Annotated in this window: 46 protein-coding genes, 1 tRNA gene and 1 pseudogene; 20 read left to right on the top strand and 28 right to left on the bottom strand. The window is 68.9% G+C overall.

Going from position 1 to position 55,005, the window contains the following annotated elements:
• From ACSAMQ_RS05990 to ACSAMQ_RS06000, 3 genes are all read right to left on the bottom strand, one after another.
• On the bottom strand, positions 1-176 hold a 176-nt coding region (locus ACSAMQ_RS05990; RefSeq protein WP_435394821.1), incomplete at its 3' end, for a DUF6587 family protein.
• A gap of 3 nt (positions 177-179) precedes the next feature.
• Complete coding sequence (gene feoB / locus ACSAMQ_RS05995; RefSeq protein ID WP_435394783.1) at positions 180-2,048, bottom strand: ferrous iron transporter B; 1,869 nt, start codon at positions 2,046-2,048, stop codon at positions 180-182.
• Complete coding sequence (locus tag ACSAMQ_RS06000; protein WP_435394784.1) at positions 2,045-2,308, bottom strand: FeoA family protein; 264 nt, start codon at positions 2,306-2,308, stop codon at positions 2,045-2,047. Before ACSAMQ_RS06000 ends, feoB begins: the two co-directional genes overlap by 4 nt.
• A gap of 128 nt (positions 2,309-2,436) precedes the next feature.
• Between ACSAMQ_RS06000 and ACSAMQ_RS06005 the strand changes: the two genes are divergently transcribed.
• From ACSAMQ_RS06005 to ACSAMQ_RS06055, 11 genes are all read left to right on the top strand, one after another.
• A complete protein-coding gene (locus ACSAMQ_RS06005; protein ID WP_435394785.1) occupies positions 2,437-3,219 on the top strand; it encodes an enoyl-CoA hydratase-related protein in 783 nt (260 codons plus the stop codon).
• Positions 3,220-3,244: 25 nt separating this feature from the next.
• On the top strand, positions 3,245-3,634 hold the full coding sequence (locus ACSAMQ_RS06010) for a VOC family protein (RefSeq protein WP_435394786.1): 390 nt from the start codon (positions 3,245-3,247) through the stop codon (positions 3,632-3,634).
• A gap of 195 nt (positions 3,635-3,829) precedes the next feature.
• Positions 3,830-5,878, top strand: a complete 2,049-nt coding sequence (locus ACSAMQ_RS06015; RefSeq protein WP_435394787.1) for an acetyl/propionyl/methylcrotonyl-CoA carboxylase subunit alpha — start codon at positions 3,830-3,832, stop codon at positions 5,876-5,878.
• A 482-nt stretch (positions 5,879-6,360) separates the two neighbouring features.
• The gene (locus tag ACSAMQ_RS06020; RefSeq protein WP_435394788.1) at positions 6,361-6,993 is read left to right on the top strand and encodes a hypothetical protein; all 633 of its coding nucleotides are present in this window, start codon (positions 6,361-6,363) and stop codon (positions 6,991-6,993) included.
• Positions 6,990-7,886 carry a hydroxymethylglutaryl-CoA lyase gene (locus ACSAMQ_RS06025; RefSeq protein ID WP_435394789.1) on the top strand — a complete coding sequence of 299 codons (897 nt, stop codon included), beginning with the start codon at positions 6,990-6,992 and terminating at the stop codon, positions 7,884-7,886. The genes ACSAMQ_RS06020 and ACSAMQ_RS06025 overlap by 4 nt, the downstream gene beginning before the upstream one ends.
• Positions 7,883-10,456: an EAL domain-containing protein gene (locus ACSAMQ_RS06030; protein WP_435394790.1), complete on the top strand. Its 2,574-nt coding sequence runs from the start codon at positions 7,883-7,885 to the stop codon at positions 10,454-10,456. The genes ACSAMQ_RS06025 and ACSAMQ_RS06030 overlap by 4 nt, the downstream gene beginning before the upstream one ends.
• Before the next feature lie 227 nt (positions 10,457-10,683).
• Positions 10,684-11,166, top strand: a complete 483-nt coding sequence (locus ACSAMQ_RS06035; RefSeq protein WP_435394791.1) for a GNAT family N-acetyltransferase — start codon at positions 10,684-10,686, stop codon at positions 11,164-11,166.
• A 230-nt stretch (positions 11,167-11,396) separates the two neighbouring features.
• Positions 11,397-12,167: an SDR family NAD(P)-dependent oxidoreductase gene (locus tag ACSAMQ_RS06040; RefSeq protein WP_435394792.1), complete on the top strand. Its 771-nt coding sequence runs from the start codon at positions 11,397-11,399 to the stop codon at positions 12,165-12,167.
• Positions 12,168-12,285: 118 nt separating this feature from the next.
• Positions 12,286-12,852 (top strand): elongation factor P-like protein YeiP, encoded by a 567-nt coding sequence (gene yeiP, locus ACSAMQ_RS06045; RefSeq protein ID WP_435394793.1) that lies wholly within the window; start codon positions 12,286-12,288, stop codon positions 12,850-12,852.
• A gap of 2 nt (positions 12,853-12,854) precedes the next feature.
• Complete coding sequence (locus ACSAMQ_RS06050; RefSeq protein ID WP_435394794.1) at positions 12,855-13,319, top strand: N-acetyltransferase family protein; 465 nt, start codon at positions 12,855-12,857, stop codon at positions 13,317-13,319.
• A gap of 329 nt (positions 13,320-13,648) precedes the next feature.
• Positions 13,649-15,733 carry a phosphocholine-specific phospholipase C gene (locus tag ACSAMQ_RS06055; RefSeq protein WP_435394795.1) on the top strand — a complete coding sequence of 695 codons (2,085 nt, stop codon included), beginning with the start codon at positions 13,649-13,651 and terminating at the stop codon, positions 15,731-15,733.
• Between the two features lie 964 nt (positions 15,734-16,697).
• Here the strand turns inward: ACSAMQ_RS06055 and ACSAMQ_RS06060 are convergent.
• Both ACSAMQ_RS06060 and ACSAMQ_RS06065 read right to left on the bottom strand, forming a co-directional pair.
• A complete protein-coding gene (locus ACSAMQ_RS06060; protein WP_435394796.1) occupies positions 16,698-17,258 on the bottom strand; it encodes a demethoxyubiquinone hydroxylase family protein in 561 nt (186 codons plus the stop codon).
• Positions 17,251-17,850: an NUDIX hydrolase gene (locus ACSAMQ_RS06065; protein ID WP_435394797.1), complete on the bottom strand. Its 600-nt coding sequence runs from the start codon at positions 17,848-17,850 to the stop codon at positions 17,251-17,253. Before ACSAMQ_RS06065 ends, ACSAMQ_RS06060 begins: the two co-directional genes overlap by 8 nt.
• Before the next feature lie 185 nt (positions 17,851-18,035).
• Here ACSAMQ_RS06065 and ACSAMQ_RS06070 point away from each other — a divergent pair, with 185 nt between their 5' ends.
• The 5 genes from ACSAMQ_RS06070 (at position 18,036) to mtnC (ending at position 23,337) form a co-directional block, all read left to right on the top strand.
• The gene (locus ACSAMQ_RS06070) at positions 18,036-19,514 is read left to right on the top strand and encodes an amino acid permease (RefSeq protein ID WP_435394798.1); all 1,479 of its coding nucleotides are present in this window, start codon (positions 18,036-18,038) and stop codon (positions 19,512-19,514) included.
• Between the two features lie 232 nt (positions 19,515-19,746).
• Positions 19,747-21,177: an amino acid permease gene (locus tag ACSAMQ_RS06075; protein ID WP_435394799.1), complete on the top strand. Its 1,431-nt coding sequence runs from the start codon at positions 19,747-19,749 to the stop codon at positions 21,175-21,177.
• Between the two features lie 124 nt (positions 21,178-21,301).
• Positions 21,302-21,940 carry a methylthioribulose 1-phosphate dehydratase gene (locus ACSAMQ_RS06080; RefSeq protein ID WP_435394800.1) on the top strand — a complete coding sequence of 213 codons (639 nt, stop codon included), beginning with the start codon at positions 21,302-21,304 and terminating at the stop codon, positions 21,938-21,940.
• Positions 21,937-22,494: a 1,2-dihydroxy-3-keto-5-methylthiopentene dioxygenase gene (locus ACSAMQ_RS06085; protein WP_435394801.1), complete on the top strand. Its 558-nt coding sequence runs from the start codon at positions 21,937-21,939 to the stop codon at positions 22,492-22,494. The genes ACSAMQ_RS06080 and ACSAMQ_RS06085 overlap by 4 nt, the downstream gene beginning before the upstream one ends.
• A gap of 147 nt (positions 22,495-22,641) precedes the next feature.
• Complete coding sequence (gene mtnC, locus ACSAMQ_RS06090; protein WP_435394802.1) at positions 22,642-23,337, top strand: acireductone synthase; 696 nt, start codon at positions 22,642-22,644, stop codon at positions 23,335-23,337.
• 153 nt (positions 23,338-23,490) lie between these two features.
• Here the strand turns inward: mtnC and ACSAMQ_RS06095 are convergent, their stop codons facing one another.
• The 13 genes from ACSAMQ_RS06095 to ACSAMQ_RS06155 form a co-directional block, all read right to left on the bottom strand.
• Positions 23,491-23,709 carry a hypothetical protein gene (locus ACSAMQ_RS06095; RefSeq protein WP_435394803.1) on the bottom strand — a complete coding sequence of 73 codons (219 nt, stop codon included), beginning with the start codon at positions 23,707-23,709 and terminating at the stop codon, positions 23,491-23,493.
• A gap of 9 nt (positions 23,710-23,718) precedes the next feature.
• The gene (locus tag ACSAMQ_RS06100) at positions 23,719-24,174 is read right to left on the bottom strand and encodes a type II 3-dehydroquinate dehydratase (protein ID WP_435394822.1); all 456 of its coding nucleotides are present in this window, start codon (positions 24,172-24,174) and stop codon (positions 23,719-23,721) included.
• 339 nt (positions 24,175-24,513) lie between these two features.
• Entirely contained in the window at positions 24,514-25,092 is a 579-nt protein-coding gene (locus ACSAMQ_RS06105; RefSeq protein ID WP_435394804.1) for a YdeI/OmpD-associated family protein, read from the bottom strand.
• 4 nt (positions 25,093-25,096) lie between these two features.
• Positions 25,097-26,719: a calcineurin-like phosphoesterase C-terminal domain-containing protein gene (locus ACSAMQ_RS06110; RefSeq protein ID WP_435394805.1), complete on the bottom strand. Its 1,623-nt coding sequence runs from the start codon at positions 26,717-26,719 to the stop codon at positions 25,097-25,099.
• A gap of 1,924 nt (positions 26,720-28,643) precedes the next feature.
• Positions 28,644-29,282, bottom strand: coding sequence for a bifunctional phosphoribosyl-AMP cyclohydrolase/phosphoribosyl-ATP diphosphatase HisIE (gene hisIE, locus ACSAMQ_RS06115; RefSeq protein WP_435394823.1), 639 nt, complete (start codon positions 29,280-29,282; stop codon positions 28,644-28,646).
• Positions 29,283-29,307: 25 nt separating this feature from the next.
• On the bottom strand, positions 29,308-30,093 hold the full coding sequence (gene hisF / locus ACSAMQ_RS06120) for an imidazole glycerol phosphate synthase subunit HisF (RefSeq protein WP_435394806.1): 786 nt from the start codon (positions 30,091-30,093) through the stop codon (positions 29,308-29,310).
• A complete protein-coding gene (hisA, locus tag ACSAMQ_RS06125) occupies positions 30,087-30,836 on the bottom strand; it encodes a 1-(5-phosphoribosyl)-5-[(5-phosphoribosylamino)methylideneamino]imidazole-4-carboxamide isomerase (protein WP_435394807.1) in 750 nt (249 codons plus the stop codon). The genes hisF and hisA overlap by 7 nt, the downstream gene beginning before the upstream one ends.
• A 2-nt stretch (positions 30,837-30,838) precedes the next feature.
• Positions 30,839-31,450: an imidazole glycerol phosphate synthase subunit HisH gene (hisH, locus tag ACSAMQ_RS06130; protein ID WP_435394808.1), complete on the bottom strand. Its 612-nt coding sequence runs from the start codon at positions 31,448-31,450 to the stop codon at positions 30,839-30,841.
• Positions 31,450-32,649 (bottom strand): histidinol-phosphatase, encoded by a 1,200-nt coding sequence (gene hisB, locus ACSAMQ_RS06135; protein WP_435394824.1) that lies wholly within the window; start codon positions 32,647-32,649, stop codon positions 31,450-31,452. The genes hisH and hisB overlap by 1 nt, the downstream gene beginning before the upstream one ends.
• 5 nt (positions 32,650-32,654) lie before the next feature.
• Positions 32,655-33,761, bottom strand: coding sequence for a histidinol-phosphate transaminase (hisC, locus tag ACSAMQ_RS06140; protein WP_435394825.1), 1,107 nt, complete (start codon positions 33,759-33,761; stop codon positions 32,655-32,657).
• A 23-nt stretch (positions 33,762-33,784) separates the two neighbouring features.
• A complete protein-coding gene (gene hisD, locus ACSAMQ_RS06145) occupies positions 33,785-35,086 on the bottom strand; it encodes a histidinol dehydrogenase (protein WP_435394826.1) in 1,302 nt (433 codons plus the stop codon).
• Between the two features lie 8 nt (positions 35,087-35,094).
• On the bottom strand, positions 35,095-36,009 hold the full coding sequence (gene hisG / locus ACSAMQ_RS06150) for an ATP phosphoribosyltransferase (protein ID WP_435394809.1): 915 nt from the start codon (positions 36,007-36,009) through the stop codon (positions 35,095-35,097).
• 89 nt (positions 36,010-36,098) lie between these two features.
• Positions 36,099-36,410, bottom strand: a complete 312-nt coding sequence (locus ACSAMQ_RS06155) for a YerC/YecD family TrpR-related protein (protein ID WP_031370491.1) — start codon at positions 36,408-36,410, stop codon at positions 36,099-36,101.
• A gap of 287 nt (positions 36,411-36,697) precedes the next feature.
• Between ACSAMQ_RS06155 and ACSAMQ_RS06160 the strand changes: the two genes are divergently transcribed.
• A complete protein-coding gene (locus ACSAMQ_RS06160) occupies positions 36,698-38,572 on the top strand; it encodes a sensor domain-containing diguanylate cyclase (RefSeq protein WP_435394810.1) in 1,875 nt (624 codons plus the stop codon).
• A gap of 63 nt (positions 38,573-38,635) precedes the next feature.
• Here ACSAMQ_RS06160 and ACSAMQ_RS06165 read toward each other — a convergent pair whose 3' ends face one another.
• The 3 genes from ACSAMQ_RS06165 to hisS form a co-directional block, all read right to left on the bottom strand.
• A complete protein-coding gene (locus ACSAMQ_RS06165) occupies positions 38,636-39,178 on the bottom strand; it encodes a prolyl hydroxylase family protein (RefSeq protein ID WP_435394811.1) in 543 nt (180 codons plus the stop codon).
• Positions 39,179-39,306: 128 nt separating this feature from the next.
• Positions 39,307-41,205 (bottom strand): HAL/PAL/TAL family ammonia-lyase, encoded by a 1,899-nt coding sequence (locus tag ACSAMQ_RS06170; protein ID WP_435394812.1) that lies wholly within the window; start codon positions 41,203-41,205, stop codon positions 39,307-39,309.
• A 306-nt stretch (positions 41,206-41,511) separates the two neighbouring features.
• Positions 41,512-42,897, bottom strand: coding sequence for a histidine--tRNA ligase (gene hisS, locus ACSAMQ_RS06175; RefSeq protein WP_435394813.1), 1,386 nt, complete (start codon positions 42,895-42,897; stop codon positions 41,512-41,514).
• Between the two features lie 150 nt (positions 42,898-43,047).
• Here hisS and ACSAMQ_RS06180 point away from each other — a divergent pair.
• Positions 43,048-43,124 (top strand) — tRNA-Pro (locus ACSAMQ_RS06180).
• A gap of 261 nt (positions 43,125-43,385) precedes the next feature.
• On the opposite strand, the gene ACSAMQ_RS06185 is transcribed toward ACSAMQ_RS06180, so the two are convergent.
• The 4 genes from ACSAMQ_RS06185 to ACSAMQ_RS06200 form a co-directional block, all read right to left on the bottom strand.
• The gene (locus tag ACSAMQ_RS06185) at positions 43,386-43,748 is read right to left on the bottom strand and encodes a VOC family protein (protein WP_435394814.1); all 363 of its coding nucleotides are present in this window, start codon (positions 43,746-43,748) and stop codon (positions 43,386-43,388) included.
• Between the two features lie 231 nt (positions 43,749-43,979).
• On the bottom strand, positions 43,980-44,291 hold the full coding sequence (locus ACSAMQ_RS06190) for a hypothetical protein (protein WP_435394815.1): 312 nt from the start codon (positions 44,289-44,291) through the stop codon (positions 43,980-43,982).
• Between the two features lie 313 nt (positions 44,292-44,604).
• Positions 44,605-45,294 (bottom strand): polysaccharide deacetylase family protein, encoded by a 690-nt coding sequence (locus ACSAMQ_RS06195; protein WP_435394816.1) that lies wholly within the window; start codon positions 45,292-45,294, stop codon positions 44,605-44,607.
• A 12-nt stretch (positions 45,295-45,306) separates the two neighbouring features.
• Positions 45,307-46,497, bottom strand: a complete 1,191-nt coding sequence (locus tag ACSAMQ_RS06200) for a glycosyltransferase family 2 protein (RefSeq protein WP_435394817.1) — start codon at positions 46,495-46,497, stop codon at positions 45,307-45,309.
• A gap of 354 nt (positions 46,498-46,851) precedes the next feature.
• Here ACSAMQ_RS06200 and ACSAMQ_RS06205 point away from each other — a divergent pair, with 354 nt between their 5' ends.
• Positions 46,852-47,568 carry a hypothetical protein gene (locus ACSAMQ_RS06205; RefSeq protein ID WP_435394818.1) on the top strand — a complete coding sequence of 239 codons (717 nt, stop codon included), beginning with the start codon at positions 46,852-46,854 and terminating at the stop codon, positions 47,566-47,568.
• Between the two features lie 34 nt (positions 47,569-47,602).
• Positions 47,603-48,505 (top strand): annotated as a pseudogene (locus ACSAMQ_RS06210) (MFS transporter); the annotation flags it as partial.
• A 158-nt stretch (positions 48,506-48,663) separates the two neighbouring features.
• Here the strand turns inward: ACSAMQ_RS06210 and ACSAMQ_RS06215 are convergent.
• The 3 genes from ACSAMQ_RS06215 to ACSAMQ_RS06225 form a co-directional block, all read right to left on the bottom strand.
• The gene (locus ACSAMQ_RS06215) at positions 48,664-48,951 is read right to left on the bottom strand and encodes a hypothetical protein (protein WP_435394827.1); all 288 of its coding nucleotides are present in this window, start codon (positions 48,949-48,951) and stop codon (positions 48,664-48,666) included.
• A 21-nt stretch (positions 48,952-48,972) separates the two neighbouring features.
• Complete coding sequence (locus ACSAMQ_RS06220; RefSeq protein WP_435394819.1) at positions 48,973-51,300, bottom strand: hypothetical protein; 2,328 nt, start codon at positions 51,298-51,300, stop codon at positions 48,973-48,975.
• A 413-nt stretch (positions 51,301-51,713) separates the two neighbouring features.
• A partial coding sequence (locus ACSAMQ_RS06225; RefSeq protein WP_435394820.1) for a GH92 family glycosyl hydrolase occupies positions 51,714-55,005 on the bottom strand: 3,292 nt, incomplete at its 5' end.

Raw genomic sequence — 55,005 nt, forward strand, 5'->3', positions numbered from 1 at the left:
ATCGCCTTGCCGATCCGGCGCAGCCACGGCGGCCGGCCGTCGCGCACCAGCGGCAGGGCGCAGGCCACGCGCAAGCGGCGCACGCCGCCGGGGAACTGTTTGCGCGCGACGACCACGGCGCTGGCGAGCACCGCGATCGCGATCACCACGTACTGCGCGAACAGTCCGGCGTCCATGGCTCAGCCCGCTCCCAGGGCGACCGCGACCTGGTAGGTCAGCAACGAGGCCAGGTAGGCCAAGGCGAACAGATAACCGGCGCTGATCGCCACCTGTTTCCACGAGTTGGTCTCGCGGCGGATCGTCGCCAGGGTCGACAGACATTGCGGCGCGTAGATGAACCAGACCAGCAGCGACAGCGCGGTCGCCAGCGACCAGGTGTCGGTGATGATCGGGCTCAGCGCCTGCGCGGCGGCTTCGTCGTCGGCCGCGGACAAGGCGTACACCGTCGCCAGCGAGGCCACCGCGACTTCGCGCGCGGCCATGCCCGGGATCAGGGCGATGCAGATCTGCCAGTTGAAGCCGATCGGCGCGAACACGGCGGTCATGGCGTGCCCGATGCGGCCGGCGAAGCTGTAGTCGATGGCCGGCATGGTCGCGCCCTCGGGCGGGCCCGGGAACGACAGCAGGAACCACAGCAGGATGGTCAGCGACAGGATGATGCCGCCGACCCGCCGCAGGAAGATCCAGGCGCGCTCCCACAGGCCGATCAGCAGATCGCGCGGATGCGGGATGCGGTACGAGGGCAGCTCCAGCAACAGCGCGTGCTCGCTCTTGTCGCGGCGCCACTTCTTCATCACCCACGACACCATCAGCGCGCTGAGGATGCCGGCCATGTACAGGCCGAACAGCACCAGGCCCTGCAGGTTCAACATGCCCCAGACTTCGCGCTGCGGAATGAAGGCGCCGATCAGCAAGGCGTACACCGGCAGGCGCGCCGAACAGGTCATCAGGGGCGCGACCAGGATCGTCGCCAGGCGATCGCGCGGGTCCTGGATCGAGCGCGTCGCCATGATCCCGGGGATAGCGCAGGCGAAGCTCGACAACAGCGGAATGAACGAGCGGCCCGACAGGCCGGCGCCGGCCATCATGCGGTCGAGCAGGAACGCCGCGCGCGGCAGATAGCCCGATTCCTCCAGCGCCAGGATGAAGGCGAACAGGATCAGGATCTGCGGCAGGAACACGATCACCCCGCCGAGGCCGGCGATGATGCCGTCGACCAGCAGGCTGCGCAGCGGCCCCTCCGGCAGGGTCGCGCCGACCCATTCGCCGGCGAGCGCGGTGACCGCCTCGATGCCGTCCATCAACGGCGTCGCCCAGGCGTACACCGCCTGGAAGATCAGGAACATCACCACCGCCAGGGTCAGCAGGCCCAACACCGGATGCAGCAGCCAGCGGTCGAGCACGTCGTCGACCTTGGCGGTGCGGGTCGGCATGCTCACGCTGAGCGCGAGCAGGCGACGGGTTTCGGCATGCAGGTCGGCGCCCTCGCCCAGGCGCACCCGCGGCTCGTGCGGTTCGCGCGGCCCGACCGCGATCCGGTCGAGCAGGGCGACCAGTTCTTGGGCGCCGTCGCGCTTGACCGCGACGGTCGGCACCACCGGCACGCCGAGTTCGCGCTCGAGCGAGGCCAGGTCGATCTCGATGCCGCGGCGCTTGGCCGCGTCCATCATGTTGATCGCCACCACCATCGGCCGGCCGAGTTCGCGCAGTTCCAGGGCGAAGCGCAGGTGCAGGCGCAGGTTGGTCGCATCGACCACGCACAGCAGCACGTCGGGCGCGCGTTCGCCGGGATAGAAACCGCGCACCAGGTCGCGGGTGACCGCTTCGTCCAGGCTCGCCGCCTGCAGGCTGTAGGCGCCGGGCAGATCGAGCACCGCATAGGTGCGGCCCGAAGGCGCGCGCAAACGGCCTTCCTTGCGCTCGACGGTGACGCCGGCGTAGTTGGCGACTTTCTGGCGGCTGCCGGTCAGCAGGTTGAACAGCGCGGTCTTGCCGCAGTTGGGGTTGCCGACCAGGGCGACGCGCAGGGGCTCGGCGGCGGCGGTCACGACCGCGGCTCCGAAACGTTGGCGTCCAGCAGCTTCACCCGCACGCGCGCGGCCTCGCTGCGGCGCAGGGCGAAGCGCGTATAGCCGACCTGGACCAGCAGCGGCTCGGCCGAGAGCGGGCCGGCGGCCACTACTTCGACCCGCTCGCCGCTGACGAAACCGAGTTCGCGCAGGCGTCTTGCGATGGTGTCGTTGGCGATCTGGTCATCGACGGACTCGACCGTGGCCGCGGTGCGGCGCGGCAGTTCGGACAGCTTCAAAGGGTGGCTTCCACTGAACGGCGGCGTCCCAAATGGGAATTGTTCTCATTCTAGCACCGCCGACCGTACAGGAGCGGACGCGGCAAGCTGAACGGTATCATTCGCCAACTCCTACAAACTCATCCCCCATGTCCCATCCGCTGCTGAGCCTGCGCGAGGGCCCTGTCGCCCGCCTGCGCCTGAATCGTCCGGAGCTGCACAACGCCTTCGACGCCATCCTGATCGCGGCGCTGACCGGCGCGCTGGAAGCCGCGGCCGGCGACGACGAGGTGCGGGTGGTGGTGATCGAGGGCGAAGGCGCCTCGTTCTCGGCCGGCGCCGACCTCAACTGGATGCGCGGCATGGCCGCGGCCAGCGAAGCGGCCAACCGCGAGGACGCCCTGGCCCTGGCGCGCCTGATGCGCACCCTCAACGAGTTGCCCAAGCCGACCATCGCCCGGGTCCACGGCGCGGCGTTCGGGGGCGGCGTCGGCCTGGTCGCCTGCTGCGACATCGCCCTGGCGACGCCGTCGGCGAAGTTCGGCCTGACCGAGAGCAAGCTGGGCCTGCTGCCGGCGGTGATCTCGCCGTACGTGATCGAGGCGATCGGCGCGCGCGAGTCGCGCCGCTGGTTCGCGAGCGCGGAAATCTTCGATGCCGCCACCGCCCTGCGCATCGGCCTGCTTCATGACGTGATCGCCGAGGACGGCCTGGATGCCGCGGTCGCGCAGCAGATCGCGTTGTTGCTCAAGGCCGGTCCGCATGCCGCCGCCCAGGCCAAGACGCTGGTGCGCCGGGTCGCCGGCGAGCGCGACGGCGCCCGCCTGGACGCCGACAATGCCGGCCTGATCGCCGCCCTGCGGGTATCGTCGGAAGGCCAGGAAGGCTTGTCGGCCTTCCTCGACAAGCGCAAAGCCCACTGGTGCCCGTAACGGACCGCCATCCAAGGAGCGTCCCATGCTCGACCATCTCGGCCTGTCCGTCGCAGACCCGCTGCGCAGCCGCGACTTCTATCTGCAGGTGCTGGCGCCGTTGGGCTACGGCCTGGTGACCACGATCGGCAAGGAGATCACCGGCGGCGAGGAAGTGTTCGGCTTCGGCCCGCCGCAGCGCCCGGCGTTCTGGATCAGCAAGAGCGGCCAGGCTAGCGGCGGCGCCCATGTGGCCTTCAATGCGGACAGCCGCGCCGCGGTCGATGCCTTCCACGCGCAGGCGCTGGCCGCCGGCGCCCGCGACAACGGCGCGCCGGGCGTGCGCGCGCATTACCACCCCAACTACTACGGCGCTTATGTGATCGACCCCGACGGCAACAACGTCGAGGCGGTCTGCCACGCACCGGCCGCCTGATGGCGGCGCAGGTCATCGCGTCACCCCATCGCATCGCGGTATTGCGACGGCGTGCCGCGAGCGGCGCCGCATCGCCGAGGCCCGAGCCGCCCCACCGCGCCGGGCCATCGGCCAAAATACCCCGGCCGCGCGCGAGCCTTCGCAGCGCGGCCTCCTTCCACCCTGCGCTGCGGCGCCCGACCGGCGTGCTCCTTCATGTTTGAAAAAATCCTGATCGCCAACCGCGGCGAGATCGCCTGTCGCGTCATCCGCACCTGCCGCACCCTCGGCGTCCGCACCGTCGCGGTGTATTCCGAGGCCGACGCCGACGCCCAGCACGTACGCCAGGCCGACGAGGCCTATCCGATCGGCGGCCCGCGCCCGGCCGACAGCTACCTGCGCGGCGACGCCATCATCGAAGTGGCGCTGCGTTGCGGCGCCCAGGCGATCCACCCCGGCTACGGCTTCCTCAGCGAAAACGCCGACTTCGCCGACGCCGTCGAAGCCGCGGGCATCGCCTTCATCGGCCCCAAGGCCGCCTCGATGCGCAAGATGGGCAGCAAGGCCGGCGCCAAGGAACTGATGCAGGCTGCCGGCGTGCCGGTGGTGCCGGGCTATACCGGCGAGAACCAGGACCCGGCGGTGCTGCACGGCGAGGCCGACCGCATCGGTTATCCGCTGATGATCAAGGCCGCCCACGGCGGCGGCGGCAAGGGCATGCGCATCGTGCGCGCGAGCGAGGAGTTCCCGGCCCTGCTCGAAAGCTGCCAGCGCGAGGCGCGCAACGCCTTCGGCCGCGACCGCGTCCTGCTCGAACGCTATGTCGAACGGCCGCGCCATATCGAGATCCAGATCTTCGGCGACCGCCATGGCCAGGTGATCCACCTCAACGAGCGCGAGTGCTCGGCCCAGCGCCGTTACCAGAAAGTGCTGGAAGAATCGCCGTCGCCGTTCCTCAGCGCCGAGCTGCGCGCGACGATGGGCGCGGCGGCGGTGCTGGCCGGCCAGGCGATCGACTACGTCAACGCCGGCACGGTCGAGTTCATCGTCGGCCAGGATGCTGATGGAAAGCCGGGCGGCTTTTACTTCATGGAGATCAACACCCGCCTGCAGGTCGAACACCCGGTCACCGAGCTCGTCACCGGCCTCGACCTGGTCGAGTGGCAGTTGCGGGTCGCCGCCGGCGAGGCCCTGCCGCGCGCGCAGGACGCCATCGGCCAGCGCGGCCATGCGATCGAAGTGCGTCTGTACGCCGAAGACCCCGAGGCCGGTTTCCTGCCTGGCTCGGGCAAGCTGGAACGCCTGCGCCTGCCGTCCGCCGACGCCCACGTGCGCCTGGACTCGGGCGTGATCGAAGGCGACACGGTGACGATCTTCTACGACCCGATGATCGCCAAGCTGATCGTGTACGACCAGGACCGTCCGCGCGCGCTGGCGCGCCTGCGCGGCGCGCTCGCCCAGTGCGAGATCGCCGGGCCGAAGTCGAACATCGAATTTCTCGAGCGCCTGATCCGTCATCCGGCGGTGGTCGAGGGCCGCATCGACACCGGGTATCTGGACCGCCACCTCGAGGAGTTCATGCCCTCGGCGCAGGTCGACGCGGCCGGCGACCGCGACCTGCTGCTCGGCGCGACCGTGGTCCAGTTGCTGGCCCAGGAAGGCCGCAGCCGCGATAACGCCGCCGCCTCCAACGACCCGGATTCGCCGTGGGCGATCGCCGACGGTTGGCGCCTCGGCCACGGCGGCCGCCGCAGCCTGGCCTTCGTGCAGCGCGACGAGCGCCTGGAGTTGCAGGCGCACGGCAGCGGCGGCGACTACCGGATCGAGATTCCCGCGCTCGGCGACGTGCAACACCAGGTCCAGGGCGCGCGCCTCGACGGCGCCGAACTAAGCCTGCGCATCGACGGCCGCGCGCGTCGCCTGACCGCCTTCGCCGAGAGCCTGAGCGAGAGCGGCGGCCGGATGGTCGTGCACGACGGCGAGCGCCGCCTGCGCCTGGAATCGGTGCCGATGTATCGCCACGAACACAGCGCCGCCTCCGGGTCCGGCAACCACGTCACCGCGCCGATGCCGGGCCGCGTGGTCGTGGTCAAGCTCGCCGCCGGCGACGCGGTGGAGGCCGGCCAGGAAGTGATGGTGATCGAAGCGATGAAGATGGAGCTGAGCCTGAAGTCCCCGCGCGCCGGCGTGCTCGCTGAGGTACGCGCGGCGGCCGGCGATTTCGTCGAAGCCGACGCTGTGCTGGCGACGCTGGAAACGGCGTGAGATCAGGCGGTGCGCAGCGCTGGTACTGAGCGGCTGCGGGGCGAGCCAAAGCAAATCCCCCCTGCCCCCCTTTTCCAAAGGGGGGAACTGCACAGGCGACTTGGATACCGAATGCCGTGGGAAGAACGACGCCCCCAACGTGAAATCGCCCCCTTTGACAAAGGGGGCGGCGCGCAACGCCAGCCCGATGCCGCCGCGGACTCCATCGCGCGGGGGATTTGCTCTGCGTGCATAAGCCGCTTCGCCGGGAAGCACCAAAGCACCCTGTCCCCTCTCCAAGGGGGAACAGCACAAGCCTGAGGGGAGGACGACTCAGGCACCGACGCGTCAGCGCCGCCCACGGCCGGCGGACCGCCGTTGCAATAACGCAACGCGGGCTATTTCGCTTGAGCTTTGCCGCTTTCCGGGCTCATGATGGCTTTCGCAGCGGCGCGTTTGCGCCCGATCATCCGGTCCCACCGACCCACGCCCGACGGCCTTCAATGACAGCGACCCCGCCCGAGCACGTCCTGCCTTCGTCCGCGACCACGCCGCGCCGGCACAGCGCGCTGTCCGGCGCCCTGGTGGCATCGCTGGCCCTGCTCGGCGGTTGCGTCGCCTTCGAGCGTTCGCCGGTGGCCGAACGCAGTTGCGACCCGGAGCTGCCCGGCGAGTGGAATCTGCGCACCGACGGCGCCGCCAAGCGCATCCGCATCGACGCGTCCTGCCATACGGAGGACTGGCCGGGCCTGCGCGAGCAGCCGGTCGCACTCGACCTGACCGGTTTCAAGCTCGGGCGCGACCGCTACATCGTCCTGACCCCGGCCGATGCCGAGCGCGCGATCGACACCGAGCAGAAGCAACTCGCCAAGACCACGCCGTCCGGCGCCGTGTTCCTGGTCCTGTACCGCATCGAAGGCGACCAGGCCTACGCCTGGCTGCCCGATTCGCAACGCGCGCTGACGGCGATCGCCGCCGGCAGTCTGCGCGGGCGCAAACTCGAAGAACGGTTCGCCCTGGTCGAGGGCACCGCGCAACAGCTGCGCGACACTCTCGAACAGCGTGCCGGCCTGCTCTACGACACCGACAAGACAGCCGTGGTGCTGCAGCGCGCCACCGCCAAGGACACACGATGACCCAGCCCGCTTCCGTACGTATCGTCGAAGTCGGTCCGCGCGACGGACTGCAGAACGAGAAGGCGCAGATCGCCACCGCCGACAAGATCGCCCTGATCGACCGCCTGTCGGCGACCGGCCTGCGCAGCATCGAGGCGACCAGTTTCGTCAGCCCGAAATGGGTGCCCCAGCTCGCCGACGCCGCCGAGGTCTTCGCCGGCATCCGGCGCAAGCCCGGCGTGCACTACCCGGTGCTGGTGCCGAACGAGCAAGGCTACGAACGCGCACGCGCGGTCGGCGTGGAAGAGATCGCGGTGTTCACCGCGGCCTCGGAAGCGTTCAACCGCACCAACATCAATGCCGGCATCGACGAATCGCTGGCCCGCTTCGAACCGGTGATGGCGCGCGCCAAGGCCGACGGCGTCGCGGTGCGCGGCTATGTCTCGACCGTGCTCGGCTGCCCCTACCAGGGCGCGGTGCCGGTCGCCGACGTGGTCCGCGTGGCGCGTGCGCTGCATGCGATGGGCTGTTACGAGGTGTCGCTCGGCGACACCATCGGCGTCGGCACCCCGGGCAAGGCGCGGGCGATGTTCAAGGCCGTGGCCGCGGAAGTACCGACCTCGGCCCTCGCGGTGCACTTCCACGACACCTATGGCCAGGCCCTGTCGAACATCCTGGCCTGCCTGGAAGAAGGCGTGGCCGTGGTCGATTCGGCGGTGTCCGGCGCCGGCGGCTGCCCCTACGCCAAGGGCGCCAGCGGCAACGTCGCCAGCGAAGACGTGGTCTACATGTTGCACGGGCTCGGCATCGAGACCGGCGTCGATCTCGACGCGCTGGCCGAGACCGGGCGTTGGCTGGCCGGCCTGCTCGGCCGCGAAACCGGCAGCAAGGTCGGCAAGGCGCTCGCCGCGTGAAGCCCGGCGCGCCCGCCGACGATCCGCCTGCGCCGGCGCAAGCCCCGGTGGCGGACACGCTGGCGGCGCTGGACCGCGCACTGGAAGACCCCGCTCTCGAACCCGGCTTGCGCCGCGTGCTGAGCGATGCGGCCGCAGCCCTGCGGCATCGCGCGGACGGCGCCGCCGAGGGCGACCACGCGTGCCTGTACCGCGCCGCCTTCGATGCGATTCCCGACCTGGTCACCGTGCTCGACGAAGCCGGCACCGTGGTCGAGATCAATCGCCACGGCACCCAGGAGCACCGGCGCATCCGCGAGGAGATCCTCGGCCAGCCGATCCACACGCTCAACCCGGAGTTGCCGCGCGATCACCTGATCCCGGTGTGGGAAACGCTCAACCGAGGCCAGAGCTACATCATCGAGGTGACCAACAAGCGCGGCGACGGCACGCGTTTCCCGGTCGAGGTGCATTCGGCCGGCTTCATCCACCAGGGCCAGCGCCGGATCATCGCCATCGCCCGCGACCTCAGCAACCGCCAGGAAGCCGAGCTGCGCTTCCGCGAATTGGTCGAACTGATCGATCGCGGCGTGATCGTGCAGGACGAGACGCTGCGCATCGTCTACGCCAACAGCGCGGCGATGCGCCTGCTGTCGCTGCACAGTGGCGAGAGCATCGCCGACGAACTGCGCTCCGGGCAGTGGATGGTGATCGACGAGCGCGGCCACGAACTGAGCCGCGAGCAGTACCCGTCCAACGTCGCCCTGACGACCGGCCGCATCGTCGAAAGCACCGTGCTCGGCCTGTACCACCGCGACCGCCGCGAGCTGATCTGGCTGTCGGTGACCGCGGTGCCGCGGTTCCCGCCCGGCGGCGACCGCCCGCACCAGGTGTTCGCGCTGTTCTCCAACGTCACCGCGCTCAAGCGCGACAGCGCCCTGTTCGACCGCGCCCAGGCGCTGGCGCACATCGGCGGCTGGGAATGGGACTCCGGCCGCGACCGCCTGTACCTGACCGACGAAGCCACCCATATCCTCGGTTACGACACCCCGCTGGTCTCGATCGAGGAACTGCTCAACTGCCTGCGCCCGCTCGACCGCCATCGTCTGCGCAACGGCCTCGAACGCAGCCTCGGCAACGGCCGCGGCCTCGACCTGGAGCTGCAGGGCCTGCGCCCGGACGGCAGCGCCTTCTGGGTGCGCGTGATCGGCGACGCCGGCACCGGCGAGCCGATCGGCCAGGTCATCACCGGCACCCTGCAGGACATCACCGAACGCAAGCTCGAAGAAGAACACCTGCGCATCCAGGCACGCAGCGATCCGCTGACCGGCCTGCTCAACCGCGACGCGGTGCAGGCCGAGCTCGAACAACGCCTCGACACTTTCCCGCAGTCGCCGCTCGCCGTGCTCTACATCGATCTCGACCGCTTCAAGGTCGTCAACGACGTGCTGGGCCATGCGGCCGGCGACCGCCTGCTGGCCTCGGCGGCGCGCCGCATCCGCCAAGCGGTCGGCGAACGCGCCCAGATCGCCCGCTTCGGCGGCGACGAATTCCTCGTGGTCTGTTCGCTCGACGGCGAACCGCAACGCGCCGAACGGATCGCCGATTCGATCCTGGAAACCTTCGGCGACAGCTTTCGCGTCGACGGCGAAGAGTTCAGCATCACCGCGAGCATCGGCATCGCCCAGTCGCCGCTCGACGGCCGCACCGCCCAGCAGCTGATCCAGAGCGCCGACGTGGCCATGTACGACAGCAAGCGCCGCGGCCGCAACAGCTGGCAGGCGTTCACGCCCGAACTGGCCGAGCAGCAACTGCACCGCCTGCAGTTGGAAACCCACCTGCGCCGCGCCGTGCACAACGACGAGCTGCACCTGGTCTACCAACCGCAGGTCGACCTCAGCGACGGCAGCGTGGTCGCGGTCGAGGCCCTGATCCGCTGGCGCAACCGCTCGCTCGGCGAGATGCGTCCGGACCGTTTCATCGGCCATGCCGAGACCACCGGCGACATCGTCGGCATCGGCGGTTGGGTCCTGCACGAGGCCTGCCGGCAACTGCGCGAATGGCGCGATCAGGGCCTGCAGATCGAACGGGTCGCGGTCAACGTGTCCTACCGCCAGTTCCTCGGCGACGACCTCGCCAGCAGCGTCGCCCAGGCCCTGTCCGAGTACGGCCTGTCCGGCAGCGCGCTGGAGCTGGAATTCACCGAGCGCGTGCTGATCGAGGACGCGCCCGACACGGTGCGCACCTTCGCCCGCCTGCGCGAACTCGGCGTCAGCCTGTCGATCGACGACTTCGGCGAAGGCTATAGCGCCCTCAACTACCTGCGCCGGCTGCCGATCCACGGCCTCAAGCTCAGCCAGTTGTTCGTCCAGGGCGTGCCCGACAACCAGTCCGACGTCGCCGTCTGCCAGGCGGTCACCGGCATCGCCCGCAGCCTCGGCCTCGGCCTGGTCGCCGAAGGCATCGAGACCGAGCGCCAGCGCGCCTTCCTGCGCGAACTCGGGGTCGCCATCGGCCAGGGCTTTTTGTTCGCGCCGGGATTGGCTCCGAACGACCTGCGCGACTATTGCCGCGGGTTGATGCGCAGTTGAGGCGTGGGTCGCCCTGTTTACGGCTGATGCTTGCGGCATCACTGCCGGCGCGCGCTTCTCTCGTCTGCGGCTTCGCGCCGATCGAGTGCGCATAAACGCGATCGCCGCCGTGATGCGGACATGAGGCGCTGCCCGGCAGTCCCCCGACCACTACACGGCCGCAACGTCTTCGCAAGCGCCCCGACCTGAGCGAGGATGTAGCCCAACCCGCAGAGAGTTCCGCCCGCATGACCTTGCCGCCCGGTGTCGTATTGCGTCCGATCCTGCCCCGCGACGATGCCGCGCTGGCCGCCATCGCCCGACAGGTGCAGGCGGAATTCGGCGCCGGCTCGGTCAGCGATCCCGAGGTGGATGCCATGCAGCGGGTCTACAGCCGGCCGCGCAGCGCCTACTTCGTGGTCGAGCGCGACGGCAGGCTCGGCGGGGGCGCCGGCATCGCCCCCCTGCTCGGCGGCGACGACGGGGTCTGCGAACTGCGCAAGTTCTACCTGCTGCCTTCGGTGCGCGGGCTCGGCCTGGGCCAGGCGCTGCTGGACAAATGCCTGCTGACGGCGCGCGGGTTCGGCTTCGGCCAATGCTATGCCGAGATGCTGGACCGGATGAGCGACGCTCAGCGCTTGCTGCAGAGCAACAGCTTCCAGTTGCTGGAAGCGCCGATGGGCTATGGGGAACTGCCCGGCAGCCATAGCTGGTATTTGCGCTCGGTTTAGGAGCCCAGCGCCCTGGCCGCAAAGACTCAGAGCCATGCCTCAGAGAAGCCCCCGGTGTTCGGCTACGCCGAAGTAAAGCGGGGAGCCTGCCTTCGCGGAAACGACAGTAGGTACTGGTCGTCCTCTGCCGCCCCCGTCCAAGCCTCGGCCGGAAGAGACCTCAGCCCCTGCCCCGACGCCCGCCCGGCTCGTCCTTTAGAATGGCCGCCTTTCCGCCTTCAGGACCGCTCATGCAATTCGACAACGTCCGCGCCGTGATCACCGGCGGCGTTTCCGGCCTTGGCCTGGCCGTGGCCCAGCACTTGGTCGCCCGCGGCGGCAGGGTCGCCCTGTTCGACGTCAACGACGACAAGGGCGCGCAGGCCATGGCCGACCTCGGTGCCGACAAGGCCCGCTATTTCCGCACCGACGTCACCGACGAAGCCGGCGTGGCCGCCAACCTCGGCGCCGCCAAGGAATTCCTCGGCGGCCTCAACGCGACCATCAACTGCGCCGGCATCCTCGGCGCCGGCCGCGTGCTCGGCAAGGACGCGCCGATGGCGCTGTCGCAGTTCCAGACCACGGTCATGGTCAACCTGGTCGGCAGCTTCAACGTCGCCAAGGCCGCGGCCAACCTGATGCAGCACAACGAAGCCGGCGACGACGGCGAGCGCGGCGTGATCGTCAACACCGCCTCGGTCGCAGCCTACGAGGGCCAGATCGGCCAGGCCGCGTATTCGGCCTCGAAGGCCGGCGTGGTCGGCATGACCCTGCCGATGGCGCGCGAGTTCTCGCGCTTCGGCATCCGCGTGATGACGATCGCGCCGGGCATCTTCTGGACGCCGATGGTCGACGGCATGCCGGATTCGGTGCAGCAGTCGCTGAGCGCCTCGATCCCGTTCCCCTCGCGCCTGGGCCGTCCGGAGGAATTCGCCGACCTCGTCGCTTACATCCTCGGCAACCGCTACCTCAACGGCGAAACCATCCGCCTCGACGGTGCGACGCGGCTGGCGCCGAAGTAAAGCCGGGAATCGGGAGTCGGGATTCGGGACTCGCAAAGCGATCCACGCCCGCTCCCAACCTCCTCGGCTCCCTGGCTCTTCCTAATCCCGAATCCCCAATCTCGAATCCCTAACGCCCATGAAAGCCTACGACGTAAAGAAAGGTAACGTAATCGAGCACAACAACACCGTGTACCAGGTGCGCGACATCGAACGCAGCTCGCCCCAGGGCCGCGGCGGCAACGTCAAGTTCCGCTTCACCATGTACTCGGTGCCCGGCGGCACCAAGTTCGACCTAAGCGTCGGCGGCGACGACGAGCTCAAGGAAGTCGAACTGACCCGCCGTCAGGTCACCTACTCGTACAAGGACGGCGACGCCTTCGTGTTCCTCGACGACGAGGATTACACGCCGTACACGCTCGATGCCGACGTGGTCGGCGACGACGCCGGCTACATCGTCGACGACCTCGGCGGCTGCTACGTGCAGATCATCGACGACCAGCCGGTGGCGCTGCAGCTGCCCGCCAGCGTGGCGCTGGAAGTGATCGAGACCCCGCCGGAGCTCAAGGGCGGCACCGCGACCAAGCGCCCGAAGCCGGCCAAGCTGGCGACCGGCATCGAGATCATGGTGCCCGAGTACATCGGCACCGGCGAGCGCGTGCTGGTCAACACCGCCACCGGCGAATTCGCCGGCCGCGCCGACTGATCGTGACGCAAGGCTTCGAGTATCGCTTCGCAGCGGCGACCGACGCGGATCTTCCGCGTCTGTTGCCGGTGCTGCGCGAGTTCTACGAAGCCGAACACCTGCCCTGGAACGAGGCCGCCCTGCGTCGCGCACTGGCGAGCCTGGTGGCCGATCCCGATGCCGGCCGTCTGCGCCTGATCGAACGCGACGGCGAGATCGCCGGCTACTTCGTCCTGGGGTTCTGCTTCAGCCTCGAATTCGGCGGCCGCTACGGTTTGCTCGACGAGTTGTTCGTGCTGCCGGCGCATCGCGGCGGCGGCCTGGCCAAGCGCGCGCTGGCCGAAATCGAAACGCTGTGCCGGGCAGAAGGCCTGGACGCGATGCGGCTCGAGGTCAACGACGACAACGCGCATGCGCGCGGCATCTACGAACGCGCCGGTTATGCGGCGCATCCGCGCCGATTGATGACCAAATGGTTGCGCGACTGAGCGGCCCGATCGCTCGGCAGTGCGAGGTATGCGACCTCGTTGCCGCGTTCAAACGCAAGCACGCAGTCATGGATTCTTACGCTTTTCCCCGGCAAAAAACGAAAGAAAACCGGATACCGGCTTTCGCTTGAACGACGGCAACGATGCAGCGTATCCGATGCATCGAGCGCGGATGTTCCGACTTTAGCACCCGGTCACAACTCGCCAGGCACGCGGTCCTCCTAAGGCGCTGCAATGCCGCTGCAACCTCGCTCGGTCACGCTCTATGCTTTGCCCGACGCGGCCGTTCGGCCGCCCGCGCAATGCCCCGCCAGTTCCGGAGCCAGGCCTTGACCACGTCCACCCGTCGCGACTTCCTCAAACTCGCCGGCGCATCCGCCGCGCTGGGCCTGCTGCCTCCCTCGATCCGCGCCGCCCTGGCCACGCCGGCCGCGCGCGTCACCGGCACGATCCAGGACGTGCAGCACGTGGTGATCCTGATGCAGGAAAACCGCTCCTTCGACCATTACCTCGGCGCCTTGCGCGGGGTGCGCGGTTTCGACGATCCGCGCCCGATTCCGCTGCCCGGCGGCAAGACGGTCTGGCAGCAGCCCAAGTCGACGACCAACGCGCAAGCCGTGCTGCCGTTCCGCCTCGACACCCGCACCACGGCCGCGCATTGCATGGCCGACATCGACCACAGCTGGAAGGGCTCGCACACGCGCTGGAAGGACTACAACGCCTGGGTCGCGACCAAGGGTCCGATGTGCATGGGCCACTTCACCCGCGAGGACCTGCCGTTCTATTACGCGCTGGCCGACGCGTTCACGGTGTGCGACGCCTATTACTGCTCGCACCACGGCCCGACCAACCCGAACCGCATGCACCTGTTCGCCGGCACCAGCGGCATGACCGTCGGCGATTTCGGCCCGCAGGCGGTCAACAACGCCGACGACGGCAACTGGACCGCCGACATGGCGCTGGACAAGCCGACCTTCGCCGGCCATCGCTGGACCACCTATGCCGAGCGTCTGCAGAACGCCGGCATCGGCTGGCGCGTGTACCAGGAACACGACAACTACGGCGACAACTCGCTCGCTTACTTCGCCAATTTCCGCAAGCTCGACCGCCAGTCCGAACTGTACAAGCGCGGCCGCGCCTGGTCGCCCGGCTCCACCGCGGAGAACGCCAAGGCCTCGCGCGGCGAATACCTGATCGCCGACTTCGCCAAGGACGTACGCGAAGGCAGCTTGCCGGCGGTGTCTTGGATCGTGCCGTCCTACATCATGAGCGAGCACCCGGAAGCCACGCCGGCGTACGGCGAGTCGCTGACCGCGCGCCTGCTCGAGGCGCTGGTCGCCAACCCCGAGGTCTGGTCCAAGACCGTCTTCATCATCAACTACGACGAAAACGGCGGCTTCTTCGACCACGTGCCGCCTCCGCTGCCGGCGATCAGCTCCAGCCTCGGCAAGAGCACGGTCGACACCGCGACCGAAAACTACAACGGCGTGCCGGTCGGCCTGGGCGTGCGCGTGCCGATGTTCGTGATCTCGCCTTGGAGCAAGGGCGGCTGGGTCAATTCGCAGGTGTTCGACCACACCTCGGTGCTGCGCTTCCTGGAAGCGCGCTTCGGCATCGCCGAGCCGAACATCAGCGCCTGGCGCCGCACCGTCGCCGGCGACCTCAGCACCGCCTTCGACTTCGCCAATCCGAATGCGCAGTGGCCGGCCCTGCCCGATACCGGCGGCGCCATGTCCGGCGCCGACGCCAGCTGCAAGCTGGCGACGCCCAAGCCGCCCGCGCAAGCGCGGATGCCGCGCCAGGAGCGCGGCCAGCGGCCGGCGCGCGCGCTGCCGTACGAGTTGCGCGTCGACGGCCGCATCGAGGCCAGCAGCGGCCGTTACTGGCTGGACTTCGGCAACGACGGCGTCGCCGGCGCCTGCTACAACGTGTACGCCGGCAACCGCAGCGATGGCCCGTGGTACTACACGCTCGACCCGGGCACGCAGTTGTCGGATTACTGGAGTGCGAAGCAGTACACCAACGGCGTCTACGACCTTTCGGCGTATGGCCCGAACGGTTTCCTGCGGGTGTTCCGCGGCGACCTGCTCAAGGCCACCGCGGCCCAGGGCGCTGACCCGGAAGTCTCGGTCCGCCATGACGCGATCGGCGAGATGCTGGTGCTCGAATTCGTCAACCGCGGCCGCGCCGCTTGCCGCCTCAGTCTGCGCGCCAACCGCTACAGCGATGCGCCCGCCCGTTATTACGACCTGGCCCCGGGCGCGACCCTGCGCGACCACTGGCCGCTCGCCACGAGCAAACGCTGGTACGACTTCAGCATCACCTCCGACGCCGATGCCGGCTGGCTGCGCCGCATCGCCGGGCATGCCGAGAACGGCGCGGCGAGCGTGAGCGATCCGGCGATCGGAGCTTGAGCCTGCGTTCGCAGCATCTGCAGTAACGCCGCTCTCGCAGAGCGGTGTCAGTGACGGTCAAGACTTCGCGGCTGGCGAAGCCGGCTGAATATCGTGGTCGCGGCTTGCGCCGCTCCTACCCCACGGGACGGCGCTGTTTGTGGGTAGGAGCGGCGTGAGCCGCGACCGCGGCGCGCGCAGAGGCAACGCTGCCGATGGCATCCATCGCGGCGGCGTGCTTTCGCCGGGGTTGGGGCGACGCGAGCCGCGACCTCCGGGACGCGCCGAAGCAACCATGCCGATGCCATGCATCGAAGCGACGCGCTTTCGCCGGGGTAGGAGCGGGTAAGCCGCGACCGCGTCGTTACGGTCTTGCGGCGTATGGATCAAGAAGGATCTGAATCAGGGTCAGATCAAGATCAAACCCAAAGCTTCCGCCACTAAAGCGGCGGGTTACTTTCTTTTGTCTGAAGCAACAAAAGAAAGGTAACCAAAGAAAAGTGCTTCTTTTTGAATCAAGGGCCCGCGCGTTCGATGCCTCCGCGGGGATCTATATACGGGACATCCCTGTCCCGATGAAAAACGGCCGGCATCCCTGCGGGCCGCCCTCCGGGTCTTCTTAGCCTTCGCGAGTGCGAGGCGGCGCACGGCCAAAGCGAAAGCCGCAATGCGGAACAGGAGCGCGGCGCTCACCTTCCCCTGTAGGAGCGGCGTGAGCCGCGACCGCGGGACGCGCCGAAAACAACCATGCCGATGCCATCCATCGAAGCGACGCGCTGTCGCCGGGGTAGGAGCGGCGCAAGCCGCGACCGCGAATCTGCGGCCGCCGGCGCGGATGGTCGGAGTAGCGCTGTCGCGGCTTACGCCGCTCCTACAGGTATCTCGGCCAGCAACGCCGCGAGATCGAGGCGACGCGGTCGCGACTTGCGTCGCTCCTACCCTGTTCCCGCGTAGAGAAACGCACCAGGGGGCGGCGCGTAGCCCGCTACAGCCGCATGCCCAACCAGATCACCGTTTCGGTCGAGGCCGACACCACCGGCGACAGCAGCCGCGACCAGAAGCGGTCGGTGGTCAGGTGATCGGCCGTGACGTCGTGGTGTTGCTGCTCTTCTTCGACGATGGTCGAGATGGCAGTGCTGGCCGCGGGGTCGGAACTGGCCAGGCTGTGCAGTTGGTGGATCAGATGACGCAGCACCACGCGTTCGACCGCCACCGTGGTCGCGGCGATCGCGCGTTCGCCGAACAAACCGGTCACCAGGCCCAGGACGTAGCCGCCGAGGGCGCACAACCGGTAGCTGCGGCAACGCGGGCGGCCGCGGCGTTGCAGTTCGGCCCAGAACAAGGCCCGGTGGCGTTCTTCATCGGCCTTGAACCGGGCCAGTTCGCTCAGCATCCCCGGGGCGAAGAAGCGCGCCATGGCGATCTGACCGGCGTAGATGTGCACCGCTCCATGCTCGCCGGCGTGATTGACCTTGAGGATGCGGCCGCCCAGTTCGGTATCGCCCGACGGCGCCAGTGGAGTCGTGCCGGCGGCCGACTCAGCCACGGGCCAGCCACTTGCGCGCCATGCGCCGCATCGAGTCGTCGGCGCCTGGGTCGTCGGGCAGTTCGGCGATCTCGCGCCAGGCCAGGTCCAGCGATTCCTCGCTGACCACATAGGCCTCGTTGTCGCTCGCGCGCACGACGTACCGCAGGTCGTAATGCCAATGCCCGGGGACGTCGCGGCGTTCCGGAATCCAGTGGCGGTCGAGGTCGAACAGCCCGGGCTCGACGCTGAGCCCGGTCAGGCCGGACTCCTCCTCGGCTTCGCGCAGGGCCACCCGGGCCAGGTCGCGGTCGCCGTCGGCGTGGCCGCCGAGCTGCAGCCAGCGCTCCAGCTTGCGGTGGTGGGTCAGCAGGACCCGGCGCCCGGCCCGGTCGACCAGCCACGCGCCGCCGGTGAAATGGCCGGCCAGGCGCTCGCGCAGGAAGGGGTCGCACGGGGCCAGGGCCCCGTCCGGGGCGGTGCCGCGGCCCTGGGCCTCGTCGAGCAGGTCCAGAAACGCTCGCGTATGTTCGGCTTCCTGCGGCCAACGTCGGCCATATTCGATGAGATTGGAACGCAGATCTTCGATGACGTCGGAATGTTTCGCAGGCATGCGGAGTCAGACACTGGCGCGCGACCGGGGGGCGCGATTATGCGGGCAAAGCCCGTGACGGTGTGCGCTTGCCGCCCATTTCCACCCTGGGTTAAGGTGGCCCGCCGCTCCACTGAGGGAGCCGGTCATCGTCGTCGCCAGAACGACGGGTAGAGATCACTTCTTACGAGAGAGAGGGGAGTTCGATGTCGAGAGGCCTGTTCATCACCAAACCGGTGGCGCCGTCCGGCCACGTGGATGCCGGCGAGCCCGTAGAGGGCAGCCTTGAAGGCGAAGCGACGCTCAAGCGATCGTTGACCGCCACCCAACTGGTGATGCTAGGCATCGGCGCCGTGATCGGCGCCGGCATCTTCGTCCTCTCCGGTCACGCCGCGGCCGAACACGCCGGCCCGGCGATCGTGCTCAGCTTCGTCGTCGCCGGCATCGCCTGCGCCCTCGCCGGCCTGTGCTACGCCGAGTTCTCGGCGATGATGCCGGTCTCCGGCAGCGCCTATTCCTATTCCTACGCCACCCTGGGCGAATTCGTCGCCTGGTTCATCGGCTGGAACCTGGTCCTCGAATACCTGTTCGCGGCCTCGACCGTCGCGGTCGGCTGGTCGGGTTATCTCAACAGTCTGCTGACCACCTTCGGCATGGGCCTGCCGGCCTCGCTGGCGGCCGCGCCGCTCAACGTGGTCGACGGCAGCATCGTCTACACCGGCGGCCTGATCAATCTGCCGGCGGTGGCGATCATCGCGGCGATCAGCGGCCTGTGCTACGTCGGCATCACCCAGTCGGCCTTCGTCAACTCGATCATCGTCGCGATCAAGGTCGTGGTGATCACCCTGTTCGTGGCCTTCGCCGCCAAGTACATCAACCCGGACAACTGGGTGCCGTTCATCCCGGAAAGCCAGGGCCCCGGCAAGTACGGCTTCGACGGCATCATCCGCGGCGCCTCGGTGGTGTTCTTCGCCTACATCGGTTTCGACGCGGTCTCCACCGCCGCCGGCGAGGCCAAGAACCCGCAGCGCGACATGCCGATCGGCATCCTCGGCTCGCTGGTCATCTGCACCATCATCTACATCATCGTCTCCGGCGTGCTGACCGGCCTGCTGCCCTACCACATGCTGAGCACGCCCAAGCCGGTCGCAACCGCGCTGGAAGCCTTCCCGGCGCTGGGCTGGCTGAAGTTCGCGGTCGAGATCGGCGCGATCGCCGGCCTGAGCTCGGTGATCCTGGTCATGCTGATGGGCCAGCCGCGCATCTTCTACTCGATGTCGAAGGACGGCCTGCTGCCGAAGTTCTTCGCCAAAGTGCATCCGAAGTTCCAGACGCCCTACATCGGCACCATCATCGTCGGCATCTTCGCCGCGCTGCTGGCCGGCTTCCTGCCGATCGGCCTGCTCGGCGAGCTGGTCTCGATGGGCACCCTGCTGGCCTTCGCCACCGTCTGCGTCGGCGTGCTGATCCTGCGCCGCACCCGCCCGGACCTGGCGCGCCCGTTCCGCGTGCCGCTGGCCGTGCTGGTCTGCCCGCTCGGCGCGGCCGCCTGCCTGTACCTGTTCTGGAAGCCGTTCTCCGAGCATTGGCACCTGATGACCGGCTGGACCGCGATCGGCATGCTGATCTACTTCGGCTACGGCTACCGCAACAGCAAGCTGCGCAAGGCCGCCAACGGCGCCTGACCGGCATGCAGTCGGCAAGGCCGGCGGAGTTTCCGCCGGCCTTTTTCCTTTTCACGACACCGCCTCCATCGTTCCCGCCCCGAACTACGCCGACCTGTCTTGAAGCCGTCATCCCCGCGAAGACGGGGATCCAGAGACTTCACAGTGCGCCGGCGATGGCCCTGGATTCCCGCCTTCGGGAATGACGGGCGAGGGTCCGGGCTCGGCCGCAAGCAGCACCAGGAAGAAATACATGCTGGGACAACTCTGGGCGACCAAACACCCGCACGCCGCCCACACCGACGCCGAAGGGCTGAGCCTGCACCGCACGCTCGGGCCGTGGGGCCTGACCGCGCTCGGCATCGGCGCGGTGATCGGCGGCGGCATCTTCGTCATCACCGGCAAGGCCGCGGCCGAGCACGCCGGCCCGGCGATCATGCTGTCGTTCGTGCTCGCGGCGATCTGCTGCACCTTCTGCGCCCTGGCCTATGCCGAGTTCGCCGCGATGGTGCCGGTCTCGGGCAGCGCCTATACCTACACCTACGCCACCCTCGGCGAACTCGCCGCCTGGTTCATCGGCTGGATGCTGATATTGGAGTACGGCGTCTCGGCCTCGGCGGTGGCGGTCAGTTGGACCGGCTATCTGCTCAGTCTGCTGGAACATTTCGGCATCACCCTGCCCGCCGCGCTGGTGCAGGCGCCGCTCGACGCCAAGCTGCGTCCGACCGGCGCGATCGCCAACCTGCCGGCGGCGGCGATCGTGCTGCTGCTGACCTGGCTGTGCTACGTGGGCATCCGCAAGTCCTCGGCCATGAACATGGCGATGGTGCTGCTGAAGTCTGGCCTGATCGTCCTGGTGATCGTGGTCGGCTGGAAATACGTCGACCCGACCCTGTGGCAGCCGTTCATCCCCGAGTCGCAGGGCCCCGGCAAGTACGGCTGGGAAGGCGTGCTGCGCGGCGCCTCGATGGTGTTCTTCGCCTACATCGGCTTCGAGGCGGTGTCGGTGGCGGCGCAGGAGTCGCACAAGCCGCAGAAGGACATGCCGATCGGCATGCTGGCCTCGCTGGCGATCTGCACCGTGCTCTACATCGGCATGGCCGCGGTCATGACCGGCCTGGCCCCGTACACCCTGCTCGGCACCGACGAGCCGGTGGTCACCGCCATCGCCGGCCATCCGGAGCTGAACTGGCTGCGCCTGGTGGTCGAGATCGGCGCCCTGGTCGGCCTGTCCTCGGTGGTGCTGGTGATGATCATCGGCCAGCCGCGCATCTTCATGATCATGGCGCGCGACGGCCTGCTGCCGCCGGTGTTCACCAAGATCCACCCGAAGTACCGTACCCCGCACATCAACACGGTGATCACCGGCATCGGCATCGCCCTGCTGGCCGCCCTGTTCCCGCTCGACATCCTCGGCGACATGACCTCGATGGGCACCCTGATCGCCTTCGCCTCGGTCTGCGCCGGCGTGCTGATCCTGCGCCGCACCCAGCCCGATTTGCCGCGCCCGTTCCGGATCCCGTTCGCCTGGGTGATCTGCCTGGCCGGCATCGGCAGCTGCCTGGTGCTGCTGTCGACCATGACCGCGCACAACTGGATGCTGATGGGCATCTGGACCGGCATCGGGTTCGCCATCTACTTCGCCTACAGCTTCCGCCACAGCCGCATGCGCAAGAACAGCTGAACGGCCCCCGGCCGGCCTTCGAGCGGCCCATCGCGGCCCCGCGGCAACGCTGTGTTGCCGCCAGGACCGGCAATGACGCGGCGACCGGAGCGATCCGGTCGCCGTTTGTTTGTAAACTGAGACCATGAACAGCTCTCTGCCCTACGACCCCCAACGCCTGTCGCACTGCGCCGGCGAGATCATCGTCAACGTGCGCGAGCTGGCGCTGCGCGGCTGGACCCCGGCCACGAGCAGCAATTTCTCCAGCCGCATCGACGCCCAGCACGTCGCCATCACCGTCTCCGGCCGCGACAAGGGCCGGCTGACCGAAGGCGACATCATGGTGGTCGACCTCGACGGCCAGCCGGTCGCGACCAGCCACCGCCCCTCGGCCGAGACCCTGCTGCACACCCAGCTGTACAAGCGCTATCCCCAGGTCGGCTGCGTCCTGCACACCCATTCGCAGACCCAGACCGTGGCCTCGCGCCTGTACGCCGGCGCCGGCCACGTCCACCTGGAAGGCTACGAGCTGCTCAAGGCCTTCTCCGGCACCACCACTCACGAGACCGCGCTGGACCTGCCGGTCTACCCGAACACCCAGGACATGCCGACCCTGGCCGCCCAGGTCGACGCCACCCTCGACCGCCAGGCGATGTGGGGCTATCTGATCGACGGCCATGGCCTGTATGCCTGGGGCCGCGACATGGCCGAGGCCCGGCGCCATCTGGAGGCGTTCGAATTCCTGCTGGGATGCGAACTGGAACTGAGGAGACTGCAGCGATGAGTCGCCTGCGCATTTTCGTCGAGGACCAACCCGACACCCCGCAGCTGAGCACTTCCGACCAGGGCGAGATCGCGCGCGAGCTCGCCAGGATCGGCGTCGGCTTCGAGCAATGGCAGGCCGCGCAGCCGGTCAAGCCGGGCGACCCGCCCGAGGCGATCATGGCCGCCTACCGCGGCGACATCGACCGCCTCGTCGCCGAACGCGGCTTCAAGACCGTCGACGTGGTCAGCATCGCCCCGAACAACCCGCAGCGCGAAACGATGCGCAGCAAGTTCCTCGACGAGCACTACCACAAGGAAGACGAAGTGCGTTTCTTCGTCGCCGGCTCGGGCCTGTTCACCCTGCACGTGGAACCGAAGGTCTACGAGATCAAGTGCGAACAGGGCGACCTGATCTCGGTGCCCGACAGCACCCTGCACTGGTTCGACATGGGCCCGGAGCCGAGCTTCGTCGCGATCCGCTTCTTCACCGAGCCGGACGGCTGGGTCGGCCACTTCACCGGCAGCGACCTGGCCCAGCAGTTTCCGCGCTACGAGAAGGGCCAGGCGGGGTGAGTCTAGTAACGAGCGAAGAGGAGTGAGGAACGAGCGGGTTGCGCTCGCACCCGATTCGCCTCGCTCGTTCGCCGGCCCCCGCTGGCGCTCACTGCGCGCATGACGCCCAACGCTCGTTCCTCACTTCTCTCGCACACGACCGGTCCTATGCCCATCCGCGCCATCCTCACCGATATCGAAGGCACCACCAGCAGTATTTCGTTCGTCAAGGACGTGCTGTTCCCGTACGCGCGCCGCGCCCTGCCCGCCTTCGTCGCAGCGCGCGGACGCGAGCCGGCGGTGCGCAAATGGCTGGATGCGGTCGCGCTGGAAAACGGCGGCGTCTGCCAGGACTCGGTGGTGGTCGAGGTGCTGCAGGGCTGGATCGACCAGGACCGCAAGCACACCGCGCTCAAGGCGCTGCAGGGCATGATCTGGGCCGACGGCTACAAGAGCGCCGACTTCACCTCGCACATGTACCCCGACGCAGCCCCGGCGCTGCGCCGGTGGAAGGAGCAGGGCCAGCGCCTGTACGTCTATTCTTCCGGCAGCGTGCCGGCGCAGCGGCTGCTGTTCGGCCACAGCGACGCCGGCGACCTGACCGGCTTGTTCTCGGGTTGGTTCGACACCGAAGTCGGCGGCAAGCGCGAACGCGACAGTTATGCGCGTATTGCCGAGTCGATCGGCTTGCCGGCGGACGAGATCCTGTTCCTGTCCGACGTGGTCGAGGAACTCGACGCTGCGCGCGAAGCCGGCCTGGCCACCGTGCTGATCGACCGCCTCGACGACTACCCGCAGCCGCGCGAAGGCGAAGCGACCCACGGCCATACCCGCGCGGAATCGTTCGCCCAGGTCGAGGTTTGACGGCGGGCGGCGGTTCGCCGCCGCGCTCCCTGCCCTTTGCCGACGCCGCTCCTGGGCGGGCGCGGGGCAAGCCGCGACCGCGAACCCACGCCGGCGGTCGGACCGCGATGGCCTACCGCAATGCCACGCTGCGATGAGCGCAGCGCCGTCCCGCTACAACCGGCTCAGATGCCGGATCCGCACTTCATCGCGCTCCACACCGCGTTCGCTGGCGACCTGGCTGCGGATCCGCTCGACCAATTCCGCCGGATCGAACCCGCCGGCTTCCGGCGGCGCGTAGTCGAGCGTGGTCTCGCCGCGGATGCAGAACCGGCCGCCGACCCGGATCTCGTAATCGGCGAAATAGAAATGGTGCCCCGACGCCGGGCTCATGCGCGCGGCTCAGGTGCCGACGTGGACGTCGTTGCCGCTTTCGGTGCAGCCCAGGTGCTCCAGGGCGATCGACAGGGCCAAGGTATAGCTCTGCGCGGCGTAGCCATGGACCAGGCGCAGACGCGGGCCGCATCGCGGCGCGATCGACGGCTCCAAGGCGCCCATGTCGTCGTCGTGGACTTCGATGTAGGGCATCGGCAAGCGCGCCAGCGCGCCGCGCAAGGCCTCGCTCGGCGGCACGCAGGCGCCGGGGTCCAGCAACAGCAGTTCGGTATTGGCCGCGCGCATCGCCTGCAGGCAGTCGACCAGTTCGGCTTCGCTGCGGCAGCTGCGCAGCGCGAGCGTCTTGCCGGCGATGGCGGCGCGCTCGACCAGGCTCGCGCGCACCGCGCCGGCCAGGGCCGGCGCGCTCGGATCAACCTCGGACATACCGCCTTGCGGGCCGCGCAGGATCAGGATCGACACGTCGCTACTCACGGCGCACTCGGGGTGGCGCGCCTGCGGAGCACTGTAGGAACGAGGGGCGTAAAGGCGCCATTCGCGGCGCCGGCGGCGGCGTAAAACCGGCGTCAATTCTTGAACGAAGCGCGGCGTATGGGCGCAGGCGGCTACACCGCGACGGCGGCGATTGCGCCGTGGCCGATGTTCGATGTCGCGGCTCGCGCCGCTCCTACCCAGAAGCTGCGCAACAAAGGGGTAGGAGCGGCGCAAGCCGCGACCACGCCGCGCCAAAATCGCGGCGAAAGAACGATGCTCGCTATGGCGGCAACCACATCAATCAGCTCAGGCAGGCGGCCGCGCCCCTCACCCGTGAATCTTCTCGCCCCGCGCCAGCATCGCCACCAACTTCTCGATCCGGCTTGCGCGCGTCTCCGGCTTCTTCGCGGTCTGCACGCGCCACAGCACTGCATAGCGGTTGGTCTTGTCGAGCTGCTCGAAAAACGCGCGCGCCTTGGGCTGCCGGTCGAGCGCCTTGGCCAGGTCGTCGGGCACTTCGATCTTGCTGGCCGAATCGTAGGCCGCGTCCCAGCGTCCGTCGGCCTTGGCCGCCTCGACCTCGCGCAGCCCACCGGCCGCCATGCGGCCCTCGGCGATCAGTCGCTCGACCTTCCCGATGTTGATCTTCGACCACAGCCCCTTGGGCCGGCGCGGGCTGAAGCGCTGCAGGAAGAAACAGGCGTCGAAGCTGCGCTTGAGCCCGTCGATCCAGCCGTGGCACAGGGCCACGTCGAGGGCCTGCTCGTAGTTCACCGTCACTGCGTTCTGGCCTTTCTTGGCGATCTTCAGCCACACCCCGCTCGCCTCGGGGTGAGCGAGCAGCCATTGCTCGAAAGCGGCAGCGTCGTCGAAGACGATGATCGGCGATTCGTCGAGTGCGGCCATGGGGTCAGTCCTGTGCGGCGTCGAGCAGACGGTAGGAGGCGGACAGGCGCTGCTCGCCCTGCCACGGGTCGAACACCCGCACCTCGACCCGGTGTTCGCCGGCGGCCGCATCGGTGGGCAGCATCGCATTCCACAAATGCGCCGACGGCGTGGCGATGGCGGCGCGGTCGTAGCCGCGCAAGCGTTCGGCCTGGTCGTCGCGCGCGTTCTCGGCCAGCACCGCCGGGTCGGGTTGCTCGATGCGCCGCATCGGCTTCCACTCGCCCTGGTCGATGCGGTATTCGACGCGGCTGTCCTCGCGGCCCATGTAGACGTTCGCGAACACGCCGCGGACCGGGTAGGAGCCGCGCCGCACCGCCTTCGGCAGATACAGGCGCAGATAAGGACTCGCGGCCTGGCCGCTGTCGCTCTGGCGCGCCGGGAACCAACGCAGGCCATAGCCGGCGTCATTGCGCACCGACAGTCGCGCATAACCGTTCGGGGTGCCGTCGCTCATGGTCGTATCCGGGATGCCCTGCGCATCCTTGACCCCGGACCAGAACGCGCCGCAGGCCGCGCCGACGTTGTACTCGTGCAGCGGTTTTGCGCCCTGCCAACCCTCGGCGGCGTCGTGGAAGACATGCCGCTGAGTGTGGCTGTGGCCGCTGAGCACCAGGACGTTCGGGAACTCCTTCAGCAGCGCGAACAAACGCTCGCGATCGGCCCGGCGGAAGGTCTCGCGGCCCGGCGCCGCGTCGAACAAGGGGATGTGCAGGGCGAGCACCAGCAGGCGCTGTTTCGATGCGCCGGCCAGATAGTTTTCCAGGAAGGCGAACTGGTCCGGACGCAGGCCGCCGATGTAATCGGGCTTGCCGCCCGGCTGATAGACCACGTCGTCGAGCACCACGAAATTCGCCTGCGGCTCCTCCCAGGCGTAGCTGTCGGGCCCGTAGACATGGCGGAAACTCAGCAGCGAGTCCTCGTCGCGCGTCGCATCGAAATCCAGGTCGTGGTTGCCCGGCGCATGCAGCCACGGCACCCCGAGGCGGGCGGTGACCGCATTGAGCTGCGGGTACAGCGTCAAATCGTCGTGGGTGATATCGCCCAGGCTCAATCCGAGGTCGGCCACGCGCGCGCCGGCGTGGCCGACAAGCAGCGGTTCGACGATGTCGCGGCGGTAGTAATCGACATCGGTCGCGGTCTTGGTTTGCGGGTCGGCGAACACCAGCACGTCGAGCGCGCCGGCCGGCGTGCGGCGCTCGGGAATCAGGCCGTAGTCGCGGCAGCCCGTCGCCACCGGCATGCCGCCGTACTTCAGCGCCGGCCCGTCCTGCAGCCGCACGTTGAGCCAATAGTCCGGCAGCCCGCTGGCGCGACTCGCCAAACGATACCCGGCCGGCTTGATCAGGAACTGGCTGCGGTTATCTCGCAGCGGCAACCGGAACCTGCCCTGCGCGTCGGTGACCGCGATGCGCTCGCCGTCGGACACCCGCTGCCCCGGCAGGCCGCGCTCGCCGGCATCGCGCCGACCGTTGCCGTTGCGGTCTTCGAACACGCGGCCGCCGTCGCAGGGCGCCGCCTGCGCCACCGAGGTGGCGGGGACGGCCAAGGCGAACCACAAGGCGACGGCGAACAAGGACGGACGCATGGAGGACTCCGGAATGAGCGCTCATTATGCGGCGATCCTCGGCCCGGACCGAGGCCGGCGGCACGCTGTGGGATGGAGGGAGGAGCCGGCATCGTGCTGACCGGTGGCCAGCCGTCCCTGGGGACATTCGCCGGTGGTGCGGGTACGACGGCGGTTGCGGGTTCGCAGTCGCGGCTTACGCCGCTCCTACAGGGATGGATTCGCGGCCCTGCGTCGTAGGCTGCCCTTTGCAGTAGCGACGTGCTTCGCGACCACGGGACGCGCGGAGATCTGAAGGCCGTCGTCATCCATTGAAGCGGCGCACTTGCGCCGGGGTAGGAACGGCGCAAGCCGCGACCGCGGGACGCGCGGAGATCTGAAGGCCGTCGTCATCCATCGAAGCGGCGCACTTGCGCCGGGGTAGGAGCGGCGCAAGCCGCGACCGCGTTGTGGCGGTCTCGCGGCGCTTCTCAATCAAGATCAAGATCAAGATCAAACCCAAAGCTTCCGCCACTAAAGCGGCGGGTTACTTTCTTTTGTCTAAAGCAACAAAAGAAAGGTAACCAAAGAAAAGTGCTTTTCCTTGAATCAAGGGCCCGCGCGAGTGGTGCTTCCGCAGGGATTTTTCATACGGGACATCCCTGTCCCGATGAAAAACGGCCCGCATCCCTGCGGGCCGCCCTCCGGGTCTTCTTTGGCCTTCGCTAGTGCGGACCTGCGCAAAGCAACATCAACATCAACATCAACATCAACATCAAGAACTAAGGCCGCGGTCACGACTACGGTCACGGCCACGGCCACGGCTAAAAACAGGAAATCGGAGAACGGCGGCGCCCTCCCCCTGTAGGAGCGGCGTGAGCCGCGACCGCGGGACGCGCGGAGATCTGAAGGCCGTCGTCATCCATCGAAGCGGCGCACTTGCGCCCGGGTAGGAGCGGCGCAAGCCGCGACCGCGTTGTGGCGGTCTCGTGGCGCTTCTTTCAATCAACATCAACATCAACATCAAGATCAAGATCAGGACAGGATCAGGATCAAACCCAAAGCTTCCGCCACTAAAGCGGCGGGTTACTTTCTTTTGTCTAAAGCAACAAAAGAAAGGTAACCAAAGAAAAGTGCTTTTCCTTGAACCAAGGGCCCGCGCGAGCGGTGCTTCCGCAGGGATTTTTCATACGGGACCTCCCTGTCCCGATGAAAAACGGCCCGCATCCCTGCGGGCCGCCCTCCGGGTCTTCTATGGCCTTCGTTAGTGCGGACCTGCGCACGGCAACATCAACGTCAAGAACTAAGGCTACGGTCACGACTACGGTCACGGCCACGGCCAAAAACAGGAAATCGGAGAACGACGACGCCTTCCTGTAGGAGCGGCGTAAGCCGCGACCAAGGGACGCGCGGGAACGCCAGGGCCAATCTCATCCGTCGAAGCGGCGCGCTTTCGCCGGGGTAGGAGCGGCGCAAGCCGCGACCGCGAATCTGCGGATGGCGGCGCAAGCAATCGGGTTGCATGGTCGCGGCTTGCGCCGCTCCTACCCGAGAGCGGACGCGGTCGGTCAACCGTTGCCGTTGCCGTTGCCGTTGCCGTTGCCGTGATTTTGATCTGCTTTGCCGCCTTGCCGGTCAACAGAAGACCCGGAGGGCGGCCCGCAGGGATGCGGGTCGTGCGCAGGCAGGCCATGGATGGCCTGTCTGGAGCATCACCTGCGTCGGCTTCGATCGTTCGGGCCTTTGATTAAAACAAAAGCACTTTTCTTTGGTTACCTTTCTTTTGTTGCTTTAGACAAAAGAAAGTAACACGCCGCTTTAGTGGCGGAAACTTTGGGTTTGATCTTGATCCTGATCTTTAATTGAAAGAGACGCCGCAAGAATGTCAAGGCGATGTCGCGGCTTGCACCGCTCCTACCCCGAGAGCGGCGGATCGCGGGAGACGATGCGAACACTCCAGGACGGACTAATCGCCCTGCGAACCCCGGTGCGGCTTGCCATGCCGCTCGCGCAGCACCGCCACCGCGTCGGCCAGCGACAGGCCGCGCGCGCGCAGCAGCACTTGCAGGTGAAACAGCAGGTCGGCGGCTTCGCCGCACAGGGCGGCATCGTCTTCGGCCACCGCGGCCAGCGCGGTCTCCACGCCTTCCTCGCCGACTTTCTGGGCGATCGAGCGCACGCCCTTCTCGAACAGCTTGGTGGTGTAGCTGCCGGCCGGGCGCTCGCGTTCGCGCTCGGCGATCAGGCCGTCGAGTTCGCCGAGAAAGGCCGCGATGTCGGCGGGCGCGGACGGGAAGCAGCTGTCGCGACCGAGATGGCAGGTCGGGCCGTGCGGACGCGCGCGCACCAGCAAGGTGTCCCGATCGCAATCGGTCTCGATCGAGACCAGGTCGAGGTGATGGCCGGAGCTTTCGCCCTTGGTCCACAGCCGCTGTTTGCTGCGGCTGAAGAAGGTGACGTGGCCGCTGTCGAGGGTGACCCGCAACGCCGCACGGTCCATGTAGCCCAGCATCAGCATGCGCAGGTTGGCCGCGTCCTGGACCACCGCCGGCAGCAGGCCGTCCTGCTTGTCCCAGGCCAGGGCGTCGATCTGCTCGGGACTCAGCGTCGCGGACGCTGCTACCGAAGGATTAGTGGAGCTGTCGGACTGGGACACCCTGCTCTCGCAATGCTGCTTTCAAGGCCGGAATGCGGATGCTGCCGGAGTGGAACACGCTCGCGGCCAGGGCCGCGTCGACGTCGGCCTGCAGGAACACCGCGCCGAAATGCTCGATCGCGCCGGCGCCGCCGGAAGCCACCAGCGGCACCTCGCAGATCGCCCGCACCGCGGCGAGCTGTTCGAGATCGTAACCGCTGCGCACGCCGTCGCTGCCCATGCAGTTGAGCACGATCTCGCCGGCGCCGCGCCGCTGCGCCTCGACCACCCAGTCCAGGGTGCGCCGGGCCAGGGCCTGGGTGCGGGTCGGGTCGCCGGTGTACTGGCGCACCCGCCATACGCCGTCGGGGTCGCGCAGGCTGTCGATGCCGACCACCACGCACTGCACGCCGAACTCCCCGGCGATTTCGCCGATCAGCTCGGGTCGCTCCAGCGCCGGGGTGTTGATCGAGATCTTGTCGGCGCCGGCGTTGAGCACGCCGCGCGCGTCGTCGACCGAGCGGATGCCGCCGGCGACGCAGAACGGTATGTCGATCGCGCGCGAGACGCGCTCGACCCAGTCGCGGTCGACGCTACGGCCCTGCGGGCTGGCGGTGATGTCGTAGAACACCAACTCGTCGGCGCCCTCGTCGCGATAACGCAACGCCAGCTCGACGATGTCGCCCATGTCGACGTGGTCGCGGAAACGCACGCCCTTGACCACGCGCCCATCGCGCACGTCCAGGCAAGGCACGATGCGCCGGCTCAATCCGTTCAGCATCGGCGCACCTGGCGCAAGGCATCCGTCAGTTCGAACCGGCCTTCGATCAGCGCCTTGCCGAGCACCGCGCCGGCGCAGCCGACGCCGTCGGCGGCGACGATGTCGGCGATGTCGCGGATGCCGCCGGAGGCCTGCAGCTGCACGTGCGGAGCGACCTCGTGGATGTGCCGGTACAGGTCGAGGTTCGGCCCGGCCAGGGTACCGTCGCGGGAGACGTCGGTGCACAGCAGGTGGCGCAGGCCGGCCTGGGCATAGCGTTCGAGCAAGGGCTCCAGGCGCACGCCGCTGTCCTCGGTCCAGCCGGCCACCGGCAGTTCCCAGTCGCCTTCGCTGTTCTGGCGCACGTCCAGGGCGATGGTGATGCGGTCGGCGCCGAAGCGCTTGAGCCAGCCGATCACCAGCTCGGGTTCTTTGATCGCCAGCGAACCGACCACGACCCGGTCCGCGCCGGCGTCGAGGATGGCCTCGACGTCGGCCTCGCTGCGCACCCCGCCGCCGGTCTGCACGCGCATCCAGCTGGAGGTGGTGATCGCGCGCAACAACGGCGCCAGGGTATAGCCGCCGTAGCGGGCGGCGTCGAGGTCGATCAGGTGCAGCCACTTGGCGCCGGCCTCGGCGTAGCGCGTGGCCAGGGCGAGCGGCTCGGTCTCGTAACGGGTCTCCTGGGCGTAGTCGCCCTGGTGCAGGCGGACGACCCGACCGTCGCGAACGTCGATCGCGGGATATAGCGTGCTGTTGCCCATGTTCACGCCTCCAACGCCAGGAAATTGGCGAGCAGGCGCGAGCCGACGGCGGCCGAGCGCTCCGGATGGAACTGGGCGCCGTAGCAACGCCCGCGCCCGGCGACCGCAGTGAAGCTGCGGCCGTAGCTGGCGCTGGCCAGGGTGTCCGAGGTCAGCGGCGCGGCGTAACTGTGGACGAAATAGGCTTGGTCGCGCTCGCCGATGCCGGTCAACAATCCCGGGGCGCCGGTGGGCGTTTCGCATTTGTCGAGGAAATTCCAGCCCATGTGAGGCACACGTACTCCTGGTCCTGATTGCAGCCTGGTGATCCGGCCCGGAAGGAGTCCGAGGCACTCGACCTCGCCCTCCTCCGAGGACTCGTACAGCAGCTGCATGCCCAGGCAGATCCCGAGCAACGGCTGCTGCAAGCGGCGGATCGGATCGACCAGGCCCCGTTCCCGCAACCTCGCCATCGCGGGGGCAGCTGCGCCCACGCCCGGCAGGATCACGCGATCGGCCGAGGCGATCGTTGCGGGGTCGGCGCTCAGGATCGAACGCGCACCCAGCCGCTCCAATGCATAACGCACCGAGCCGATGTTCCCCCCACCCGAGTCGACGACTACCACCCACGACATCACAGGACCCCTTTGGTACTCGGCAATTCGCGACCTTCGCGGCGGATCGCCTGGCGCAGCGCGCGCGCCACGGATTTGAAGCAAGCCTCAACCTTGTGGTGATCGTTATCACCTTCCACGTTCAGATTCAGGTTGAGCCCGGCGGTTTCGCACAGCGAACGGAAGAAATGCGCGACCAGTTCGGTCGGGAAATCGCCGACCCGCTCGCGCGCGAAGGTGCCGGAAAACACGAAATACGGGCGGCCGGAGAAATCCAGCGCCGCGCGCGCCAGCGTTTCGTCCATCGGCAATACGACGGTGTGTCGGCCTGGTGTGCTTTCTTGAAGTGTGCTTTCCGCAAATGTGCTTTCTTCGGTTGCGACTCGCTGAAGTGTGCTTTCCTCGCCCGCACGCTCCGAACCGCCCGCCGCCACCGCGTCGAAGCCGTAGCGGCCGATGCCGCGCTTGTCGCCGAGCGCCTCGCGCAGGGCCTGCCCCAGCGCCAGCGCGCTGTCTTCGATGGTGTGGTGCTCGTCGATGTGCAGGTCGCCCTCGCAGCGCAGCTCCAGGGCGAAACCGCCGTGCTTGCCGATCTGTTCGAGCATGTGGTCGAAGAAGCCCAGGCCGGTGTGGACCTTGGGTTCGGCGACGCGGTCCAGGTCGACCGCGACCTCGATCCGGGTCTCGCGGGTATTGCGCTGCACCCGCGCGGTGCGCGGGCAGTCGGCCAGGGCGTGGGCGATGCCGGCCCAGTCCCACTCGCCGCCGAACTGCCCGGTGCGCAGCTGGAACGCGCGGATGCCGAGGTTGGCGGCGAAGCCGTTGTCGGTCTCGCGGTCGCCGACCATCGCCGAGCGCGCCCAGTCGATGCCGCGGTCCTTCAACAGCGGCAGCGCCAGACCGATGCCGGGCTTGCGGGTGGGCAGGTTCTCGGCCGGGAAACTGGTGTCGATGAGCACCTCGCGGAACACGATGCCCTGGCTTTCGAACACCTGCATCATCAACTGGTGCGGGCCGTCGAAACTCCAGCGCGGATACGCCTCGGTGCCGAGGCCGTCCTGGTTGGTGACCATCACGAACTGGTAGCCGGCGTCGCGCAGCTTCAGCATCGCCGGGATCACCCCGCGCACGAAACGCAGCTTGGCGTAGCTGTCGATCTGGAAATCGGCCGGCTCCTCGATCAGGGTGCCGTCGCGGTCGACGAACAGGATCGGCGTCAGCGCGCTCATGCCGCCACTCCGCGCATCTGCGCCGTGCGGGTCAGCACCTCGATCACCGCCGCGTTCTGCTCCGGCGTGCCCAGGCTGATGCGCAAGGCATTGCCGAGCTGCGGCGCGGCGCGCATGTCGCGCACCACCATCCCGGCGTCGAGCAGGGCGTCGAACGCCGCTTGGGCATCGTCGAAACGGGCGAGCAGGAAGTTGGCCTGCGAGGGATAGACCTGGAGCACCCCGGGCAAAGCCTGCAAGGCCGCGTACAGGCGTTCGCGCTCGCCGATCGCGGTGACCACGCGGGCCTTGGTGGTGTTGCGCGGCACCTCGGCCAGGGCGCGCAGGGCCAGGTTCACGCACGGCGTGGGCAGCGGATACGGCGCCTGGCAGCGCTGCAATGCGGCGATCAGCTCGGCATCGGCGATCACGCTGCCGATCCGCGCCGCGGCCAGCGCGTGCGCCTTCGACAAGGTCCGCAGCACTGCGATATTGCGGCGCGCGGCGAGCAGGCTCACCGCCGAGCCGCCGTCGGCGAATTCGAGATACGCCTCGTCGACCACGACCAGGGCGCGGCCGCGCAGGCGCAGGGCCAGCGCGTCGATCTCGGCCAGCGGCAGCAAGGTACCCGAGGGGTTGCCGGGCGAGCACAGGAACACCAGCCGGGCCTGCTCGCGCTCGGCCGCCTCGGCGACCGCGGCGAAATCGCAGACGAAACCGGCCGGCGTGTCGCGCAGCGCGACTTCGACGGTGCGGGTGCCGTGCAGGCGCGCGTTGACCGCGTACATGCCGAAGGTCGGCGGCGTCAGCACGATGGCGTCGCCGCCCGGGCGGCACAGCGCGCGCACCAGCAGGTCGATCGCCTCGTCGCTGCCGCGCCCGGCCAGGAGTTGCTGCGGCTCGCAGCCGTACAGTCCGGCCAAGGTTTCGCGCAGGCGCTGCGGTTGCGGGTCGGGATAGCGGCGCACCGAACCTTCGCCGTCGGCGACGCTCGGCCAGGCGGCCTCGTTGGCGTTGAGCCAGACCCGGCCGCTGCGCTTTTCGCTGCGCGCCGAGCTGTAGCCGGCGAAGTCGCGCAGGTCGTCGCGCAACAGGTTCAAAGGGTTGTCGTCGTTCATGTCGATCCGGTCCGTTGCGTTCGCGCCGCTCATGCCGCCACCGCCCGCAAGCGTACGGCCACCGCCTCGCGATGCGCGTCCAGGCCTTCGGCCGAGGCCAGCTCGACCGCGCACGGCCCGATCGCCAGCAGGCCGCGCGGCTGCACTTCCTGCACCGTGATCGCGACCTGGAAGCTGGCGACGTTGACGCCGCTGGCGTAACGCGCCGCGCCGCTGGTCGGCAGCACGTGGTTGGTGCCGCTGCAGTAATCGCCCAGCGCTTCCGGCGCCCAGTCGCCGAGGAACACCGAACCGGCCGCCTCGACTTCCGGCAGCCACTCGCGCGCATCGCGCAGGGCCAGGATCAAGTGCTCGGGGGCGTAGCGGTTGCTGACTTCGAGCGCGCGTTCGATCGAATCGACCCGGATCGAACGCGAGGATTGCAGGGCCGCACGCGCGGTGTCGGCGCGCGACAGCCGGGCCAATTGGGTTTCGAGTTCGAGGTCGACCGCATCGAGCAGGGCCTCGTCGTCGCTCAGCAGCAGCACTTGCGAGTCCGGGCCGTGTTCGGCCTGCGACAACAGGTCGGCGGCGACGAAGTCGGCGCGCGCGCCGGCATCGGCGATCACCAGCACTTCCGATGGCCCGGCCGGCAGGTCGATCGCCGCCCCGCCCTCGATCAGCGCGACCTGGCGCTTGGCCTCGGTGACGTAGGCGTTGCCGGGCCCGAACAGCTTGTCGCACTTGCCGATGCTTTCGGTACCGAAGGCCATCGCCGCGATCGCCTGGGCGCCGCCGAGCTTGAACACCCGGGTCACCCCGCAGCGGCGCGCGGCGTAGAGCACCGCCGGGTCGGCGCTGCCGTCGCGGCGCGGCGGCGTGCACAGGGCGATTTCGCGGCAACCGGCCAGGTCGGCCGGTATGGCCAGCATCAGCGCGGTCGAGGGCAGCGGCGCCGAGCCGGCCGGCACGTACAGGCCGACCCGGCGGATCGGCCGCAGGATGCGTTCGCAGCGCACGCCGTCGGCGGTGTCGATCGCGTACGGCTCGGTCATGCCGGCGTCGTGGAACAGCGCGATGCGTTCGGCGGCCTCGTCGATCGCCGCGCGCAAGGCCGGCGTCAGCGAGGCCTCGGCGGCGTCGAACTCGGCCGCATCGACCGCGAAGCGCTCGGGCGCGGCGCCGTCGAAACGTTCGGCATACCGGCGCAGCGCGGCGTCGCCGTCGCGGCGCACCGCTTCGACGATCTCGGCCACCGCGGCCGCGGTCGAGGCCCGGGTCTGCTGGGCGGGACGGCGCAGCGCCTGTTCGCGCGCGGCGTCGTCGAGCGCGTTCCAGTCGAGCCGTTGCATCTTCGCGGTCATGCCAGCATGCCCTCGACCGGCACCACCATCAGCCCGCGCGCGCCGGCGCGCTTGAGTTCTTCCAGCCGCTGCCAGGTCACCGCGCCGTGGCACAGCGCTTGCAGGGCCACGCCATCGCCGTTGTCCAGGCTCATCACCGTCGGCGGCTCGGCATCGGGCAGCAGCGGCAGCAGTTCGTCGAGCAAGTTGCGCGGCGCCTGGAACATCAGCAGCTTGCTGTTGCGCACCCGCAGCGCGCCGTCGAGGCGGCGCAGCAGCAGGTCGGCCAGTTCGCCGCGCACGTCGTCGAAGCCGCCGGCCGGGCCGGCCAGCACCGCCTCGCTTTCGATCAGGGTCTGCACCGGCTTGAGCTGGTTGGCCGACAGGGTCGCGCCGCTCGACACCAGATCGCAGATCGCCTCGGCCTGGCCCAGGCGCGGGGCGATTTCGACCGAGCCCGACAGCAGCACGACCTGGGCGTCGACGCCCTCGCCGGCCAGCCACTGCGACAGCAGCGCCGGATAGCTGGTGGCGATGCGCTTGCCGGCCAGTTGCTGCGGGCCTTCCCAGTGCCAGGCCTCGGGCACGGCCAGCGCCAGCCGGCAGCCGCCGAAGCCGAGCGCGCGCCACTCGCGGAACGCCGATTCGCGGCCGTTGCCACGGCGGTCGCCGTCCTGTTCGAGCAGGACGTTGCGCCCGACGACCCCGAGGTCGCAGACGCCGTCGGCGATCAGGCCGGGAATGTCGTCGTCGCGCACCAGCAGCAGGTCGACCGGCAGGGTTTCGCCGTAGCAGAACAAACGATCGCGACTCTCGCGCCAGCTCAGGCCGCAAGCGGCCAGCAACGCACGCGCCGGCTCGGCGAGACGGCCGGATTTCTGGATCGCGATGCGCAAGCGGTCACGCGCGGCGGCGCTGGCGGGAGGGCTCATGAACGGGTCTCGGAAGGGGGCGGTCGGTGCGGGAAAGAGGCGGCAGGCCGATGGCGGCGTGCCCGCGGGAAGCGAAGGCGCGAACGGGGTCAGCGATGTCGCGCGGCGCGCCGGTGCAGGGCCGCGCCGTAGCCGCCGGTGCCGCGCTCGAGCACGCGGGCGACGCGCCCGATCGTGGTCACGCTGACCTGGGTGCGGTCGTGGATTTCGCGATACGGCACGCCTTCGTTGAGCAGAGGCACGACCCGCCAGCGATCGCTCATCGCCTCCAGCTCGGCCGGCGTGCACAGGTCCTCGAGGAAGGCCCGCACCTGTTCGGCGCTGCGCAGGCCGGCCAGGGCCACCGCCAAATCGGCGATCGCATCCTCGGTCTGCTCGGTGTCGTTGGCGCGGCGCTTCATTGCGGAGAACTCGGTCGGTTGGGCGGTTGGGGTGCAGGGCAGTCGGCCGCGACCGGAGAGGCGCGGGCCGATGCCCGATAGTTCAATGCATTAATGTACTAACGCGTTAATACATTATCGATCCGGCCGACTTTCGTCAAGCCGGCCTGTCGCGGCGAGGAATTGCGTTAAGACTCAGATGCGCCCGGACCCGCGCCCTGCCCGGGGTCGAGGCGCCGCGCGACCGCTGTCCCCCGACGCTCCCGCCACCGCGACGCAAAGGCCTGTGTCCGCCACCGCCACGGAAGATGAATATCAACCCTGCCCTCGCCGCCGCACCGAGCCGCCCCGCCTCGCCCCAGCGCCGCTGGGCCGGGTGGGCCTGGCTCTGCCTGCTCGCCGCCATGCTGTTCGCGCCGGCCTCGGCGCAGAGCGTGCTGAACCTGGAGCGCAGCACCCGCGAGGTCGAGCTCGCGCCGTTCACCCGTTACTACCACGACACCGGTGGCCGCCTCGACCTCGACGGCGCGCGCCGGGCGCTCGCGGAAAAGCGCTACCGGCCGCTGCCCAACGGCAACGGCTCGTTCGGCTTCCAGCGCGGCGCTTACTGGTTCCACGTGGCCGCGGTGAACCGCAACGGCGAGGTGCCGCGCTGGCTGCTGGTGCAGCAGTTCGCGCTGAGCGACCGCCTCGACGTCTACACCCGCACGCGCGACGGCGCCTCGACCCATCAGGTCGGCGGCGACAGCCAGTTGTTCGCCTCGCGCGCGATCCGCTACCGCCATCCCAATTTCTGGATCGACCTGCCGGCCGACCAGCCGGTCGACATCTTCGTGCGCGTGCGCAGCGACAGCTCGATGCAGGTGCCGCTTACGCTGTACACGCCGAGCGCGTTCACCGAACTCGCGCGCGACGCCCAGTTCGGCATCGGCCTGTACTACGGCATCCTGGTCGCGCTGTTCTTCTACAACCTGGTGCTGTGGCTGAGCCTGCGCGATTCCAGCTACTTCTGGTACCTGTTCCACATCTGCGCCTTCGGCCTGGTGCTGCTGACCCTCAACGGCCTCGGCTTCGAGTATCTGTGGCCGCGTTCGCCGTGGCTCGCCGACCACTCGGTGCCCTTGTCGATCTGCCTGGCCCAGATCGGCATGCAACAGTTCGCGCGCAACTTCCTCAGCCTGCGCCGGCGCTGGCGCTTCGGCGACTACGTCGGCCTGGGCATGATCGGGTTCTTCGTCCTGCTCGGCATCGCCGCGACCCAGCTGCCCTACCGCATCGCCACGCCGATCGCCTCGGCGGCGGTGTTCGTCAGCATCGCCTGGATCGCGGTCGAAGGCATCGTGGTGATGCGCCGCGGCTACAAGCCGGCGCGCCTGTTCCTGCTGGCCTGGTCGGCGTTCCTGCTCGGCACCGGCATGTTCGCGGCGATCGCCTTCGATCTGCTGCCGAAGATGTTCATCACCGAATACGGCGTGCAGATCGGCTCGGCGCTGGAAATGCTGCTGCTGTCGGTCGCGCTGGGCTATCGCTACGCCTCGCTGCGCAACGAGAACGAACGCATCGTGCGCGAGGCCAAGGAGCAACTCGAACACAAGGTCGAGCAGCGCACCACCGAGCTGCGCAGCACCCTGGCCCTGCTCGAGGACGCGCACGCGCGCCTGCGCGAGACCAGCCAGCGCGACGGCCTGACCGGCCTGCACAACCGCAGTCATTTCCGCGAGGCCTTCGAGGCCTTGCTGCACCGCTCGCGGCGCCAGCACCGGCCGCTGGTGCTGATGATGATCGACCTGGACCACTTCAAGCAGATCAACGACCACCACGGCCACCTGGTGGGCGACGAATGCCTGCGCTGGGCGGCGGGCCTGATCGCGCAGATCCTGATCCCGCACCATGCCCTGCTGGCCCGTTTCGGCGGCGAGGAATTCGTCGCGGTGCTGCCCGACCAGGACCTCGACGCCGGCGCGCAGGTCGCCGAGGCGCTGCGGCTGCGCCTGAGCTCGCAGCCCTGCCCCAGCCGCAGCCACGACATCCCGGTCACCGCCAGCATCGGCGTGCACGAGATCGCACCGGATGCGGACATGGGCGTGGAAGCGGCGTTGCAGTTCGCCGACCAGGCCCTGTACCTGGCCAAGGCCGACGGGCGCGACTGCGTGCGGGTGTGGGGGGCGGCGGTGCAGGCGTGAGCCGGAGCCGGCGATTGCGCGGACCGCGCGATGCGGCTCAGCCCCGCAGTCGCCAGCTGCGCGTCACCGGCCGTACATCACATCGGACCGCAGCGCGTACTTGACGCCTTCGAGCACCGCGGCGCCTTCGTGCCAGGTGTCGTGCACGAACAGCAGGCCGGCGCCGGTCTTCGGCACCACCTTGAACTGGCGGAAGTCGGTCTCGCCGCCGGCGAAATCGTCGTTGAGATACACCAGCAAGGTCAGCCGGCTCGACCGGCCGTCTTCGCTCCAGGGGCCGTCCTTGTGCATGCGGAACCGCTGGCCCGGCGAGTATTTGTAGAAGCGCAGCGCTCTCGGCAGGCCGGCCGCGCGCTCGCCCTCGAGCACCGGCAGTTCGAGCGCGGACAACCGCTGCCACAGCCGCTCGGCCCAGGCCGGCGACTCGAACACTACGCGTTCGTTATTGCGCACGTGCTGCAGGCTTTTCTGCTCGCCCGACGGGGTGCGCACGCCGGCCGATTCGAAGCCTTGGCCTTCGGCAAGCGCGATCAAGGCCTCGCACTCGGACGGCGCCAGCAAGCCGTCGACGCTGAAGACGCGGTCGTTGTGGAAGATCGTCTGCATCCTGGGCTCCTGCCGGGGAACAACGATTCGGTGGGCGGCGATGTCTTGGGGTTGGGGCGCAGCGGCCCCCACCCTCACGCCAACCCCTCTCCCGCCGGCGGGAGAGGGGCTTCGACACAGGTGCGGCTTTAGTTCTGCATCGCGGCGCGCGCCGCGGCGATCAGGGTGCCTTCGTGGACCAGTTGCACGGCGGTGGCGACTTCGCCGTCGAGCGCGCGGTCGCGGTCGAGGAAGGCGATGGCTTCGCGCAGCCTGGCGTGCGCCGCGGCGACCGCCTTGCCCGGGCGGAACTCCTCGGCGGCGGCCAATTCGGCGCGCAGGCCTTCGACCTCGGCGAGGAATCCCGGGTGATCGGCGCTGTCGCCGACCGGGCCGCCGGAAATCTTGGCGGCCAGGGTGTCGGCATCGGCGCGGTCGGCCAGATCGCGGGCGGCGTTGATCATGTCGCGGCGCAGGTCCAGCGCCTGGGCGGCGGTGTACAGTTCCAGCGCGAGCACCTTACCGAGGTCCTCAGTCATCGCCAGCACGTGGCGGGCCTCGTTGGCGCCCATCGAAACGTGGTCCTCGGCGTTGGCGCTGGTCGGGATCGAATACACCGAAGCCGGATGGGCGCGGCTGGCGAGGTCGTTGACGATGGCCGCGGCGGTGTACTGCACGATCATGTGGCCCGACTCGGTCGCATCCTCGTTGCCGATCAGGAAGCCCGGCAAGCCGTCGTTGGTGGCCGGGTCGACCAGCTTGTTGAGGCGGCGCTCTGAAATGCTCGCCAGCACCGGGATCGCCGCCTTGACGTAGCTCATCGCCAGCGCCAGCGGCATGCCGTGGAAATGGCCAGCCGAGATCACTTGCTGCTCGACGTGCTCGGCCTGCGCGTCCGGGAACACGATCGGGTTGTCGGTCAGCGAATTGAGTTCGATCTCGAGCACGCGCGCGGCCTGGGCGATGGCATCGCGCACCGCGCCGTGCACCTGCGGGATGCAGCGCAGCGAGTAGCTGTCCTGCGGCTGGTGCTTCTTGCCGCCGCGGAACGGGCGGAACCGGGTATAGAACTTCTCGCGGCCGTGGCGCTGGCTGAAAGGCACCCAGTCCCAGCCGATGTCGAAGCTGAGCTGCTGCGACTGTTCGGTGTCCCAGCTCTGCGGCAGCCAGGGACGGAAGCGCGGCACCAGGTGATAGGGAATGTCGGCGAGGGTCGAGCCTTCGAGCAGGCGGCGCAGGTTGGCGGCGACCTCGACCTGGCCCGGGTGCGGACGCAGGTCGTGCACGGCCTCGGCGAAGGCGCCCAGGCGGCCGGCGAAAGCGTCGATGGTCATCGCCGCGGCGAGGTCGGCGGTGTCGAGCAGGTCTTCCAGGCGGGCAAGCGCGAGCACGCCGCAGGCGAGCATCTGCGCGGTGCCGTTGTTGAGCGCCAGGCCTTCCTTGTAGGACAGCTTGACCGGGGTCAGCCCGGCCAGCTGCAGCGCTTCCGCGCCCGGCATGCGCCGGCCGTCATAGAAGGCTTCGCCGCCCCCGAGCAGCACGATGGCCAGGTGCGACAACGGCGCCAGGTCGCCGCTGGCGCCGACCGAACCCAACTGCGGAACCACCGGCACGATGCCGGCGTTGAGCATCGCCGCGAGCGCCTGCAGGGTCTGCACGCGGATCCCGGAGTGGCCGCGCATCAGGGTGTTGATGCGGATGCACAGCATCGCGCGCACGATCTCCGGGGCGAACGGCTCGCCGACGCAGACCGCGTGGGTGACGATCAGGTTGCGCTGCAGCTCTTCGTGCAGGGTTTCTTGATTGCGCTTGGCGCCCGGCAACTGGTCGCGCAGGTGGTGCGCGCCGAGCAGCCGGTCGGCGTTGCTGCCGAAGCCGGTGGACACGCCGTAGATCGGTTCTTCGCGGCGCACCTGTTCGGCCAGGAAGTCGGCCGCGCGGGCCACCGCCGGCAGCTGCGCCGCGGCCAGTTCGACCTGGGCGCCGTAAGCCACGGCCACGAGCTGCGAACGCGTCAGCGAACGGCCATCGAGTTGGATCTTGTTCAAGTTGTAACCTCGCCTCGCACCCTGGCGATCATCTGAACGGCCGCGCTCACGCCGCGAACGGTGCAGCCCGGCCGAGCGTACTCGGGAGTCGGTGCGTCAATGGAACGATGGGAACCGCGACAGCGTCATTGCGCCGCGGCATGGAGTCGGCCCGCATCCGCGCCGGATCGCGATCCGGTGCGGGACGAACCACGGAAACGGCCGCGGACGCGAACCCGCGCGCCCGCCGCCGCGGACCCGCCGTGCAGCAGGCCGCCGCGCGGATCGTCCGATCCGCCGCGCCGGCCCGGCCTGCACGGGCCGGGATCACTTCATGACCCGCGACTGCTCCAGTTCGACCCGCAGCGTGCGCGCCAGCTCGGCGCGCGACACCTCGAACTGGTCTTCGCGGCGCAGGTCCTTGACCGTCGCCGTGCCCTTGGCGATTTCGTCCTCGCCCAGCACCACCACGAAGCGGATGCCGGCGCGGTCGGCGTACTTGAACTGCTTGCCGAGCTTGGAGGTCTCCATCACCACTTCGGTGTTGAGGCCGCCGTGGCGCAACTCGTTGGCCACCGCCAGGCAGTGCGGCAGGTGCGCGTCGTCCATCTGGGTGACCAGCACCTGCACGCTGCTGTCGGCGGTGCTGACCAGGCCGGCTTCCTGCAACTGCCAGAACAAACGGGTCAGGCCGATCGAAATGCCGACGCCCGGCAGCTTGGACTTGGTGTAGTGGCTGGCCAGGTCCTCGTAGCGCCCGCCCGAACAAATCGAGCCGATCTGCGGGAAGTCGTCGAGGGTGGTCTCGTAGACCGTGCCGGTGTAGTAGTCCAGGCCGCGCGCGATCGAGAAGTTGAGGGCGTAGTTCTTTTCCGGCACGCCCAGCGCGCGGATCAGCTCCAGCACCTCGCGCAGCTCGGCCGCGCCTTCGCGCAGGGCCTCGTTGCCCTCGCCCAGCGCGGCCAGCCTGGCCAGCGCGTCGGCGTGCGAGTTCGAACGCACCGCGACGAAGTCGAGGATGGTCGCGACCGCATCCGCGGCCAGGCCGAACTCCGGACCGGTCAGGGTTTCGCGCACGTAGTCCGGGCCGCGCTTGTCGAGCTTGTCGACCTCGCGCAGCACCAGCGCCTGCAGGCCGCCGTCGGCGACGCCCTGGGCCTCGAAGAAGCCGCGCAGCAGTTTGCGATTGTTGAGCTGGATCGTGAACGGCCCGATGTCGAGCTCGGAAAACACCGCATAGATCGCCGCCGGCAGCTCGGCGTCGTAGCGCACGCTGAGGCTGTCCTTGCCGATCACGTCGATGTCGCACTGGTAGAACTCGCGGAACCGGCCGCGCTGCTGGCGCTCGCCGCGGTACACGCGCTGCATCTGGTAGCGGCGGAACGGGAACGCCAGCTCGTGCTCGTGCTCGGCCACGTAGCGCGCCAGCGGCACGGTCAGGTCGAAGCGCAGCGCCATTTCAGGCACCCCGCGCTCGCCGGACTGCGCGCTCTTCTCCAGCGAGCCGGTGGACTGGACGAAATAGACCTGGCGCTCGGTTTCGCCGCCCGACTTGGTCAGCAGCACCTCCGACAGCTCCATGACCGGGGTTTCCACGGGCAGGAAGCCGAAACGCTCGAAATTGCGCCGGATCGTGTCCAGCATGCGCTGGAAGGCGATCTGGTCGCGGGGCAGCAGCTCCATGACTCCCGGCGGGGTACGAGGCTTGATCAAGCGGAACTCCAATACGTCGGCCGCGCCGACAACGAGCTTGGGGGTTGGAAAGCGCCACAGTTTAACGGCCGCCCCCGCTCCCTGCTCGCCCGATCGACAGACCCCTTGCGCCGGCCGGGGGGGAGTCGCTAGAATTTGCGGCTCAGCAGTCGGGGTGTAGCTCAGTCTGGTAGAGCGCTACGTTCGGGACGTAGAGGTCGCAGGTTCGAATCCTGTCTCCCCGACCAATGCTGAGAGTGTTTCTGACTAAGCCGGCCTTGCGCCGGCTTTTTCGCGTCTGCGCATCCAGCCCTTCCGCGCATGGCCTCGCCCCCATGGCCGGAACGGGCCGGCAGGCGACGCGACGCGTGTGCAGCCGCGCCTGCGCACCGCAGACCCGGACGCCTTCCCTACTGTGGCGGGAGATTCGGAGGATGTCCCCGGCCGGCCCGACTCCCGCGAACCCGGGCCAAGCCCTCGGCCGCCCGAAGGGCCGGCAGCGCCCGTGACTACAGCTCTTGTCCGAACATGATCCGATGGCCGTCGATGGTGCGGACACCGAACTCGCGCATGCCCCAGGGCTTGTCCGACAGCGGCTGAGTGAACTCGGCGCCCGCAGCCCGGTATTCGGCGAACAGGGCGGCAGCGTCCGACACGGTCGCGTAGCCGTACCACGAATGGTCGCCCAGCTCCGCGGGCGGAACCGCGTCCGCGCACTCGCCGAGCATCACCCGGAAGCTTCCGCGGGACAGAAAGCTCCAGCCGGGCGCGGTGAAATCGATGCCCTGGCCGAGAACGGACACGTAGTAGTCGGTGGACCGGGCCAGGTCGAGGACCGCCAACGTGTAGCGAACCTTGGTGAAATCCGACATCGGCATCTCCTCGCCATAAACCGCGTTGCTGCCCGCGCTAACGAAGCCGCAGGACTGCGCCCTCGCGCCCCGGAGTATGCAAGCTCAGGCGCGGCCTCGGCTCCCTCGGCTCTCGCACTGCGGCACCGCGTTCGGGCAACAGGGCGCCCCGGTCTCCGGGGCGCGCACCTGGCATTGCCGGCGCTCGGCAGGCTCGGCAGGCTTGGCCGTCGTGCGCCGGCGCTGCGCCGCTTACCGCAGCGGGAACGGCAAGGGGTTGGTGTGGTGCACGACGATGTTCACCACGCTCACCCGGCACTGGTAGTGCAGCAGCGGCACGACTTCGTTGGCGCCCGGGTCCGGCCAGACCTGCGAGCGGTAGACATCGCAGATCGACTGCGCGAACGCACCCTGCCCGCGATACGCGAACAGCATCGCGTTGTCCCACAACTGCCGGAAATACACCACCGAATCGGGGGACGGAGCCACCGCGGAGGCACTGCCCGCACTTACGAGCGTCGAGGCGCCGAGCGCCGCGGCCAACACCAGCTTCAATGCATTCATTGTCTTTAGACTCTCCATGTGATGGACGATGAAACGACGGCACAGCGCCTGTATGGACGAGGCAGTGCGGCGGCATCCCTTACCTCGAACCTCGTCGTTTGTTCGTTCCCGGATGCGCATCACAGGCGGAATGCGGCACCGGCCTGTCGCAGCTCACGGCCTTGCGTGCTGTCGGCAGGGATTTCGAGCGCATGCAAACGGCCGCCCTCGCCACAAGGCTCGCTGGCTCGGCCCAAGCAGACCCGGCCAGCCGCCGAAGACGCCGCCCGGTCGGTTGTCGATGTGCGCATGGGCGCGGCGTCGATGACGCGTCCTAGCCGCTCGTCCGCGACCGCGCCGCCTCCGCGGGCAGGAACTCGCCGACCCGGGCGAAGCCGTACCCCTGCCCGCGCAGGGCCGGCACGAGCCGGCGCACGATCTCGACGATGCCGTGACGGGCATGGCCATGCTCGTCGTCGCCGTCGTGCAGCAGCACGATCGCGCCGGGGTGGATGCGCGCCAGCACCGACTCGACCACGCAGGACACGTAGCCCGGCGCCTGCGGTTCCAGCCAATCGCGCGGGTCGACCGACCAGCCGACCACGGTATAGCCCAGGCCGGCGAGCGCATCGACCTGCCCCGGCGCAATTTCGCCGTAGGCCGGGCGGAACAGCCGCGGCGCCTCGGCCACGCCGGCCTCGCGCAAGGCCGTCGCGGCCGGATGGATTTCGCTCGCGATCCAGTCCTCGACGCCGAAGCCGCGCGCGTCGGCATGGCTCAGCGAGTGGTTGCCGATCTCGTGGCCGTCGCGAAGGATGCGTTCGATCAAGGCCGGTTGCGCGCGCGCGGCCTCGCCGACGCAGAAGAAGGTCGCGGCAACCTCGAGTTCGGCCAGGGCCGACAACAACGCCGGCGTGGCGCGGCCGGGGCCGTCGTCGAAGGTCAGCGCCAGCCGGCGCCGGTCCGGCGATCCGCGGCCGAGATAGCTGCGCGGGCGATCGGCGAGGAAGCGGTGATAGTCCATGCCCTGCTCCGTTCAGCGTGTCAGCCAAGTCTTGCGATGGCCGCGCAGTTCGTCGATCAGCCCGATCACGTTGGCCGGCAGCAACAATACGTCGATCACCGTGTTGCAGATCGACACCAGCACCAGGTCGAGCGGCCCGAGTTGCAGGCGCGTGCGCGCCTGCATCACCGCGATGAAATTGAGCAGCGCCATCAGCCACCAATTGAGGGCGGCGATGCCGAGCAGGGTCGGGCTGCGGTAGATCGAGGCGCCGGCGATCAGCAGCAACAAGGTCGGCACCAGCGCCGACTGCGCCCACAGCAGCCACCACGGCAGCATCTTCATGGTCCGCGGCCAGGAGATGCTCCAGGCCACGCGGAACGATTCCAGGCGCCCGCGCGCCCAGCGCCGGCGCTGGCGGAACAGGCCGAAGAAGGTCGAGGGGCAGATGGTGTAGGCGATCGCGTCCGGCGCGTAGGCGATCGAGTAACCGTGTGCGAGCGCGCGCCAGGTCCAGGCGATGTCCTCGACCAGCCATTCGCCCCAGCCGCCGAGTTCGCGGATCACCTGCGTGCGATGCAGCGAGAACGCGCCGGCGACCACGTTGACCACGCCGATCTTGCTCTGCACGTAGCGGATCGCGGCGAGCGCTCCGACGTGCTCGTAGAACTGCAGGCGGTGCAACCAAGAGTTATGCCGCCCCGCCGGCACGATCAGGCCGCAGGCGGCGGCGTGGCGCGGCGAGCTGTACAAGGCCTCGACCGCGCGGCGCAGCGAGCACGGCATGATCACCGTGTCGCTGTCGATCACCGTGACCACGTCGGACTCGGCCGACAGCTGCGGCAAGGCCGCATCGAGCGCCAGGCCCTTGGCGCCGCCGTTGCGCGCTAGCGAGATCAGGCGATAGGTCTTGTCGCGCGGTTGCGCCAACCAGGCGGCCACTGTGGCCGGGGTGGAATTGGTCGAGCCGTCGTCGACCAGCAGCACTTCGATGCGGCCCGGGTAGTCGGCGCGCTCGATCGCGTCCAGCGTCATCAGGAACGAGGCCTCGGGCTCGTTGTAGAACGGCACCAGGATCGAGACGAAGGGATAGTGGGCGAGAGTCGGCGCGGCCGGCCGCCGCACCGCCTTGAACAGCGCCCATCCGGCCAGGAACACCAGGCAGCACAACAGCACGAGGGTGGAGAAACCGACGAGGCCGGTCAGGACGAGCTGGCTCAACATGGGGCGATGCATCCGGCAGCGCGATACGCGGCCGCGGCATCGTCGATGCGCAGTCACGCTCGCAGGGTCTGATTGGCAGACCGGACGCGTCGATACGGGTCGCCGCGCGTATGCGCGGCCCCGCACGCCTGGTGCTTGTGGGGGAACTACGTTGGGCAGGACGTGGTGGGGTTAAGGGTTGCTCGGTCGAAACGCAATACGTTGTCGCGTTTTCTCAATAGAGAATGAAAGCAGCAAGGGTTTTATTCTGTGACGACGGCAAGCAGTTCGACGATCGTTGTAGCGTTGCTCGCTCGACATGCGATCGAGGATCGATGAAGAATCGAAACCGAACCGTCTTATCCCCCGGCCATGATGAACACTCCCCCGACGCCGCACTCCGCTCACGCCGCCCCTGCGTTCCGTCCGCGCTTCGACATCGGCGCGCAGCGCATCGACTGCGGACGCGAGCCGGACGTCGCCACCCACGACGCGGCCGATCGGTTCGCGAGCTGGCCCCTGCTCGACTATTCGTCGTGCGAACCGACCGAGGACCAGGCCGCGATCAACCGCTGGCTGGCCGCCGCCGACCTGGGCGAGCGCGATATCCTGCACGTAGGCACCGGCAATTCGTCGGTGGCGCGGCTGCTGGCCGGCAAGGTGCGCGGCATCGTCTCGGTGACGGTGGCCTGCAACGAGTGGGAACACGGCAACGCACTCGGCCTGCCGCGCTACTCGGTGCATCTGCTCAACAAGCACAGCGACGACTTCGCCCGCCGCTTCGAGGCGGCCAGCTTCGACTGCATCCTCGACAACAACCTCGCCAGCTTCGCCTGCTGCCAGCGCCATCTCGAACGCTATTTCGAGACCCTGGTGCACTTGCTGCGGCCGGACGGTTTCATCCTGACCCACTGGCTCGGCATGCAGTGGACCCTGGATGTCGGCATCGACGACGTCGAACCGGTCTGGCGGCTCGACGCCGGCAAGCTGCGCGCGATCGCCAGCGCCTACGGCCTGGCGGTCGAACGCCAGGACGAGTTGTTCTTCCTGCGCCGCGCACGCGCGCCGCACACCGGCGCGGCCCAGCCCTGAGCCGCCGCTCGCCGCGCCGGCGCCTGCGACCGCCGTGAGCGAGCGCTCCGCTCCGCCGATCGGCCTGGCGCCTGGTGCTCCGCCGCGCCGTCCGCGCAACCGTTTCGCCACGGCTGCGCAGCTGTGGCGCATCGGCCGCCGCGAGCCGCGTTTCGGCGGGCTGTTGCTCGACAACCTGATCACCACCTTCGGCGCCAGCTTCACCCTAATCGCGCTGCCGTTCCTGGTGATGCGCCTGACCGGCAGCGCCTTCGACCTCGGCCTGACCGCGGCGATCGAAGCCTTGCCGAGCGTGCTGTTCCTGTTCTTCTTCGGCGGCTTCCTCGACCGCGCCAACCCGATCCGGGTGCTGTGGATCTGCCGCGCGCTGTACGTCCTGATCAACGCCGGCATGGGCCTGCTGACCTGGTTCGGGCTGATGACGATCGAACTCATCTATGCCCTGGCCCTGTTCGGCGGCCTCGTCTGGGCGGTCGCCTACCCGGCCGGACGCGCGAGCTTCGGGCTGTACATCCGCAAGGGCCTGCTGCCGGCCGGCAACGCCTTGTTCGCGGTGGCCTCAAGCCTGGCGATGATGCTGCTGCCGATGCTCGCCGGCAGCCTGATCCTGGCCTCCAGCGACAACCAGGGCCTGGCGATCGCGTTCGGGATCGACGCGCTCAGCGTCGCCGCCTCGCTGTGGTTGCTCGCCGCGGTGCGCCGGCGCGGACCGGTGCGGCGGACGGCCCAGGCGAGCGAAGCCGGTGCCGCACCGGCGCAGACGGCCGCGGCGTCGCTCCAGGCGATTCCGCGCAGCTATTACCTGTATCTGTTGGTCAGCACGGTGCTGGTGTTCGGACCGATGCAGATCCTGCTGCCGGTGCTGCTGGTCGAACACGGCGATACGCGCTATTTCCTGGTCTATGTCGCCCAGTTCGCCGGCATCGCCGCGGCCGCGGTCTTCGCCGGCCACGCATCGAACGGCCTGGCCGCGGTCATTGCGAAACTGCTCGCGTGTTGGGCGGTGGCCGCACTGGCCTATGGCCTGCTGGCCTGGAATGCCAGCCTGGCGACGGTGCTGGCCGCGTTCTGCCTGCTCGCCGGCGCGTCCAATTTCTACGGCATCCAGTCGCTGTCGTGGCTGCAGCGCAGCGTCGCGGCGCAGCACATGGGCCGCGAAATGACTTGGTTCTCGGCGGCGACCATGGGCGCGATGCCGCTGGCGACCTTGTCGACCGGGCTGTTGCTCGAACGCCTGCGCTTCGCCGCGACCACCCGCTGGCTGATGGCGCTGATCGCGCTGTGCCTGCTCGCCGGCCTTGTCCATCTGCGGCTGCGGTTGGCGCGCGCACCGCTGCCGCAAACGCTCCGGGGGCCGACGGCCCCCGGAGCTTGACGCCCGATGACGTTCGATACCGCCGAACGTCAGTTGGTCTTGAAGCCGTACATGAAGGTCGCCGGCACGCCGTTGACCGCGCCCGCGGTGCCCGGGTTCGGGCTGGTGTTGCCGGCGCCGCCGAGGCCGTCCCAGTTGGTCTGGCCCAGCGAATACAGCCCCGCGCCGACGATCGACAGCGCATTGAGCGCCGCGGTCTGGGTCGGCGCCGCACCGTAGTAGGTGACGAAGCTGCGCGCCGCGCCCGGAGCGAGCGAACCGAAGCGGAAGTCCATGTGCGAACCCAGATCGCCGGGGCCGTTGTCGGTCATCGGCCCGGACAAGCCGGAGTTGGCGGCGAGCGGATCGAGCGAATTGAAGCCGTTGTTGTTCCAGGCCAGCAGGAACGGCGACGCCCCGGCCAGGGTGATGTACTCCGAGAACGTATTCGGCGGCACGTCGTAGTCGATGCCCCGGGTGTAACGCAGGTCCTTGACCGTGGTTCGGCCGATGTTCTCGATCTTGACGTCGACCCGGTACAGGTAACTCGTCGCCGCGATCGGGGTGTACTGATGGGTCACCCGGAAGGTGTTGCCGACGGTGACCACCGAGGTCGCCGCGCTCGTGGTCGGGGTGAAGCTCACCAGGGTCACGTTGCTGATGCCGGCGCAACGCGAGGTCCGCCCGCTCACCGGCGCGGCCGGATCGGCGTTCGCCACGCCCCAGCCTTCGCAGGGTGCGCCCGGCGCCGAGGCTTCGCCGTTGGTCGGCATGTAGCGCAGGCCGACCAGACGGGTGCCGTAACGGCCGCTCGACAAGGCGATGTTCGGACACTCGATGTTGAGATGACCGGTCGGCGCCACGCCGAGCTGGATGATGCCGTTGTTGATCAGGCCCGGGCAGCCTTCCGGCGGGTCGACCGCGCAGACATAGCCCCAGTCCCTGGCCTCCACGCTCGGCGTGTCGACCCGCTGGAACTTCGGGATGCGTTCCAGGTGCGGCTGAAATTCCTTGTATGGCAGTTGCGGCCTGAACGCGCCGGGGTCCCACAGATCGGCGCAGCCGGTGTTGAGGCCCGGATCGACCTGGACGAAGTAGAAGTCCTGGATGTCGCCGACGCCCTGCCAATCATTGAAGGTGTTACCGGCGAGGATGAAGCGGTCGTTCTTGCGGTCGATGGCGTACAGGCTTTCGCGGAACTTGTCGCCGAAACGGCGCGGCGACAGGCCGCCGTAACGCAGCAGGTCGCCGGTGTTGGCCGCGAACAGGAAGCCCTGGGTGCCGGCGATGGTGCCGACCACCGCGACCGCGCCCTCGCGGCCGTCCAGGCCGCGCGCTTCGACCACGTCGAAGGCGGTGAAGCTGGCCTGGTCGCGATCGACCCAGCTCGCCTGCACCAGCGGCCGGCAACTGTAGCGGGCGTAACGGGCCAGATAGGCCTGCGACGCGCTGCCTTCGTCGAGCCCGGTGGAGGCGCCGACCGAGACCGTCTCGCCGCTGTAGTTCGCGTTCAACAACGCGGTCAGGCCGTGGAAGTCGCGATGGTCCTGCCCGTCGATCAACACGCTGCTGCACACCGGCGCGCCGTTGGCGTCGGTGCGGAACATCAGGCCGCCGCGCTTGGCATCGGTGGTCAGCGCGGTGCCGGCCACGACGATGTCGGTGAAACCGCCGCTGCTGGCGAGGTTCTCGGTGACCGCGCGGAAACGCAGGCCCGGCCAGTCGCCGCTGCCGTCGTAACGGTGATCCCACAGCACGTTGCCGGCCGCATCCAGGCGCGCGATGCGGCCGAGGGTGCGGCCGTCCTTGTCGTTTTCCTCGCCGACCACGACCAGTTCGCCCTGCGTCGCCTTGCTCGGCATCACCGCGCCGGTTTCGATCAGGTCATAGCCGGTCGCGCGGTGGCTGGTCGCGGCGTTGTCGAGCAAGGTGGTCCAGATCTGCCGTCCGTGGCAGTCGAGTTGCAGCACGTAGATGAAGCTGCCTTCGCCGAGCTGCACCGAACCGGTCACGGCGAAACCGCGCTCGCCGCTGAGTTCGGCGATGCCGTACGCGTCGGAGCGCTTGCTGCCGGCGATCATGTAGGCCTGTTGCCAGGTGTCGATGCTGCTGTCGTCGGTGACGCCGACATCGTTGGCGCGGGTCACCAGGACCTGGGTGGTGCCGTCGCTGGCGCGACGGGTGCCGACGGTGACCGAGCCGCGGCCCGGACAATAGTTCACCGCCTTCACGTCCTCGCCGCCATCGCGCCAAGGTTGGTTGCCGTAGTGAGTTTCGAAGTTCTGGGCTTGCGCCAAGGGCGCGGCGAGCATCAAGCCCGTTGCCAGCACCGCGGCGTGATGCCGCAGCCTGGAGCCGGTACGTCCCATGAGTTCCATATGAGCCTCGTTGCGGAATCGTTCCGCGTGGATGGGTCGATCGCACTGCATCGCCGACCATAGCCCTCCCCGGCGCGCGTTCCGAGGAAGAACACGGGGCGATACCGGGACATAACGGGAACGATTCGCGCGATCGGACCGCTGCGTTCGAGGCGAACGCATGAGCTTTCCGTTAAAGCGCACAACGCGTCACAGCGCCAATGCGAGCGCCGGCAAGTTACCGTCGCACGCGCCGACCGACGGCGTGCGGTGGGAACGGCGTGCGATAAGAACGGCGCACGATGAGAACGGCGCGCGCCGATCGGCGGCGCGCGAGGTAAACCATGAGTGCGACCGTCGGCGCGCGCCCCTGCGACGCCGCGGCACGGCAGCGCCATCGACCTGATGACGGAGCCGCTTCGCTGCGGCGCGCCCTACTTCGTCTCGCCGAGCAATTCCACCTCGGCCAGCTCGATGCCGCCCTGCCCGGCGCCGTCGGCGAGCAGGCGCAGGCGATAACGCGAGTACGCCGCCGGCTCGGCGATGGCGAACGCGCGCGTCTGCCGGCGCCAGGCGAAGGCCTGCCCGCTGCGTTCGTCGAGGGTGGTCCACTGCGCGCCGTCGTTGGAGCCCTGCAAGGCCCAGGCCTGCGGATCGCCGCGCCGCGCCGCCGAGGTCAATGTGTACAGACGCACCGTCGCCGGCGTCTTGAAATTCCAGCTCAGCAAGGGCATCGGCCCGCTCAGGCGCGTCGCGGTGGTGGCGTCGTCGTCGAACAAGGCCGCCGCCTGCTTGGCCGCCAGCCCGGCGACCGCGGCGTTGTCGCGCCGCCCCAGGTCGCGCCAGGGCTTCGGCGTCTCGCCATCGGCGCTCAACGACTCTGGCAGCGCCTGCGCGCTGCTGGCCCAGTTCGACGGTGTCGGGCCCATGCGGAAATCCAGCACCGCGCCTTGCGCCAGCAATTCGTGCGGCAAGGTCAGCCGGTCCCAGGCCTCGCCGTTGACCCGCAGCGACTGCACGTAGCGGTTGCGCGCGCTGACCTTGGGTGCGTTGATCCGCAGCTCGCGGCCGTTTTCCAGGCGGATGCTCATGCGTTCGAACCGCGGCGCGCCGATCACGTACTCGGGCGAGCCCATCCGCAGCGGATAGAACCCCGCGGCGCTGAACAACCACCACGCCGACATCTCGCCGTTGTCCTCGTCGCCGGGATAGCCCTGGCCGATCTCGCCGCCGACGTGGAGGCGGTCGAGGATGTCGCGCACCTTTTCCTGGATCCGCCACGGCTGGCCGGCGGCGGCGTACATGTACGGAATATGGTGCGAGGGCTGGTTGCTGTGGCCGTACTGGCCCATGCGCACGTCGCGCGCTTCGAGCATTTCGTGGATGACGCCGCCATAGCTGCCGACCTCGAAGGTGCCCGGCGTGGCGAAGAACAGATCGAGCTTGTTGCCCAGCGCAGTGCGCCCGCCGTACAGCGCGCTCAGGCCGGCGCCGTCCTGCGGCGCGTGGAAGGCCATGTTCCAGGCATTGGTCTCGGTGTAGTCGCCGCCCCAGCGGGTCGGGTCGAACTCGGTCGCGGTGTAGCGCCAGCGGCCGTCGCGGTGGCGGCCGACGAAGAAGCCGAGTTGCGGATTGAACAGGTTGACGTAGCCGAGGGCGCGATTGCGGTAGTACACCGCATCGTCGCGATAGCTCGCCCGGTAGGGATCGTCGGCGCCCGCCTCCTGCGCCAGCGCGCCGGCCAGGCGGCCGATCGCGTAGTCGTTGATGTAGCCGTCCATCGACCACGACAGGCCTTCGCCGACGGTGGTGTCGGTGTAGCCGGTGAAGATCGCGCGCTCGATGCCCTTGCGGCCCGCGCCCGGCACCGGGCTGACGCTGGACGCGTTGCGGATCGCCGACTGGTAGAACGAGCGCACGTCGAAATTGCGCACGCCCTTGAGCCAGGCGTCGGCGAAGGCGACGTCGGAGCTGGTGCCGACCATCAGGTCGGCGTAGCCCGGCGAGGACCAGCGCGCGATCCAGCCGCCGTCGCGGTATTGCTGGACGAAGCCGTCGATCATCTCGCCGGCATGGCCAGGGGTCAGCAGGACGTAGGCCGGCCAGCTGGTGCGGTAGGTGTCCCAGAAGCCGTTGTTGACGTAGACCTTGCCGTCGACGATGGCCGCGCCGGTGGCCTCGGCGCGGTCCTTGCCGGCCGGCGCCGAGAACGGGCTCGCGTATTTGTACAACGGCCGCTCGGCGGTGCCGGTGTTCTCGTAGCCGCTGTTGGGGTACAGGAACAAGCGATACAGATTGGAATACAGCACCGCCTGCTCGTGCGCCGGCGCGCCCTCGGCGCGGACGATGCCGAGCTTGGCGTCCCAGGCAGCGCGGGCGCGTTCGCGCACCGCGTCGAAGCCTTCGTCGGCGCCGATTTCCAGTTCCAGGTTGCGCTGCGCCTGCTCGACGCTGATCAGCGAGGCGGCGATGCGCATCGTCACCTGGCGGTTGGGGTCGCCGCTGAGGTCGAAGCCGTACCAGGCCGAGACCCGGTCGCGGCCGCCGGCCTTGTCGCGGTCGAGCCGGGCGCCGTCGCGGATGGGCCGGTCGAAGCGGGCGTAGAAGAACAGGCGCGAGGCGCCGGTCGAGAGCTTGCTCATGCTCTCGCTCCAGCCGCTCAGGCTGCGGCCGTCGCGGTCCAGGCGGATGTCGCCGTGTTCGTCGCGATGGTCGAACAGCAGTTGCGCGCGGGTCTCGCCGGGCTCGGCCGGGAAGGTGAAGCGCATCGCCGCGGCATGGTCGGTCGGGGTCATCTCGGCGACCAGGCCGTTGTCGAAGCGCACCCGGTAATAGTCGGCGCGCGCGGTTTCCTCGTCGTGGCCGAAACTCAGCGCGCGCTTGCTACGATCGAATTCGGGCCGGCCCTCGCCGATCGCCGGCATCACGTGAAAGGTCTGGCGGTCGCCCATCCACGGGCTCGGCTCGTGCGACAGCGCGAAGGCCTCGATGCGCGGACGATTGTCGTCGCCGTTGCGCTCCTGGTACTGGTAGATCCAGTGCGAACCGGCGTTGGTGGTCGGGGTCCAGAAGTTGAAGCCGTGCGGCAGCGCCACCGCCGGGAAGGTGTTGCCGCGCGAGAAGCGGCTGTTGGAATTGCTGCCGCGGCGGGTGTCGACGTAGTCGCTCGGGCGCAACGCGGCGCGCTTGCCCTTGGCGAGCGCCGGCGCCGGCGCGATGCGCAGGTCGTCGAGGTAGCCCTGGTACGGCAGCGCGCTGTCGCCGTCGTGGACCAGCAGGATCCGGCGTACGCGGCGGCCGGCGGCCACCTCGCCGATGCGGCTGCTGACCGCGTTCCATTGATCCGGGTAGAGCAGTCGCGCCATGCCCTGCTCGCGCGCGGTCAGGCCATTGCCGTACAGGTCCAGCGGCTTGCGTTGCGACAGCCGGCTGCCGTCGTCGAACACCAGGTCGATGGCGACATAGGTCGAAGCGTTGCGCAACGCATCGAGTTTCGACGGCGCGGCCTGGCCGGGGATGTGCGCGCTCGACAGCGGGAACACCCGATAGGACAACTGCGTGTCCTTGGTCACCGCGAGGTCGACCTCGAAGGCCTGCGCGCTTTGCGCCACCCCGCTGCCGACGCCTTGGTAGCGCAGCGAGCGCACGCCGCTGAAGCCGACGCCGGGTTTGGCGGTCAGGGCGGCCGCCGCGGGCGGGCCCCCGTCGGCGCTCAGGCGCGGCGCC

Origin of the sequence: Lysobacter sp. 1R34A, from assembly GCF_051217035.1 — a bacterium.
Taxonomy (GTDB): Bacteria; Pseudomonadota; Gammaproteobacteria; order Xanthomonadales; family Xanthomonadaceae; genus Lysobacter.

Coding starts and splice junctions, on each gene's coding strand:
- hisA (WP_435394807.1), bottom strand. CDS start 30,836: ATGGGCAACAGCACGCTATATCCCGCGATCGACGTTCGCGACGGTCGG.
- ACSAMQ_RS06160 (WP_435394810.1), top strand. CDS start 36,698: ATGAATATCAACCCTGCCCTCGCCGCCGCACCGAGCCGCCCCGCCTCG.
- hisH (WP_435394808.1), bottom strand. CDS start 31,450: ATGTCGTGGGTGGTAGTCGTCGACTCGGGTGGGGGGAACATCGGCTCG.
- yeiP (WP_435394793.1), top strand. CDS start 12,286: ATGAAAGCCTACGACGTAAAGAAAGGTAACGTAATCGAGCACAACAAC.
- ACSAMQ_RS06020 (WP_435394788.1), top strand. CDS start 6,361: ATGACAGCGACCCCGCCCGAGCACGTCCTGCCTTCGTCCGCGACCACG.
- ACSAMQ_RS06185 (WP_435394814.1), bottom strand. CDS start 43,748: ATGTCGGATTTCACCAAGGTTCGCTACACGTTGGCGGTCCTCGACCTG.
- ACSAMQ_RS06205 (WP_435394818.1), top strand. CDS start 46,852: ATGAACACTCCCCCGACGCCGCACTCCGCTCACGCCGCCCCTGCGTTC.
- mtnC (WP_435394802.1), top strand. CDS start 22,642: ATGCCCATCCGCGCCATCCTCACCGATATCGAAGGCACCACCAGCAGT.
- ACSAMQ_RS06005 (WP_435394785.1), top strand. CDS start 2,437: ATGTCCCATCCGCTGCTGAGCCTGCGCGAGGGCCCTGTCGCCCGCCTG.
- ACSAMQ_RS06040 (WP_435394792.1), top strand. CDS start 11,397: ATGCAATTCGACAACGTCCGCGCCGTGATCACCGGCGGCGTTTCCGGC.
- hisF (WP_435394806.1), bottom strand. CDS start 30,093: ATGCTGAACGGATTGAGCCGGCGCATCGTGCCTTGCCTGGACGTGCGC.
- ACSAMQ_RS06070 (WP_435394798.1), top strand. CDS start 18,036: ATGTCGAGAGGCCTGTTCATCACCAAACCGGTGGCGCCGTCCGGCCAC.
- hisG (WP_435394809.1), bottom strand. CDS start 36,009: ATGAGCCCTCCCGCCAGCGCCGCCGCGCGTGACCGCTTGCGCATCGCG.
- ACSAMQ_RS06200 (WP_435394817.1), bottom strand. CDS start 46,497: ATGTTGAGCCAGCTCGTCCTGACCGGCCTCGTCGGTTTCTCCACCCTC.
- ACSAMQ_RS06155 (WP_031370491.1), bottom strand. CDS start 36,410: ATGAAGCGCCGCGCCAACGACACCGAGCAGACCGAGGATGCGATCGCC.
- ACSAMQ_RS06190 (WP_435394815.1), bottom strand. CDS start 44,291: ATGAATGCATTGAAGCTGGTGTTGGCCGCGGCGCTCGGCGCCTCGACG.
- ACSAMQ_RS06015 (WP_435394787.1), top strand. CDS start 3,830: ATGTTTGAAAAAATCCTGATCGCCAACCGCGGCGAGATCGCCTGTCGC.
- ACSAMQ_RS06025 (WP_435394789.1), top strand. CDS start 6,990: ATGACCCAGCCCGCTTCCGTACGTATCGTCGAAGTCGGTCCGCGCGAC.
- ACSAMQ_RS06195 (WP_435394816.1), bottom strand. CDS start 45,294: ATGGACTATCACCGCTTCCTCGCCGATCGCCCGCGCAGCTATCTCGGC.
- ACSAMQ_RS06095 (WP_435394803.1), bottom strand. CDS start 23,709: ATGAGCCCGGCGTCGGGGCACCATTTCTATTTCGCCGATTACGAGATC.
- ACSAMQ_RS06010 (WP_435394786.1), top strand. CDS start 3,245: ATGCTCGACCATCTCGGCCTGTCCGTCGCAGACCCGCTGCGCAGCCGC.
- ACSAMQ_RS06220 (WP_435394819.1), bottom strand. CDS start 51,300: ATGGAACTCATGGGACGTACCGGCTCCAGGCTGCGGCATCACGCCGCG.
- ACSAMQ_RS06085 (WP_435394801.1), top strand. CDS start 21,937: ATGAGTCGCCTGCGCATTTTCGTCGAGGACCAACCCGACACCCCGCAG.
- hisD (WP_435394826.1), bottom strand. CDS start 35,086: ATGCAACGGCTCGACTGGAACGCGCTCGACGACGCCGCGCGCGAACAG.
- ACSAMQ_RS06035 (WP_435394791.1), top strand. CDS start 10,684: ATGACCTTGCCGCCCGGTGTCGTATTGCGTCCGATCCTGCCCCGCGAC.
- ACSAMQ_RS06075 (WP_435394799.1), top strand. CDS start 19,747: ATGCTGGGACAACTCTGGGCGACCAAACACCCGCACGCCGCCCACACC.
- ACSAMQ_RS06110 (WP_435394805.1), bottom strand. CDS start 26,719: ATGCGTCCGTCCTTGTTCGCCGTCGCCTTGTGGTTCGCCTTGGCCGTC.
- ACSAMQ_RS06065 (WP_435394797.1), bottom strand. CDS start 17,850: ATGCCTGCGAAACATTCCGACGTCATCGAAGATCTGCGTTCCAATCTC.
- ACSAMQ_RS06105 (WP_435394804.1), bottom strand. CDS start 25,092: ATGGCCGCACTCGACGAATCGCCGATCATCGTCTTCGACGACGCTGCC.
- ACSAMQ_RS06165 (WP_435394811.1), bottom strand. CDS start 39,178: ATGCAGACGATCTTCCACAACGACCGCGTCTTCAGCGTCGACGGCTTG.
- ACSAMQ_RS06080 (WP_435394800.1), top strand. CDS start 21,302: ATGAACAGCTCTCTGCCCTACGACCCCCAACGCCTGTCGCACTGCGCC.